This is a genomic window from Streptomyces sp. NPDC003034, assembly GCF_053591375.1.
The window spans coordinates 1-56,150 of the sequence record NZ_JBSFTS010000028.1 but is presented as its reverse complement, the minus strand read 5'-3'; the positions used below and the strand labels follow the sequence as shown (position 1 = coordinate 56,150).

The 56,150-nt window shown below is 69.7% G+C and carries 54 protein-coding genes, 1 tRNA gene and 1 pseudogene; 32 read left to right on the top strand and 24 right to left on the bottom strand.

Going from position 1 to position 56,150, the window contains the following annotated elements:
* Positions 1–43 precede the first annotated feature (43 nt).
* On the bottom strand, positions 44–202 hold the full coding sequence (locus ACWDX7_RS24160) for a hypothetical protein (RefSeq protein WP_451492143.1): 159 nt from the start codon (positions 200–202) through the stop codon (positions 44–46).
* 319 nt (positions 203–521) lie between these two features.
* Here ACWDX7_RS24160 and ACWDX7_RS24155 point away from each other — a divergent pair, with 319 nt between their 5' ends.
* From ACWDX7_RS24155 to ACWDX7_RS24140, 4 genes are all read left to right on the top strand, one after another.
* Positions 522–935, top strand: a complete 414-nt coding sequence (locus tag ACWDX7_RS24155; RefSeq protein ID WP_451492142.1) for a DUF3151 domain-containing protein — start codon at positions 522–524, stop codon at positions 933–935.
* 158 nt (positions 936–1,093) lie between these two features.
* Positions 1,094–1,939, top strand: coding sequence for a tryptophan 2,3-dioxygenase (locus tag ACWDX7_RS24150; protein ID WP_451492141.1), 846 nt, complete (start codon positions 1,094–1,096; stop codon positions 1,937–1,939).
* Positions 1,932–3,275: a kynureninase gene (gene kynU, locus ACWDX7_RS24145; RefSeq protein WP_451492140.1), complete on the top strand. Its 1,344-nt coding sequence runs from the start codon at positions 1,932–1,934 to the stop codon at positions 3,273–3,275. The genes ACWDX7_RS24150 and kynU overlap by 8 nt, the downstream gene beginning before the upstream one ends.
* Positions 3,276–3,446: 171 nt before the next feature.
* Positions 3,447–4,325 carry an alpha/beta hydrolase family protein gene (locus ACWDX7_RS24140; RefSeq protein ID WP_451492139.1) on the top strand — a complete coding sequence of 293 codons (879 nt, stop codon included), beginning with the start codon at positions 3,447–3,449 and terminating at the stop codon, positions 4,323–4,325.
* Between the two features lie 80 nt (positions 4,326–4,405).
* Here ACWDX7_RS24140 and ACWDX7_RS24135 read toward each other — a convergent pair whose 3' ends face one another.
* Positions 4,406–5,689, bottom strand: coding sequence for an adenylosuccinate synthase (locus ACWDX7_RS24135; RefSeq protein WP_451492138.1), 1,284 nt, complete (start codon positions 5,687–5,689; stop codon positions 4,406–4,408).
* Positions 5,690–5,873: 184 nt separating this feature from the next.
* Here ACWDX7_RS24135 and ACWDX7_RS24130 point away from each other — a divergent pair, with 184 nt between their 5' ends.
* Positions 5,874–6,734, top strand: a complete 861-nt coding sequence (locus tag ACWDX7_RS24130) for a diacylglycerol kinase (protein ID WP_451492172.1) — start codon at positions 5,874–5,876, stop codon at positions 6,732–6,734.
* Between the two features lie 101 nt (positions 6,735–6,835).
* Here the strand turns inward: ACWDX7_RS24130 and ACWDX7_RS24125 are convergent, their stop codons facing one another.
* The 7 genes from ACWDX7_RS24125 to ACWDX7_RS24095 form a co-directional block, all read right to left on the bottom strand.
* On the bottom strand, positions 6,836–8,053 hold the full coding sequence (locus ACWDX7_RS24125) for a cytochrome P450 (RefSeq protein WP_451492137.1): 1,218 nt from the start codon (positions 8,051–8,053) through the stop codon (positions 6,836–6,838).
* Positions 8,054–8,236: 183 nt separating this feature from the next.
* Positions 8,237–8,896, bottom strand: a complete 660-nt coding sequence (locus tag ACWDX7_RS24120; protein WP_451492136.1) for a response regulator — start codon at positions 8,894–8,896, stop codon at positions 8,237–8,239.
* A complete protein-coding gene (locus ACWDX7_RS24115) occupies positions 8,893–10,224 on the bottom strand; it encodes a sensor histidine kinase (protein WP_451492135.1) in 1,332 nt (443 codons plus the stop codon). The genes ACWDX7_RS24120 and ACWDX7_RS24115 overlap by 4 nt, the downstream gene beginning before the upstream one ends.
* Positions 10,225–10,311: 87 nt before the next feature.
* Positions 10,312–10,992, bottom strand: coding sequence for a response regulator (locus ACWDX7_RS24110; protein ID WP_451492134.1), 681 nt, complete (start codon positions 10,990–10,992; stop codon positions 10,312–10,314).
* A 6-nt stretch (positions 10,993–10,998) separates the two neighbouring features.
* Positions 10,999–12,408, bottom strand: coding sequence for a sensor histidine kinase (locus ACWDX7_RS24105; protein ID WP_451492133.1), 1,410 nt, complete (start codon positions 12,406–12,408; stop codon positions 10,999–11,001).
* Positions 12,401–13,699: an acyltransferase family protein gene (locus tag ACWDX7_RS24100; RefSeq protein ID WP_451492132.1), complete on the bottom strand. Its 1,299-nt coding sequence runs from the start codon at positions 13,697–13,699 to the stop codon at positions 12,401–12,403. The genes ACWDX7_RS24105 and ACWDX7_RS24100 overlap by 8 nt, the downstream gene beginning before the upstream one ends.
* The gene (locus tag ACWDX7_RS24095) at positions 13,692–14,639 is read right to left on the bottom strand and encodes an alpha/beta hydrolase (RefSeq protein ID WP_451492131.1); all 948 of its coding nucleotides are present in this window, start codon (positions 14,637–14,639) and stop codon (positions 13,692–13,694) included. The genes ACWDX7_RS24100 and ACWDX7_RS24095 overlap by 8 nt, the downstream gene beginning before the upstream one ends.
* A 210-nt stretch (positions 14,640–14,849) precedes the next feature.
* On the opposite strand from ACWDX7_RS24095, the gene ACWDX7_RS24090 reads away from it, so the two are divergent.
* A complete protein-coding gene (locus ACWDX7_RS24090; protein WP_451492130.1) occupies positions 14,850–15,329 on the top strand; it encodes an HIT family protein in 480 nt (159 codons plus the stop codon).
* Here the strand turns inward: ACWDX7_RS24090 and ACWDX7_RS24085 are convergent.
* Together ACWDX7_RS24085 and ACWDX7_RS24080 are read right to left on the bottom strand one after the other, a co-directional pair.
* Positions 15,326–15,802, bottom strand: coding sequence for a MarR family winged helix-turn-helix transcriptional regulator (locus tag ACWDX7_RS24085; protein WP_451492171.1), 477 nt, complete (start codon positions 15,800–15,802; stop codon positions 15,326–15,328). The two genes, ACWDX7_RS24090 and ACWDX7_RS24085, sit on opposite strands and share 4 nt — an antisense overlap.
* Positions 15,803–15,965: 163 nt before the next feature.
* Positions 15,966–16,595 (bottom strand): DJ-1/PfpI family protein, encoded by a 630-nt coding sequence (locus ACWDX7_RS24080; RefSeq protein WP_451492129.1) that lies wholly within the window; start codon positions 16,593–16,595, stop codon positions 15,966–15,968.
* 263 nt (positions 16,596–16,858) lie between these two features.
* Here ACWDX7_RS24080 and ACWDX7_RS24075 point away from each other — a divergent pair, with 263 nt between their 5' ends.
* The 3 genes from ACWDX7_RS24075 (at position 16,859) to ACWDX7_RS24065 (ending at position 19,915) form a co-directional block, all read left to right on the top strand.
* Entirely contained in the window at positions 16,859–18,316 is a 1,458-nt protein-coding gene (locus ACWDX7_RS24075; protein WP_451492128.1) for an aminotransferase class III-fold pyridoxal phosphate-dependent enzyme, read from the top strand.
* A 143-nt stretch (positions 18,317–18,459) separates the two neighbouring features.
* Positions 18,460–19,125: a GntR family transcriptional regulator gene (locus ACWDX7_RS24070; protein ID WP_451492127.1), complete on the top strand. Its 666-nt coding sequence runs from the start codon at positions 18,460–18,462 to the stop codon at positions 19,123–19,125.
* Positions 19,126–19,264: 139 nt separating this feature from the next.
* Positions 19,265–19,915: a hypothetical protein gene (locus ACWDX7_RS24065; protein ID WP_451492126.1), complete on the top strand. Its 651-nt coding sequence runs from the start codon at positions 19,265–19,267 to the stop codon at positions 19,913–19,915.
* A 269-nt stretch (positions 19,916–20,184) separates the two neighbouring features.
* Here the strand turns inward: ACWDX7_RS24065 and ACWDX7_RS24060 are convergent, their stop codons facing one another.
* Entirely contained in the window at positions 20,185–20,934 is a 750-nt protein-coding gene (locus ACWDX7_RS24060; protein WP_451492125.1) for an SLATT domain-containing protein, read from the bottom strand.
* A 255-nt stretch (positions 20,935–21,189) separates the two neighbouring features.
* Between ACWDX7_RS24060 and ACWDX7_RS24055 the strand changes: the two genes are divergently transcribed.
* The 7 genes from ACWDX7_RS24055 to ACWDX7_RS24025 all read left to right on the top strand — a co-directional run bounded on the left by ACWDX7_RS24055 (position 21,190) and on the right by ACWDX7_RS24025 (position 27,665).
* Entirely contained in the window at positions 21,190–21,534 is a 345-nt protein-coding gene (locus ACWDX7_RS24055; RefSeq protein WP_355409903.1) for a YbaB/EbfC family nucleoid-associated protein, read from the top strand.
* Between the two features lie 121 nt (positions 21,535–21,655).
* Positions 21,656–22,255 carry a recombination mediator RecR gene (gene recR, locus ACWDX7_RS24050; protein ID WP_451492124.1) on the top strand — a complete coding sequence of 200 codons (600 nt, stop codon included), beginning with the start codon at positions 21,656–21,658 and terminating at the stop codon, positions 22,253–22,255.
* Positions 22,248–22,895, top strand: coding sequence for a DUF5063 domain-containing protein (locus ACWDX7_RS24045; RefSeq protein ID WP_451492123.1), 648 nt, complete (start codon positions 22,248–22,250; stop codon positions 22,893–22,895). The genes recR and ACWDX7_RS24045 overlap by 8 nt, the downstream gene beginning before the upstream one ends.
* A gap of 225 nt (positions 22,896–23,120) precedes the next feature.
* Positions 23,121–24,395: an aspartate kinase gene (locus ACWDX7_RS24040; protein WP_451492122.1), complete on the top strand. Its 1,275-nt coding sequence runs from the start codon at positions 23,121–23,123 to the stop codon at positions 24,393–24,395.
* Positions 24,392–25,567 carry an aspartate-semialdehyde dehydrogenase gene (locus ACWDX7_RS24035; protein ID WP_451492121.1) on the top strand — a complete coding sequence of 392 codons (1,176 nt, stop codon included), beginning with the start codon at positions 24,392–24,394 and terminating at the stop codon, positions 25,565–25,567. Before ACWDX7_RS24040 ends, ACWDX7_RS24035 begins: the two co-directional genes overlap by 4 nt.
* A gap of 278 nt (positions 25,568–25,845) precedes the next feature.
* Entirely contained in the window at positions 25,846–26,571 is a 726-nt protein-coding gene (locus ACWDX7_RS24030; protein WP_451492170.1) for a SigE family RNA polymerase sigma factor, read from the top strand.
* The gene (locus ACWDX7_RS24025) at positions 26,568–27,665 is read left to right on the top strand and encodes a hypothetical protein (RefSeq protein WP_451492120.1); all 1,098 of its coding nucleotides are present in this window, start codon (positions 26,568–26,570) and stop codon (positions 27,663–27,665) included. Before ACWDX7_RS24030 ends, ACWDX7_RS24025 begins: the two co-directional genes overlap by 4 nt.
* A gap of 39 nt (positions 27,666–27,704) precedes the next feature.
* Here ACWDX7_RS24025 and ACWDX7_RS24020 read toward each other — a convergent pair whose 3' ends face one another.
* Both ACWDX7_RS24020 and ACWDX7_RS24015 read right to left on the bottom strand, forming a co-directional pair.
* Entirely contained in the window at positions 27,705–28,502 is a 798-nt protein-coding gene (locus tag ACWDX7_RS24020; RefSeq protein WP_451492119.1) for an SURF1 family protein, read from the bottom strand.
* 43 nt (positions 28,503–28,545) lie between these two features.
* The gene (locus ACWDX7_RS24015) at positions 28,546–30,375 is read right to left on the bottom strand and encodes a S9 family peptidase (protein WP_451492118.1); all 1,830 of its coding nucleotides are present in this window, start codon (positions 30,373–30,375) and stop codon (positions 28,546–28,548) included.
* A 140-nt stretch (positions 30,376–30,515) separates the two neighbouring features.
* Between ACWDX7_RS24015 and codA the strand changes: the two genes are divergently transcribed.
* From codA to ACWDX7_RS23995, 4 genes and pseudogenes are all read left to right on the top strand, one after another.
* Complete coding sequence (gene codA, locus ACWDX7_RS24010; protein ID WP_451492117.1) at positions 30,516–31,838, top strand: cytosine deaminase; 1,323 nt, start codon at positions 30,516–30,518, stop codon at positions 31,836–31,838.
* Between the two features lie 223 nt (positions 31,839–32,061).
* Positions 32,062–32,349: pseudogene (locus ACWDX7_RS24005) on the top strand (DUF5956 family protein); the annotation flags it as partial.
* Between the two features lie 82 nt (positions 32,350–32,431).
* Positions 32,432–32,587, top strand: a complete 156-nt coding sequence (locus ACWDX7_RS24000; RefSeq protein ID WP_451492173.1) for a hypothetical protein — start codon at positions 32,432–32,434, stop codon at positions 32,585–32,587.
* Between the two features lie 57 nt (positions 32,588–32,644).
* Complete coding sequence (locus tag ACWDX7_RS23995; protein ID WP_451492116.1) at positions 32,645–33,166, top strand: hypothetical protein; 522 nt, start codon at positions 32,645–32,647, stop codon at positions 33,164–33,166.
* 97 nt (positions 33,167–33,263) lie between these two features.
* Here the strand turns inward: ACWDX7_RS23995 and ACWDX7_RS23990 are convergent, their stop codons facing one another.
* The 3 genes from ACWDX7_RS23990 to ACWDX7_RS23980 all read right to left on the bottom strand — a co-directional run bounded on the left by ACWDX7_RS23990 (position 33,264) and on the right by ACWDX7_RS23980 (position 38,167).
* Positions 33,264–33,770 (bottom strand): hypothetical protein, encoded by a 507-nt coding sequence (locus ACWDX7_RS23990; protein WP_451492115.1) that lies wholly within the window; start codon positions 33,768–33,770, stop codon positions 33,264–33,266.
* 597 nt (positions 33,771–34,367) lie between these two features.
* Complete coding sequence (locus tag ACWDX7_RS23985; RefSeq protein WP_451492114.1) at positions 34,368–35,726, bottom strand: hypothetical protein; 1,359 nt, start codon at positions 35,724–35,726, stop codon at positions 34,368–34,370.
* The gene (locus ACWDX7_RS23980; RefSeq protein ID WP_451492169.1) at positions 35,726–38,167 is read right to left on the bottom strand and encodes an N-6 DNA methylase; all 2,442 of its coding nucleotides are present in this window, start codon (positions 38,165–38,167) and stop codon (positions 35,726–35,728) included. The genes ACWDX7_RS23985 and ACWDX7_RS23980 overlap by 1 nt, the downstream gene beginning before the upstream one ends.
* Positions 38,168–38,934: 767 nt before the next feature.
* On the opposite strand from ACWDX7_RS23980, the gene ACWDX7_RS23975 reads away from it, so the two are divergent.
* Positions 38,935–39,612, top strand: coding sequence for an HAD family hydrolase (locus ACWDX7_RS23975; RefSeq protein ID WP_451492113.1), 678 nt, complete (start codon positions 38,935–38,937; stop codon positions 39,610–39,612).
* Positions 39,609–40,466, top strand: a complete 858-nt coding sequence (locus ACWDX7_RS23970) for a DUF1932 domain-containing protein (RefSeq protein ID WP_451492112.1) — start codon at positions 39,609–39,611, stop codon at positions 40,464–40,466. The genes ACWDX7_RS23975 and ACWDX7_RS23970 overlap by 4 nt, the downstream gene beginning before the upstream one ends.
* A gap of 23 nt (positions 40,467–40,489) precedes the next feature.
* On the opposite strand, the gene ACWDX7_RS23965 is transcribed toward ACWDX7_RS23970, so the two are convergent.
* Both ACWDX7_RS23965 and ACWDX7_RS23960 read right to left on the bottom strand, forming a co-directional pair.
* The gene (locus tag ACWDX7_RS23965) at positions 40,490–41,050 is read right to left on the bottom strand and encodes a phosphotransferase-like protein (RefSeq protein ID WP_451492111.1); all 561 of its coding nucleotides are present in this window, start codon (positions 41,048–41,050) and stop codon (positions 40,490–40,492) included.
* Positions 41,047–42,087 carry an AAA family ATPase gene (locus ACWDX7_RS23960; RefSeq protein ID WP_451492110.1) on the bottom strand — a complete coding sequence of 347 codons (1,041 nt, stop codon included), beginning with the start codon at positions 42,085–42,087 and terminating at the stop codon, positions 41,047–41,049. The genes ACWDX7_RS23965 and ACWDX7_RS23960 overlap by 4 nt, the downstream gene beginning before the upstream one ends.
* Positions 42,088–42,429: 342 nt before the next feature.
* On the opposite strand from ACWDX7_RS23960, the gene ACWDX7_RS23955 reads away from it, so the two are divergent.
* The 9 genes from ACWDX7_RS23955 (at position 42,430) to tyrS (ending at position 51,533) form a co-directional block, all read left to right on the top strand.
* Positions 42,430–43,107: an HAD family hydrolase gene (locus ACWDX7_RS23955; protein WP_451492109.1), complete on the top strand. Its 678-nt coding sequence runs from the start codon at positions 42,430–42,432 to the stop codon at positions 43,105–43,107.
* Entirely contained in the window at positions 43,104–44,105 is a 1,002-nt protein-coding gene (locus tag ACWDX7_RS23950) for an alcohol dehydrogenase catalytic domain-containing protein (protein WP_451492108.1), read from the top strand. Before ACWDX7_RS23955 ends, ACWDX7_RS23950 begins: the two co-directional genes overlap by 4 nt.
* A gap of 17 nt (positions 44,106–44,122) precedes the next feature.
* Entirely contained in the window at positions 44,123–45,274 is a 1,152-nt protein-coding gene (locus tag ACWDX7_RS23945; RefSeq protein ID WP_451492107.1) for a hypothetical protein, read from the top strand.
* Positions 45,268–46,164 carry a radical SAM protein gene (locus ACWDX7_RS23940; RefSeq protein ID WP_451492106.1) on the top strand — a complete coding sequence of 299 codons (897 nt, stop codon included), beginning with the start codon at positions 45,268–45,270 and terminating at the stop codon, positions 46,162–46,164. Before ACWDX7_RS23945 ends, ACWDX7_RS23940 begins: the two co-directional genes overlap by 7 nt.
* Entirely contained in the window at positions 46,161–47,177 is a 1,017-nt protein-coding gene (locus ACWDX7_RS23935; protein ID WP_451492105.1) for a hypothetical protein, read from the top strand. Before ACWDX7_RS23940 ends, ACWDX7_RS23935 begins: the two co-directional genes overlap by 4 nt.
* 94 nt (positions 47,178–47,271) lie before the next feature.
* Positions 47,272–48,036: a methyltransferase domain-containing protein gene (locus ACWDX7_RS23930; protein WP_451492104.1), complete on the top strand. Its 765-nt coding sequence runs from the start codon at positions 47,272–47,274 to the stop codon at positions 48,034–48,036.
* Between the two features lie 125 nt (positions 48,037–48,161).
* On the top strand, positions 48,162–49,124 hold the full coding sequence (locus ACWDX7_RS23925) for a hypothetical protein (RefSeq protein WP_451492103.1): 963 nt from the start codon (positions 48,162–48,164) through the stop codon (positions 49,122–49,124).
* Entirely contained in the window at positions 49,121–50,032 is a 912-nt protein-coding gene (locus ACWDX7_RS23920) for a glycosyltransferase family 2 protein (protein WP_451492102.1), read from the top strand. Before ACWDX7_RS23925 ends, ACWDX7_RS23920 begins: the two co-directional genes overlap by 4 nt.
* Positions 50,033–50,129: 97 nt before the next feature.
* Complete coding sequence (gene tyrS, locus ACWDX7_RS23915; protein WP_451492101.1) at positions 50,130–51,533, top strand: tyrosine--tRNA ligase; 1,404 nt, start codon at positions 50,130–50,132, stop codon at positions 51,531–51,533.
* Positions 51,534–51,727: 194 nt separating this feature from the next.
* Here the strand turns inward: tyrS and ACWDX7_RS23910 are convergent, their stop codons facing one another.
* From ACWDX7_RS23910 to ACWDX7_RS23890, 5 genes are all read right to left on the bottom strand, one after another.
* Complete coding sequence (locus ACWDX7_RS23910) at positions 51,728–52,078, bottom strand: DUF6527 family protein (protein ID WP_451492168.1); 351 nt, start codon at positions 52,076–52,078, stop codon at positions 51,728–51,730.
* Positions 52,079–52,432: 354 nt separating this feature from the next.
* Positions 52,433–53,215: a hypothetical protein gene (locus ACWDX7_RS23905; protein ID WP_451492167.1), complete on the bottom strand. Its 783-nt coding sequence runs from the start codon at positions 53,213–53,215 to the stop codon at positions 52,433–52,435.
* A gap of 119 nt (positions 53,216–53,334) precedes the next feature.
* Positions 53,335–54,015: a DUF488 family protein, N3 subclade gene (locus ACWDX7_RS23900; RefSeq protein WP_451492100.1), complete on the bottom strand. Its 681-nt coding sequence runs from the start codon at positions 54,013–54,015 to the stop codon at positions 53,335–53,337.
* A gap of 242 nt (positions 54,016–54,257) precedes the next feature.
* Positions 54,258–54,331 (bottom strand) — tRNA-Pro (locus ACWDX7_RS23895).
* Between the two features lie 124 nt (positions 54,332–54,455).
* On the bottom strand, positions 54,456–55,394 hold the full coding sequence (locus ACWDX7_RS23890; protein WP_451492099.1) for a metallophosphoesterase: 939 nt from the start codon (positions 55,392–55,394) through the stop codon (positions 54,456–54,458).
* Positions 55,395–55,462: 68 nt separating this feature from the next.
* Here ACWDX7_RS23890 and ACWDX7_RS23885 point away from each other — a divergent pair, with 68 nt between their 5' ends.
* The gene (locus ACWDX7_RS23885; protein ID WP_451492098.1) at positions 55,463–55,927 is read left to right on the top strand and encodes a GatB/YqeY domain-containing protein; all 465 of its coding nucleotides are present in this window, start codon (positions 55,463–55,465) and stop codon (positions 55,925–55,927) included.
* Positions 55,928–56,150: the final 223 nt, after the last annotated feature.

Below are 56,150 nucleotides of genomic sequence, written 5' to 3'. Positions count from 1 at the left end.
GGTTCGGGGCTCGCCCCGCCCAGCGCTTCGTACGCCAGAGCCGTCACCGGGCGGCCAGCAAGTCCCGTACCGCTTGGGCGAGGTGGTCGGTCAGCAACGCGCCGCCCTCGTCCTCGGTGGCCGGACCACGGCCCTCATCGCGTTCGTCGCCGCGCGATTCCCAGGTCGGCCGGGTGCTGCTTTCAATGTTTTCGATGGTCACATGTGACATGGGAAGGAGCCCTTCGGGTGCGGTGAGGGAAACGGATCCGTGGCACCGAGTAGTGACACCCAGTCATATTGCGTATACGACCGGAGCGGTGTCAGTCGGCCCCACCCCAGTCCGTCAAACCCCCGGGGCCGAATCTGGGGAGTTGACGCACTCGCGCACGCCGGTGTCCCGCCCGCTCCGGTCACGCCCGCCCGCGTGCCGCCCGCTTCCTGTCACGCGCGTCCGCGTCCCGCCCGCTCCTGTCGCGCCCGTCCACGTCGCGCCCGCCGGTGTCGCCCGGTCCCGCGCCGCCATACCCCAGACTGGGCGCATGTCCATTCACGAGAACCTGCTCGGGGGCCCCGCCCCCACCCACCTCCCCGACGAGCCCGGCCGTGCGGCCCTCGCCGCCGGTACGCCCGCCGTCGAGGTGGCGGCCGCGCACCCCACCTCCTCCCTCGCCTGGGCGCTGCTCGCCGACGAGGCCTTCGCCGCCGACCGCACGGTCGAGTCGTACGCCTACGCCCGCACCGGCTACCACCGCGGTCTCGACGCGCTGCGCCGCGCCGGCTGGAAGGGCCACGGCCCGGTGCCGTGGGAGCACGAGCCGAACCGCGGCTTCCTGCGCGCCCTGCACGCCCTGGCCCGCGCGGCCGAGGCGATCGGTGAGAAGGAGGAGTACGAGCGCTGCTCGACCTTCCTGCGCGACTCCTCCCCGACGGCGGCGGACACGCTGAACGCCTGAGCCGGGACATCCCGCGGGGGGTGGCGCAGTGACCTGTGCCACTCTCCGCTGGAGCCGCGCCGGGGCGGCGTCCTATGATGCGGGCAGGGGACCGGGGCTCCACTCACCTCACGGAAGGAGCGGACCGCTACCCGGAAGCACGTGTCGAGGAGACAGCGATGTCGAACGCCCTTGATGCCTCCGGAGCCGGTTCGGAAACCCCGAACCTCGACTTCGACGGCACGACCCCCTACGAGGACTACGTCCAGGCGGACGTCCTCACCCACCTCCAGCACCTGCGCTCGGACGATCCGGGCGAGATGGTCTTCCTGGTCACCACCCAGGTCATGGAGCTGTGGTTCACCGTCATCGTCCACGAGTGGGAGACGGCGGCCGGCGCGCTGCGCGAGGACCGGATCCCCGTCGCGATGGACGCGCTGAAACGATCCCTCCGCGAGCTGGAGGCGCTCAACGCCTCCTGGCGTCCGCTCGCCCAGCTCACCCCGGCCCAGTTCAATTCCTACCGCTCCGCCCTGGGTGAGGGTTCCGGTTTCCAGTCGGCGATGTACCGCCGGATGGAGTTCCTGCTCGGTGACAAGTCGGCCTCCATGCTGGTCCCGCACCGGGGCGCCCCCCGCGTCCACGCGGAACTGGAGAAGGCCCTCCACGAGCCCAGCCTCTACGACGAGGTCCTGCGCCTGCTGGCCCGCCGAGGCTTCCCGGTCCCGGCCGCCGTCCTGGACCGCGACCTCTCGCAGCGCTACGAGCCTTCGGCCGAGGTCGAGGCCGTCTGGACGCAGCTGTACGCCTCCCCGGACCAGCACCCGGACCTCCACCGCCTGGGCGAGGTCCTGACGGACGTCGCCGAGCTCGTCTGGCGCTGGCGCAACGACCACCTGGTGGCCACCCGCCGCGCGATGGGGGCCAAGACCGGTACGGGCGGCTCCGCCGGGGTGACCTGGCTGGAGAAGCGCGCCCAGAAGAACGTCTTCCCGGAGCTCTGGACGGCCCGAAGCTATGTCTGACCGGATCCCGGAGAAGTCCCCCGTCCTGCCCCGGGCCGCCTCTGCCTCTGGCCCGGCGGCCGGCTCTGCCCCGGCGGCCGGCCAAGCCCGCCCCGGCTCGCTGTCCCCGGCCGGAGCCGCCCCGGCCCACCTGGCCGGCATAGCCGGCACAGCCGACCTGGCCGAGCGCGCCGCACGGCTGGACGCCGCCGACGAGCTCGGCAAGCTGCGCGAGCGCTTCACCCTCCCCGACGGAGTCGTCTACCTGGACGGCAACTCCCTCGGCGCCCTCCCGGCGGGAGTCGCCGCCGCCACCGCGGACGTCGTCACCCGGCAGTGGGGCGAGCTCCTCATCCGGTCCTGGGACGAGAGCGGCTGGTGGACCGCCCCCGAGCGGATCGGCGACAAGATCGCCCCCCTCATCGGCGCCGCCCCCGGCCAGGTCGTGGTGGGCGATTCCACCAGCGTCAACCTCTTCAAGGCGCTGGTCGGTGCCGCCCGCCTCGCCTCCCCGGGCCGTACCCGGATGCTGGTCGACGCCGCCACCTTCCCCACCGACGGCTACATCGCCGAGTCGGCGGCCCGTATGACCGGCCTCACCGTCACGCCGGTGGACCCCGCCCAGGCGGCGCGGGCGATCGGCGCGGACACGGCCGTCGTCCTCCTCAACCACGTCGACTACCGCACCGGCCGCCTCCACGACCTGCCCGCCCTCACGGCGGCCGCGGGCGCCGCCGGGGCGATCACCGTCTGGGACCTGTGCCACTCCGCCGGGGCCCTCCCCGTCGGTCTGGACGCGTACGGTGTCGACCTGGCGGCCGGCTGCACGTACAAGTACCTGAACGGCGGCCCGGGCGCCCCCGCGTACCTGTACGTCGCCGCCCGCCACCAGGCCGCCTTCGACTCCCCCCTCCCCGGCTGGAACAGCCACGCCGAGCCCTTCGCCATGACCCCGGGCTACCGCCCGGCCGATGGTGCGACGCGCGGCCGGGTCGGGACCCCGGACATCCTGTCCATGCTGGCCCTGGAGGCGGCCCTCGACGTCTGGGACGGAGTCGGGGTCGAGGCCGTACGGGCCAAGTCGCTCGCCCTGACCGACTTCTTCCTCGAATGCGTGGCGGCGTACGTCCCGCAGGGCCGGGCCGAGTCGGTCACCCCGGCCGAGCACGGGCACCGCGGCAGTCAGATCTCCCTGCGCACGGAGAACGCCCGGGAGGTCATGGGGCAGCTCATCTCCCGCGGCGTCATCGGCGACTTCCGTGCCCCCGACGTCCTGCGCTTCGGCTTCACCCCGCTCTACGTCGGTTTCGCCGACGCGGAGCGTGCCGCCCGCACACTGGGTCACATTTTCGGGTGACCCGGTAGCGAAACGTCACCTCACAGGGCGGGCGGGGCTACGGCCCCGCCCGCCCTGCCGCATCCCGGACCCCGCACGGAAGCTTCCGTTCCAGACTGATACGGTCCCGCTCTGCCGGTACACCGGAACATCTGTCCCCGCTGTCCCACGCGTTACCGAGAGGTTGAGCCGATGACGGACCCCGCCGCAGTGGAACGGGACGCCGCCGAGGCCGCCTCGGCCTTCGCCCACCCGGCCGTGCCGCCGGACGCGAGCGCCGCGTACGGACAACACCCGGACCACGTCATCGACTTCTACGCCCCGCGCGGCGAAAGCCGCGGCCCGGCCCCGCTGGTGGTGGTCCTGCACGGCGGAGCCTGGCGCGCCCCGTACGACCGGCAGCACGTCGCGCCCTTCGCGGACTTCCTGGCCCGGCAAGGTTTCGCCGTCGCCAATGTCGAGTACCGGCGTGGCCGTTCCCTCCCGCACCAGAACGCCGAGGGCCCCGTAGCCGGACGCTGGCCCGAGACCTTCGAGGACGTCGCCGCCGCGATGGACGCCCTCGCGCGGCTGACCGCCGCCGCCCTCCCGCAGGCCGATGTCCGCCGCATCGTGCTCACCGGCCACTCGGCCGGTGGCCAGCTCGCCCTGTGGGCGGCGGCCCGGCACGTGCTCCCGTCCGGCTCCCCGTGGAGGCTGCCCTCCCCGCCGCCGCTGCGCGGCGTGGTGGCGCTGGCCCCGATCGCGGACTTCGCGGTGGCGCGGCAGCTGGAGGTCTGCGGCGGCGCGAGCGAGCAGCTGCTGGGCGGCGCGGAGCACTGGTCCGAGCGCCTCCCGTACGCGGATCCGGCCGCCCTGCTTCCGACGGGCATCGCCACGGCGGTGGTCCACGGCCGCGAGGACATCGTGGTCCCGGCGCGGGTCTCCGAGGCCTACGTGGCGGCGGCCGCCCAGGCGGGTGAGACGGTCGGCCTGACCCTGCTGGACGGGGTCGGCCACTTCCCCCTGATCGACCCGGCGGCGGACGCCTGCGCGGTGGTGGCGGAAGAAATCTCCCAACTGGCCTGGTAACCCCCGCTGGTCCACCGCGGGGACGCCGAAGGGGCGGGCGCCCTGGCGCACCGCCCCTTCGGGTATCGGACCGGTCGTCCCTACAGGAACGAGTTGATCTGGATCGTCTCGGTGCGGCCGGGGCCGACGCCGATCGCGGAGATCGGGGCGCCCGACATCTCCTCCAGGGCCTTGACGTACGCCTGGGCGTTCGCCGGGAGGTCGTCGAAGGTCTGGGCCTTGGTGATGTCCTCGGACCAGCCGGGGAGGTATTCGTAGATCGGCTTCGCGTGGTGGAAGTCCGTCTGCGAGTACGGGAGCTCCTCGACGCGCTTGCCGTCGATCTCGTACGCGACGCAGACCGGGATCTGCTCCCAGCCGGTCAGCACGTCGAGCTTGGTGAGGAAGAAGTCGGTCAGGCCGTTCACGCGGGTGGCGTAGCGCGCGATCGGCGCGTCGAACCAGCCGCAGCGGCGGTCACGGCCGGTGGTCACACCGCGCTCGCCGCCGATGCGGCGCAGGTCCTCGCCGTCCTTGTCGAACAGCTCGGTCGGGAACGGGCCCGCGCCCACACGCGTGGTGTAGGCCTTCAGGATGCCGATGACGCGGCTGATCTTCGTCGGACCGACACCCGTGCCGGTGCAGGCGCCGCCCGCGGTCGGGTTCGAGGAGGTGACGAAGGGGTACGTGCCGTGGTCGACGTCGAGCAGGGTGCCCTGGCCGCCCTCGAAGAGCACGACCTTGTCCTCGTCCAGCGCGTTGTTGAGGATCAGGGTGGTGTCGGCGACGTACGGCTTGATCTGCTCCGCGTACTGGAGCATCTCTTCGACGATCTGGGCCGAGTCGATCGCGCGGCGGTTGTACAGCTTCGCGAGGAGCTGGTTCTTGCCCTCCAGGGCCGCTTCGACCTTCTGGGTGAGGATCGACTCGTCGTAGAGGTCCTGGACGCGGATGCCGATGCGGTTGATCTTGTCCGCGTACGTCGGGCCGATGCCCCGGCCGGTCGTACCGATCTTGCGCTTGCCGAGGAATCGCTCGCCGACCTTGTCGAGAGTGACGTTGTACGGCGTAATGAGGTGCGCGTTGCCGCTGATGAGCAGCTTGGAGGTGTCGATTCCGCGCTCATTGAGGCCGCGCAGCTCAGAGAGCAGGACGGCCGGGTCGACGACGACGCCGTTACCGATGACCGGGGTGCATCCGGGGGAGAGGATGCCGGAAGGGAGAAGGTGCAATGCGTACTTCTGGTCGCCTACGACGACCGTGTGGCCGGCGTTGTTGCCGCCCTGGTAGCGCACTACATAGTCAACGGATCCACCGAGCAGGTCGGTGGCCTTTCCCTTGCCCTCGTCACCCCACTGAGCTCCGAGCAGCACAAGAGCGGGCACAGGCGTACACCTCTTCCGGATGGGGCATGTCCAAGGTCAGGGGGCGTACGACGATGTACACCGCAGACTGAGCCGTCGGACCGGTACCCCGGAATAAACGAAGGCCCTGGCGCAATAGCGCAAGGGCCTCTTGCACAAAGATGCTACCCGAGGAAGGACCGAGGTGTCGGCTCCAGAGCCCACCATGAGCCATGCGGGCGCGCCGGTAGGCGGCCTCCTTGTGCTCGTCGACCCGGTCGCCCGCCGTCTTGACGGCGAGTCCGTGCGGATCGCGAAGGATGTGTTGTCAGCGGGAGCGGCGGCGAAAATCTGCCTCCCGGATTCGCAGGAGGAGTTTGCGCGGGCTCTCGCCCGCCGGGGTCATCGGCGGCTGGTGATCGTGGGCGACGACCGGGCCCTGGTGCGGACCGTCGGGCTGCTGCACCGGGAGCGGGGGCTGGGCGAGGGAGCCCTGTCCCTGGTGCCGGTGGGGCATGCGGGGTCCCTCAAACTGGCGCGCTCGCTCGGCGTGCCGCTGTCGGCGGTGCCGGCCGCGCGGGCCGTGCTCGACGGGTCGGTACGGACGTGCGACCTGCTGGTGGACGACAGCGACGGGGTGGTGCTGGGCGGGCTGCGGATCCCGCCGCTGCGGACGGCCGTCCCGCGGGCGGGCGGGCCGTCCGTGTGGAGCGCGTACCGCTCGCTGGTCCGGACGCTGGTCGGGCCGCCGGGCGCGGGCGGTGGCGCGGGGCGCCACCGGCTGCGGGTCGAGGCCGACGGGGTGGTGCTGGCGGATGTGGACCGGCCGGTGGAGGACGTCTCGGTGGCGACGCGGGACGACGGCGGCCTGGCGGAGGTCGTGGTCCGGATCGGCGGTAGTGGCTCGGTCGCTGCGGGCGGTGACGGTGGTGGTCGCGATGGGTCGGCGGTGCGGGCGCGGGCGAAGACGGTCACGGTGTCGGGCGCGGACTTCCGCTACCGGGCCGACGCGGCGATGACCGGCCCGGTCCGGCGGCGTACGTGGACCTTGCTGGCCGGCGCCTGGGCCCTCACACTGCCGCGCTGAGCGGGCGGGGGCAGGGGGCGGGGGTGACGGGAGGGCTGCGGGGTGAGCGGCTGGGGGCGGCCGGGCACCTCCGCCGGCCCGTCCCGGACCAGATGTATTGACTAGAACGTCACGAGCAGCTCCTCCAGGCCCCGGATCACGTACCCCTCGCGCCATCGCGGCTCCGCCACGAGCCGCATGGGTGGCACCCCCTGCGCGAGCAGCGCCCCGAACGAAGCCTCCAGCTCCCGCCGTGCCAGCGGCGCGCCCAGGCAGTAGTGGATGCCGGCGCCGAAGCTCAGGTGCGGATTGTCGGTCCGTACGAGGTCCAGCGCGTCGGGCCGCTCGAAGCGCGCGGGATCCCGGTTCGCAGACTCGAACAACAGTGCGACCTCGGCTCCGCGTCGGATGACGGTGTCCCCGATCCGGATGTCGTCGAGCACCCAGCGCTCGAACATCTGGAGAGGGGTGTCGTACCGCATGAGTTCATCCACAGCTGTGGACAAGTTTTTGGATTGCGCGGCTGGGGGCTGGGCACGGAGCGCCGCGAGCTGTGCGGGATTGCGGAACAGCGCCCACCAGCCGTTGACCGTGGTGTTCACGGTGGCCTCGTGTCCGGCGTTCAGCAGCAGCACGCAGGTGGAGATCATCTCCTGTTCGCTGAGCCGCCCTTCCTCATCGTGGGCGGCGATCAGCCCGGAGATCAGATCCTCCCCGGGGCGGGAGCGCCGCTCGGCGATCAGGCCCCGCAGGTACGCGCTGAACTCGACGCTCGCCCGCACCGCGCGCCGAGCCGTCTCCTCGTCCGGCCGGAGCTCGAACATCCCGCAGATGTCCGCCGACCAGGGCCGCAGCAACCCCCGGTCCGCCGCAGGCACCCCCAGCAGCTCGGCGATCACGGCCACCGGCAGCGGCTCGGCCACGGCGGTGAGCAAATCCCCGCCGCCCTCCGCCAGCAGCTGCCCCACGAGCTCTCCGGCCAGCCGCTCCACGGCGGGCACGAGCCGCTCCACGGTCCGAGGGGTGAACGCCTTCGCCACCAGCCTGCGCACCCGCGCGTGCGCGGGGTCCTCCAGATCCAACAAGCCGTTGCCGTTGAGCACGTGGAAGGGCTCCTGCTCCGGCGGCGGAGCAGCCCGCCCGAACTCCTCGTGCGTGAACCGGTGGAGGTAGGTCCGCCCGAGCCGCCGGTCCCGCAGCAGAGCGCTCACATCGGCGTAATGCGGCACGAGCCACTGCCCGGTCTCCTGCGACCACACGGCCCGCCCCCGCGCCCGCAACTCCCCGTAGGCGGGGTACGGATCGGCGACGAACTCGGCATCCCACGGATCGAATCCCATCCCCGCACCCTAGGCCCTGCCGTCAGAGTCCCTCCGGAGCCACTTTGACGACCGGACCGTAGCTCCTGATGCGCCGTCACTCATACCAGCCGGAGCCGGCGTTGTAACGGCACTGCCAGGCCGCAGTCGGAGGGCGTCCACAGCCCAGGCCCAGGCCCAGCGGCCGGCGCGGGCGCCGGCGGGCTAGCCGGGGGTCACCAGCCGGGTCTCGTAGGCGAAGACCGCCGCCTGAGTGCGGTCGCGCAGGCCCAGCTTCACCAGGATGCGGCTCACATGGGTTTTGATCGTGGACTCCGCGATGATCAGCCGGTGGGCGATCTCCGCATTGGACAGTCCCTGCGCGATCAGTACCAGCACCTCCGTCTCCCGCTCGGTCAGCTCCCCCGCTCTCGCCGGGTCGGCCAGCCTCGGCGCCTCCGAGAGCTTCGAGAACTCCACGATCAGCCGCTTGGTCACCGACGGCGCCAATAGCGCCTCCCCGGCCGCCACGACCCTCACCCCGTCGGCCAGCTGACGGGCCGACGCGTCCTTCAGCAGGAACCCGGAGGCCCCGGCCCGCAGCGCTTGGTACACGTACTCGTCGAGGTCGAAGGTCGTCAGGACCAGCACCTTCGCGTCCGTGTCGGCTGCCACGATCTCCCGCGTCGCCTCCAAGCCGTTCATCACCGGCATCCGGATGTCCATGAGCACCACATCCGGTCGGAGCGCGGCCACCTGGGCGATGGCCTGGCGGCCGTCCACCGCCTCGCCCGCCACCTCGATGCCGTCCATGGCGTTCAGCAGGACCGAGAAGCCCTCGCGGACCATCATCTGATCGTCGACGATCAGCACCTGGATGGTCATGCCGGCGTCTCCCCGGCCGCCGCCTCCGGACGGCTGCGCACCGGTATGAACACCGCCACCTCGTACCGGCCGCTCTCCGTCTCCCCGGCGGTCATCTCCCCTTCCAGCATGGCCACCCGCTCCCGCATACCCGTGATCCCGTGTCCCGCCCCCGGCGAGGGACGCACGTCTCCGGTCGCCGCCTCATTGACGATCCGTATCCCGAGGCCGCCCAGCACATACGACACCTCCACCCCGGCCGCGGCGCCCGGCGCGTGCCGCAGCGTGTTGCTCAAGGCCTCCTGGATGATCCGGTACGCCGAAAGCTCCACACCCTGCGGCAACTCGCGCACCGCGCCCGTGACCGTCTTCTCCACACTCAGCCCGGCTTCGCGCACATTGGCCAGCAGCCCGTCCAGCGCTGCCAGCGTCGGCTGCGGGGCGTCCGGGGCCTCGTAGTCCGCGGAGCGCACGACACCCAGCACCCGGCGCAACTCGGTCAGGGCCGCCACCGCGTTCTCCCGGATGGTGACGAAAGCCGCCTCCAGCTCGGGTGGCGGATTCTTCACGCGGTACGGCGCCGCCTCCGCCTGGATCGCCACCACCGACATGTGGTGAGCCACGACGTCGTGCAGTTCTCGCGCGATGGTGGTGCGCTCCTCCAGCAGTGTCCGCTTGTCCCGCTCGACGGCGGTGACCTCCTGCTGCGCGGTGACCTCCGCCTGCGCGTGGCGGCGTATCTGGATGCTGCTCGCGATCGCCAGGGCGATGGCCGAGGCCACGACCATCAGCGCCAGGGTCGGCCCGTACCGGCCGACGAGCAGCGCCGAGAGTCCGACGCCGAGCACCAGGGTGGACACCCACATCCACACGGCTATCCGGGGCCCGGTCCGCAAGGTGACGAGAACCAGGACGGAGAGGTAGGCGACGAAGCTCCCGGGAGTCCAGGGCCAGGAGTCGAATCCGCTGAGCGCGCCCACCACCAGCGTCATCACCGCGGCCGCCCACCACGCGGCGATCGGACGGGTGAGCGTCATCACGACGGGGACCGCGGCCATGAGACCTGTGGCGAGGAGGGCCGCATCGCCCATGTAGCCCACCCGCGAGGTGAGGGTGAAGAGCACGACGAAGGCGGCGAGCGCTCCCACCGCGATGTGGCGGCTCCAGGCGGCATACGGGCGTATCCCCTCGGGCAGCCGCCGGGCGAACCGCCCATCGGTGCCCGTCAGCGGCAGGGGTCGATAGGCGGAGGCATCGGTGATGAGGTCTTGGCGCAAGGTCTGGAGCAACCTTGAGGCCATTTTGAATTCCGGTGTCCGGGCTGTGCCCCCGGTGGTCGTCTCGCTCACATACAGACCGTAGGTCCGGCCGGCTGTAGTCCGCGTCGCCGCTGATGGGGATATCCAGGGGTCCCTCTCAGGTACTACCCGGGCGCGTCAGTACCCCGTCGGACGGATCAGACCCGTCTCATACGCGAACACCGCGGCCTGGGTCCGGTCCCGCAGGCCCAGCTTGACCAGGATCCGGCTGACATGCGTCTTGACCGTCTGCTCGGCCAGGATCAGGTGCTCGGAGATCTCCGCGTTCGACAGTCCCTGGGCGATCAACGACAGGACCTCGGTCTCCCGCTCGGTCAGTTCGTCGATCCTGGCCCGCGACGGCGCTCGCGGCGCTCCCATCCGGGAGAACTCCGTGATCAGCCGCTTGGTGATGTTCGGCGAGAGCAGCGCCTCACCGGCGGCCACCACCCGCACCCCTTCCGCGAGCTGGTCGGCCGACGCGTCCTTGAGGAGGAAGCCCGAGGCTCCGGCCCGCAGGGCCTCATACACGTACTCGTCCAGGTCGAAGGTGGTCAGAACCAGCACCTTCACGGTGGCGCCGGGGACTCCGGTGATGACGGAGGTGGCCTCGATGCCGCCCATCCCCGGCATGCGGATGTCCATCAGGACGACATCGGGGCCGAGCTCGGTGACCTTCCGCACGGCGTCGGCCCCGTCCACGGCCTGGCCGACGACTTCGATGTCGGGCTGGGCGTTGAGGAGCACGGTGAAGCCCTGCCGGACCATCATCTGGTCGTCGGCGATCATCACCTTGATCGGGGTCGCGCTGGCGCTCATGCGGTCCTACTTCGTATCGGGCTTGGGATCGGGCGTCGTCTTGGGCTTCGGAGTGCGTTCCGGTGCGGGCTTCGTCCGGGATCTCGCCTCGGGTGAGGCGTCGCCGGGCGGATCCATCGGGAGTACGGCGCTCACCTCGTACCCGCCGTCGGGACGTGGGCCGGCGGCCAGCTCGCCCCCCAGCATGCCTGCCCGCTCCCGCATCCCCAGCAGTCCGTGTCCCGCCCCGGGTGAGGGCGGAGCGGGCCGGGTGGGCACGGAATTGGCGACGCACAGGTGCAGATCACGCGGACCGTACGCGATCCCGACCTCCACCTGCGAACCGGGCGCATGGCGCAGGCAGTTGCTCAGCGCCTCCTGCACGATCCGGTATGCGGTGAGGGCGACGCCCGGCGTCAGCGGCCGGCGGATGCCCGCGATCTCGGTGGTGACCTCCAGCCCCGTCCCACGCACGTTCTCCACGAGGCTGTCCAGATCGGCCAGCGTGGGCTGCGGGTGGTGGGGACCGGCGGGGCCGTCCGGCTGCTCGGAGCGCAGGACCCCCAGCACCCGGCGCAGCTCCGTCAGCGCCTCCAAAGCGTTCTGCCGGATGCCCGCCAGGTTCTCCTTGAGCTCCTCGGACGGATTCTCCACCAGGTGCGGGGCGACTTGGGCCTGGATGGAGATGACCGACATGTGGTGCGCGACCACGTCGTGCAGCTCACGGGCGATGCGGCTGCGCTCCTCCAGCAGGGTGCGCCGGGCCCGCTCCTCCTCGGTGAGGGTCTCCTGCTGAACCAGTTCGCCGCGCGTCAGGCGCACAGCGCGCAGCGCGTATCCGAGAAGCCCCACGAAGCCGAAGAGGAGCAGGGCTATGAAGATGCTGCTCCCGCTGCGCGCCGGCCGGAAGAGCCCCTCGGCCAGGCCGGTCAGGGCGACCGATACGCCGACGGCCGTGATCGTCACCCGCGGCGGAACCCGCAGCGCGAGCAGCAGGAGCACGGCCGCGAAGGGGAAGATCCCGCCGGGCATCCATGGCCAGGTCTGGCCAGGTCCGACGTGGTCGTGGATGACCCATGCGATCAGTCCCGCGGTGAGCAACCCGAGCCACCAGGCGGCGATCGGCCGGAACATCCCGAGGGCGATGGACACGCCGGTCAGGAGCGGCAGCATGACGAGGCTGAGGCCGCTGACGGTGTAGTGATCGCCGAGTTGCTGGGTGTTGAGGGCGCTGAAGAAGGCCGCGGCATAGAAGACCAGTACATGTGGCAGCCGGGCCAGCCAGCGCGGCCGGGACATCCGGGGGAGCGGATCCGGGCGCAGGGTGAACAGTTCACGGACGAGCGGCCGGCTCGGGACGCTGCCCTCAGCTGTAGCGGCGGGCGGGGATTGGGCCAGGGGCGCGTGCTGTTCGGTCACGCCGGTCAGCCTAGGCATGGGAAACCTCCGCGCCGGACGCCGTCCGGGGCAGGTCGGCGGGCTGCGTCCGCAGGGGCCGAGCTGTGTCCGGGACGGGGCGGGTGGGGGGCAGCCGGACGGGCCGCGCCGGCTCGGCTGGTTGTGTTGATCGGGCTGGTCGGGCTGGTCGGGCGGAACCTGTACCCGGGCCACGCGTGCCCTGTTCGTACGAGCGGAAGGCGGCCCAACACACCGTCAGAGCAGCCGCGAAGACCGGCAGCCACAGCAGGCGGGCCGCAATCCAGGTTATGGAGCCGGGCACGGTGTGCAGCCCGGGCAGATCCGCCGAGAGCAGCAGGCCGAGCGCGGTGACGGCCATCATGGCGGTCTGGTGCCAGAGGAAGATCGTCATGGCCGACAGGTTCACCAGCGCCACCTTCGCCCAGGCCGCCGGCCGCCGCATGGCTCGGGCCAGCGGCTCGCGCACCAGCAGAGCCAGCCCGCACTGCGCTAGGCCGAAGGTGACAGCGGCGAGCGCCGGCGGGTTCAGATTCGACAGGGCGGCGCCCGGGACGCCCACCATCGAGGCCGGATAGCCGCCCCAGAGGACCAGCGCGGCGGTGGCGGCACTCCCGCCGGCGAACAGGGCGAAAGCGGACCGGCGCGGGGCGAAGGCTCCCCGAGACCAGGCGGCACCCAGCGCGTAGGGGACGAGCCAGCCAGCGGCCAGATTGACCCAGCCGATCCACTCGGGACCGCCGAAGCCGAAACGCCACAGGTCGACACCCGCCACCACGATCAGCGGCCACAGTGGACTGAGCCGGGCGACGAGCGGGGTCGCGGCCGTGAGCACGGCGAACACCAGCAGGAACCACAGGGGCGAGAGCACCAGTTTGACCAGCGTCTGGACCGTGGGCACCTCCACCCCGCCGAGCAGCATCCCGCCCGCCGCGACCGCCCAGAGGACGAGCACGGCGGAGACCGGACGGAAGAGCCGGACCAACCGCTGCCCGACCCACGTGCGGTACGGGATCCCGCGGGCCCGCGCCGACGCATGCCCGCGGGCGGCGACATGGCCGCCGACCAGGAAGAAGACGGCCAGCGTCTGGAACACCCAGGACACCGGAGCCAGCCAGCCCATGTGCTCCAGCGGGCTGGTGCCGCTCAAGCCGCCCTCGGCGGTGGTCAGGGCGGTGACCAGCCAGTGGCCGAGCACCACGCCCAGGATCGCGACGGCCCGCAGCGCGTCCACGCCCCGGTCCCGGCCGGCCGGGGTGGCGGCGTCCACGCGGTCGGCGAGGGCGGACCAGCGGGCGAGGAGATTACGCATGGCCGGCCTCCTGGACGAAGACGGCGGTGCCGAGGACGATGCCGGCCAGGCTGTCGAGGGACTCGGTGCCGGGCTTGAGGTAATCGCTGTGCCCGGCGGTGCCGGCGGTGAAGACCCGTGCCCCGAAGGCCGGATCGACGGGGTCGGCGGCGAAACCGACCCCGCCGAGCCGGCCATGCGGCACCTGCGCGATCCAGTCACCGCTGCCCCGCCCGGCCCAGACCCGTGCCCCGGTCGGCAATTCCCCGGCGGAAACCGCCCCCGTGCCCGGGCTGCCGTAGAGGACCACGTCACTGACTGCCGGGCCGGTCACGGTGCGGGCGCACACCACGGAACCGTAGGAGTGGCAGAGGAGGGACAGCCGGGCGCCAGGCGCGGCCATGTCCCCCAACCGGTTTACGAACGGCCCCAGTTCGGCAGCGGCCTCGTCCGCTCGGTCGGTGGTGAGGACGGTCGTGCTGACCGTGCCGGGGGTGTCGTACCCGAGCCAGGCGACCACGGCGGAGCGCGGATGCCCGGCCTGGAGGCGCTGGTGCAGGGCGACAGCCCCGGCACGGAACCTCTCGTAGGTGTCCAGGGTCGTGTCTGAGCCGGGCACCAGGACGGTGACCCGGTCCGCGCTCGCCAGATCGCCGAACACCTCGACCGCCCGCCCCCTTCCGCTCCCGTCGAACGCCAGGAACTGCGCCGATCCGCCCGTCTCCATGGCGCGCAGCCTGGTGGCGCGACCGCTGCGGCCGGCGTCCCGCGCCATGCGGGCCGCCTCGGCGAGCTGGGCGCGGTTGGCGGCGTACCGAGCGTGGGGAGCGGTGGAGTCGGCGAACACCGCGGGCGCGGGGGCCGGGACGCCGGGCGAGGCAGCGGCGGAGACGGGAAACACGACGGCCGCGGCGACCAGGCCGGCCAGCAGGGTTCGGCGCAGTCGGCCAGTGGTGGTCATGGTGTGTGTTCCTTCGGTCCGGAGAAGGCCTCGGCGCTCTTCTCTGTTCCGAAGTTAGAAATCAGCGGGCGTGGTCGGCGTCCCGCGCAAGAGCTCTCTTCCCCGGTAGCTCTCAGGTATGAGGGGCCCTACTTCAGCGGGAGGACAGGGCACTTGAGCGGCAGAGCGAGGGGGGCAGAGCGGGGGACTCGGGAGGGTTAAGGCCCCGGGATGACCGACACCGACTGGCGCCGCGACCGCATCGGCAGCGCGCACCGGGACGAGAACCCCACCGTGCTGCGCCGCCTCGACGCAGGCTTCGCCGCGATCGGGGACCGGCAGTTCCTGCCCGGCTACTCGGTGCTCCTGACCGACGATCCCGCGGCGACCCGCCTCTCCGACCTGCCCCGGACGCGCAGAACCGCGTACCTCTCCGACATGGAGCGCCTCGCCGAGGCCGTCGAGAGGGCATGCCGACGGCTCGACCCGGCCTTCCGCCGCGTGAACATCGAGATTCTGGGCAACACCGACCCGTACCTCCACGCCCACATCTGGCCCCGGTACGACTGGGAGCCGACCGAACTCGTCCGCAAGCCCGTCTGGTTGTACGAACAGGAGGAGTACTGGCGTGGAGACCAGCACGCGCTGGCACCCCGCCACGACGGCTTGCGAGTCGCGATCGGCGAGGAGTTGGACGGCCTTCCCTCCTAAAGCCTGCTAGGGCCGGTGAGTGCGCCGCTCACCGCGCCGGTGGGCCGGCCGGGCGGAGTGAGGGCGTCCAGCGCGCTCGACAGGCGTTCCAGGACGCGGACGGTCTCGGCGAAGCCCTCCTCGCCCAGCTCCTGCGCGAGACGGGTGGCCAGGGACGCGTGCCCCGGACCGATACGGGCGATCGCGGCGCGCCCGGCCTCCGTAGGGCGCAGCAGCTTGGCCCGCCGGTGGGCGGGGTTCGGTACGTACTCGGCGAGCCCCTCGGCCGCCAGCAGGTCCGCGATGCGCTGCACGCTCTGCCGGGTGTTGCCCATGGCGCGGGCGATGCCCGCGACCGGCAGCGGTTCGCGCAGGACCGCGCCCAGCACCTGCCACCGGGCGGCGGTCAGCCCGGCCGGCCGGGCCAGTTCCTCGGAGACGGAGAGGAGCTGGCCGTTCAGCCGGAACACACCGAGCGCGGTACGGCTCAGCAGATCCTGGCGGGCCCGGAGCGAGAGCCCCTCCGTCTCCGTCTCCGGATCCTGCCCCCGCCCCGGATCCGTCTCCCGCCCCGGCTCCGCCTCCCGCCCCGGCTCCGCCTCCCGCCCCGGATCCGGCCGCCGTTCCGCGCCCGACCGTGCCTTCCCTGCCTGGGGCTCAGGCATCACCCGACTCCGCCGCCGCCATGAGGACCGGGTACGCGGTCTCGTCCGAGTCGTGGAACAGGCGGTACCACGCGTCCAGAACGTCCGGCTTGTACACGTCGAGGCGCGCGAACACCTCGCGGGCGAAGGCCACCGGTTCCGTCGGTCCCGCGGTGATCAGGTCGCCGTCCGTGACCGCGTCCACCTCGACGTAGCGTTCGGCGCCCGCGTAGCCCGGCTGCTGCGCCAGGTAGAAGGAAGCGGCGCTGGTGTGGTTGCGGCCGTCCAGCAGGCCCTCCCGAGCCAGGCCGGCCGTGGCCCCGCAGATCGCCGCGACCGGGACCCCGGCGGCCAGGAACTCACGCGCCTTGGCCGCGAACGGCGCGAGGTCGTCGCTCGTGTCCCACAGACCGGCTCCGGTGAGGATCAGCAAGGCGGAGTCCTGCGGTCGCAGGTCGGCCAGGGCCAGATCCGGCTGGATGCGGACCCCGCCCATGGTGGTGACCGTCCGATCGGCGGCGAGGCCGACCGTACGGACCTCGTAGCCGCGCTGCGTGAGGTGCGCGGTGGTGTGGCCGGTCTCCCAGTCCGCGTACGTGTCGTAGACCGCGAGGTGGACGGGTTTGCGGGGGGTCTGGCTCATGGTGCTCGCCTCCGGCATGGGGTGTGTCCTCGGCTCTGGGTTCCGGGCTCTGGGTCCAGCGGTTCCTTGTGGCTCTCTGGCTCTCTGGTTCCCTGTGGCTCCTATGGCAAGAGACTGTCATTTCGACAGCATGCTGTCAATGGCTGCCGCGTGCCGCCCCGGTCCCCGCCCGAGCGGAGCCATACAGACTGCCGAGACCCGCCCGCCACCCCCATACAGTCCGCCGATATCCGTCCCCACCTGCGCACTTCTAGCGTGGCCGGATGACCCCTCATGCCACCCCGCAGGACCTCGTAGCCACCGAAGAGGCCACCGAAGAGGCCACCGAAGAGACCGCCAAAGAGGCCGCCCAAGAGATCGCCAAGGACGCCGTCAAGGACGCCACCAAAGACGCAGTCAAGGATGCCGACCGGAAGCATGTATTCCACTCCTGGTCCGCCCAGGCGCTGATCGACCCCCCGGCCATCGCGGGCGCCGAGGGCTCGTACTTCTGGGACTACGACGGCAAGCGCTTCCTCGACTTCTCCTCCCAGCTGGTGAACACCAACATCGGCCACCAGCACCCCAAGGTCGTCGCCGCCGTCCAGGCCCAGGCCGCCCGGCTCTGCACCCTCGCGCCCGGCTTCGCTGTCGACGTGCGCTCCGAGGCCGCACGCCTCATCGCCGAGCGCACCCCCGGTGACCTCGACAAGATCTTCTTCACGAACGGCGGCGCCGAGGCGGTCGAGAACGCCGTCCGCATGGCCCGCCTGCACACCGGCCGCGCCAAGGTCCTGTCCACCTACCGCTCCTACCACGGAGCCACCGCCGCCGCGATCAACCTCACCGGCGACCCGCGCCGCTGGCCCTCGGACACGGCCGCGGCCGGAGTGGTGCACTTCTGGGGTCCGTACCTCTACCGCTCCGCCTTCCACGCCGCCACCGAGGCCGAGGAGTGCGCCCGCGCCCTCGCCCACCTCGCCGACACCATCGCCTTCGAGGGGCCGCAGACCATCGCGGCGATCATCCTGGAGAGCGTGCCGGGCACCGCCGGGATCATGACCCCGCCGGCCGGCTACCTCGCGGGCGTGCGCGAGCTCTGCGACCGCCACGGCATCGTCTTCATCCTGGACGAGGTCATGTCCGGATTCGGCCGCACCGGCGCCTGGTTCGCCGCCGACCACTGGGGCGTCACCCCCGACCTGATCACCTTCGCCAAGGGCGTGAACAGCGGATACGTCCCGCTGGGCGGCGTCGCCATCTCCGCCGCCATCGCCGAGACCTTCGCCACGCGCCCCTACCCGGGCGGACTCACGTACTCCGGCCACCCCCTCGCCTGCGCCGCCGCCGTCGCGACGATCAACGCGATGGAGGAGGAGGGCGTCGTCGAGCATGCCGCGCACCTCGGGGAGCAGGTGATCGGTCCGGCACTCGCCGAGATGGCCGACCGGCACGCCTCGGTGGGCGAGGTCCGGGGTCTGGGCACCTTCTGGGCCCTGGAACTCGTACGGGACAAGCAGACGCGCGAGCCGCTCGTCCCGTACAACGCCGCCGGCGCCGCCAACGCGCCCATGGCCGAATTCGCGGCGGCCTGCAAGGCGTCCGGGCTGTGGCCCTTCGTCAACATGAACCGTATGCACGTCGTCCCGCCCTGCACCATCACCGAGGCGGAGGTGAAGGAAGGGCTGGCGCTGTTGGACGAGGCGCTGACGGTGGCGGACCGACACACGCTGGCTGGATAGTCGTGCAGGCTGGTGGCCGGTTTTCGTCCTGATAAGGGGCGGTAAATCCGTATACGGAGCCGTCCACCAGCCATGAAACGATCGGTTTCGGCCTTGCTGCCTGGCCTAAGGTGTCCGGAGTCCTACAGAGGAGACGGACCCCTATGCCAGGCAGCGGCGCTGTCACCCGCAACACCCTTCGCCAGCAGATCGCGGACGCGCTGCGCGACGAGGTGCTGGCGGGGCGCATGCCACCGGGGACCGAGTTCACCGTCAAGCAGATCGCGGAGCAGTACGGGGTCTCCGCCACCCCGGTCCGCGAGGCGCTCGTGGACCTTTCCGCGCAAGGGCTGCTGGAACTGGTCCAGCACCGGGGTTTTCGCGTCCGCGCCTACTCCGTCGACGACTTCCGGGGCATGGTCGAGGCCCGCTCGCTGGTCGTGGACGGGATCTTCCGCCGGCTCGCCGAACCCCGTACGGCCCCCGGCGCCGCGGAAATGCTGGTGTCGGTGCGCCGCCGGGCCGAGGAGGCGCGGCGGGCCGTGCGGAGCGGTTCGCTCGAAGTGCTGATCGGCTACGACCTCCGCTTCTGGCGGGAACTGGGCGGCCTGGTCGGCAACACCTACATCTCCGACTTCCTCCACCGCATCCGGGTGCAGTGCTGGGTCTTCGCCGTACCCCACCTCCAGCGCGACCCGCGGCTGCGCGAGGCACTGTGGGACGGGCACAGCGCGCTGGTGGACGCGGTGACGCTGGCGGACGCGGATGAGGTACGGCGCATCGTGCAGGACTACAACCAGCACGGGCTGGACTGGGCGGCCGGGCTGTAGGGCCGTCAAGCGCGTCAACGCCGTCAATGGCGTCAACCGGCGGCCGCGTGCGGTGCACCGGGTTCTGCGCACCCCTTCGCGGAGCGTGTCCGGCGCACTACGCTGGCTCGATCGGCGGCAACGACTGATCGGAGGCCACGTGGCCTGTGACCTGTGGCTCGTCCCCCTTGTCGACGTGCTGTGCCACAGCCCCGACAACCCCTTCGCGGAAGAGATCGCCTCGTACGACAAGGCGCTGGGCGAGGCCGGGCTGCCGTCCGTGCCCGTCTTCGCCTACATGCCGGGCCTGAGCGGGGACGTCGCCCCGGTGGCCGGCTTCGACTACGACGCCCTGCATTTCCTGAGGCGGGCGTACCTGCTGCAGATCTGCGGGCTGCCGGTGACCCCGGTGGACGAGCTGGGCGGGGACTACGAGCAGCTGCTGGAGATGTTCGAGCCGACGGCGCAGCAGTCGCACCTGGTGTGGCACTACGACCACGCGGGAGCGTACGTGCCGGTGGACTTCCCGGCTCCGCTGGCCAACGAGGAGCTGCTGGGGGGTGGGGGGCCGCTGGGGTCCGCGCAGGGGCTGCTGCGGGAGCTGACGTTCGTGGCACCCGCGATCGGGATCGACGCGGCGAACCCGCCGATGGCGCCGGCGCCGCCGGGGCGGCCGACGTCGCTGGAGGAGCCGGCGGGGCCGATGCCGCACGACGACAGTCCCTTCGCGCGGGAGCGGCACGTGTGGCTGGGGCTGCATGCGGCCGCTACGCGGAGTCTGGGGCAGGGGTCGATGATCATCTTTAGCTGAACTGCGCCCTGCCGTTGCGCTGGTTCGTGGGGTGGGGTGCGGGTGTGCGGGTGCGGCCGGCTGAGTCGTACGGGTGGGTGCGGTGCGGGTGCCGCTGCGCGGAGCTGGTCCCCGCCCCGCCCTTTCTCCGTTTCCCGGGGCGCCGCCCCGGACCCCGCGCCTCAAACGCCGGCGGGGCTGCAAGATGCGCCGGCCGGACCCCGCGCCTCAAACGCCGGCGGGGCTGGATATGCCCGGGCCTGCCCCGGACGCCCCGGCCGAGCCCGCGGTCAGCGGGGTTGTTCTGGGGGGCGTTGGCGGGGCATGTTCGGGCGGGTGCCCGGGGGGAGGGGGAAGCGGGGCGGCGCGGTGCCCGCCTCCGCGCGGGTCCCGGAGGCGCCCAGGGACTGCATCACGAGCGGCGCGGGCCCGGCGCGGAATTCCACCATCCAGTCCGCCGTCTCCGAGCGCACCAGCTCCGTGACGTCCTCGGAGAAGCGCCGCAGCACGGTCAGACACCGTTCGGCGGCCTCGCTCGCGGTGCCCTCCGTAGGTCCGAGGACCTCCCGTACGTTCTCCGACGCCCAGTCGAACTGCAAGGTCAGCAGGCGCCGCTGCACGGCCTGCGCGGTCGCCACGTCCCGCATCCATCCGGAGGTCATCCCGAAGAACCGGTCGCACATCAGGCAGGCTCCGACCAGCAGCAGCGCGAGGAACCCGTACGCCGAACCGCCCCGAGCCGCCGAGCCCGTCAGTTCCAGCAGCGGCATGGCCGCGCCCGTGACGGCGCCCAGCGCCGCGCCGACCCGTAGCAGCCGCGCCCCCCGGCGCTTCCACGCGCGGTCCGACATGTACCACTCGGCCGTCCGCAGAGCATCGGCCTCGACCCGCCGGTAGAGCTCGTCGAGCCGCTCGGCGGGCTCCCCCCAGTCCCCGAGAGGGAAGGGCCGGCCGGTCAGATCGCCAGCCGGCATCGGCCCGGCGCCCTCCTCCCGGGGATCCCGGGGTGGCCCCTCGGGCTGCATCTCCGGCTGGCTCACCCGGCACTCCCTCTGCCTGCGCTGACGTGTGGTGGTGCGCGTGTGCGCAATGATGCGCATGCACTTCCTACCTTCGAATGACGGCCGATGGACGGGAAATCCCAGGATTTCCGCCCGCAAGGAGGGCTCCATCAGGTACGCGCAGGCCGCATCTCTCACTCGAAAGAGTTGGTCCTCACGGCGTAGGGCGTAGCGAGCGGGGAGCACGTAGGCTCGGATTGACCAAGCGTTCCGAAGGTATGGAGTGAGTGACCTGTGATTCCCGGTGGTGGCCAGCCCAACATGCAGCAGCTGCTCCAGCAGGCCCAGAAGATGCAGCAGGACCTCGCCGCGGCCCAGGAGGAGCTGGCGCAGGCCGAGGTCGAAGGCCAGGCCGGCGGCGGTCTCGTCACGGCGACCGTGACCGGTTCCGGTGAGCTGCGCGCCTTGGTGATCGACCCGAGGGCCGTGGACCCGGAGGACACCGAGACGCTCGCCGACCTGGTCGTCGCGGCGGTCCAGGCCGCCAATGAGAACGCGCAGGCGCTCCAGCAGCAGAAGCTGGGCCCCCTCGCCCAGGGTCTGGGCGGCGGCAGCGGCATTCCCGGCCTGCCGTTCTAGTCCCCCGCCCGGCTCCGGCCCCGGCCCCCGGTCCCGGGACCTCCGACGCCGTCCCGGGACCCCGACCCCCTTCCCCTCCCCTTCTCCTCCCGCACCACCAGAACCGAAAGCAGGCAGTCCGTTGTACGAAGGCGTGGTCCAGGACCTGATCGACGAACTGGGCAGGCTGCCCGGCGTCGGGCCCAAGAGCGCGCAGCGGATCGCCTTCCACATCCTGCAGGCCGAGCCCACCGACGTCCGCCGCCTCGCGCACGCGCTGCTGGAGGTCAAGGACAAGGTCAGGTTCTGCGCGGTGTGCGGGAATGTGGCGCAGGAGGAGCGGTGCGGGATCTGCCGTGACCCGCGCCGCGACCCGACGGTGATCTGTGTCGTCGAGGAGCCGAAGGACGTGGTCGCGGTGGAGCGGACCCGTGAGTTCCGCGGCAAGTACCACGTCCTCGGCGGCGCGATCAGCCCGATCGAGGGCGTCGGGCCGGAGGACCTGCGCATCCGCGAGCTGCTGGCACGCCTCGCGGACGGTGAGGTGACCGAGTTGATCCTGGCCACCGACCCGAACCTGGAGGGCGAGGCGACCGCCACCTACCTCGCCCGCATGATCAAGCCCATGGGCCTGAAGGTCACCCGCCTGGCCAGCGGACTCCCCGTCGGGGGAGATCTGGAGTACGCGGACGAGGTCACGCTCGGGCGGGCCTTTGAAGGAAGGCGACTTCTCGATGTCTGACGCAACCCTGCACGCTCTGAGTCAGGATCCGGACGACTTCGCCGTCCAGATCTCCGACCAGATCGAATCCTTCATCGTCGCGGTCGCGGAGGTCGCCAGGGGTGAGGACCCGGACAGCGCGGTGCCGTTCCTCCTCCTGGAGGTCTCCCAGCTGCTGCTCGCGGGCGGGCGGCTGGGTGCGTACCAGGACGTCCTGCCCGACGAGCGGTACGAGCCCGACGTGGGCCCGGAGCCGGACGTGGACGACCTGCGCGAGCGGTTCGCGCTCATGCTGGAACCGGTCGACGTCTACTCCGAGGTCTTCGACCCGTACGAGCCGCGCAAGACGCCGGTCGCGCACCGGATCTCCGACGACCTCGCCGAGGTGGTGGCGGACCTGCGCCACGGGCTCGCGCACTACAGCGCGGGCCGGACGACCGAGGCGCTGTGGTGGTGGCAGTTCTCGTACTTCACCAACTGGGGTCCGACGGCCTCGGCGACGCTGCGGGCCCTGCAATCGCTGGTCGCCCACGTACGCCTGGACCAGCCGCTGGCCGCCCTGGACGGCCTCGACACGGACGAGGACCTGACCGAGGACGATCTCGCCGAGCAGGCCGGACAGGTGATGGCACGAGAGCTGGGCGGGCTGGGCCGGGCGTAGGGGTCTGACCGGGCCGGGCGTAAGGGTCCGGCTGGGCCGGGCGTAAGGGTCCGGCTGGGCCGGTCGGTCGTAGGACGCGGCCCCGCGAGGTGCGTACGGGCCCGCGGCCTGCGCGAGGGAACTCAGCCGCTGATCCTTTCGTCTCATGATGTGGCACGAAGCGGTCGGATCGCGGCCGCTCGTTAGACTGCACCAGCAATGAGACGGACTGAGCGAGGAGCGCACGTGGGCCTTGTCGTGCAGAAGTACGGAGGCTCCTCCGTAGCGGATGCCGAGGGCATCAAGCGCGTCGCCAAGAGGATCGTGGATGCCAAGAAGGACGGCCACCAAGTGGTCGTCGTGGTTTCCGCGATGGGCGACACGACGGACGAGCTGATCGATCTCGCCGAGCAGGTGTCTCCGATCCCTGCCGGACGTGAATTCGACATGCTGCTGACCGCCGGGGAGCGGATCTCCATGGCCCTGCTGGCCATGGCGATCAAAAACCTGGGCCACGAGGCCCAGTCGTTCACCGGTAGCCAGGCAGGCGTGATCACCGACTCGGTCCACAACAAAGCGCGCATCATCGATGTCACGCCGGGCCGTATCCGCACCGCGCTGGACGAGGGCAACATCGCCATCGTCGCCGGCTTCCAGGGCGTGTCCGCGGACTCCAAGGACATCACCACCCTCGGCCGCGGCGGCTCGGACACCACCGCCGTGGCGCTCGCCGCGGCGCTGGACGCCGAGGTTTGCGAGATCTACACCGACGTCGACGGCGTCTTCACCGCGGACCCCCGCGTCGTGAAGAAGGCGAAGAAGATCGACTGGATCTCCTCCGAGGACATGCTGGAGCTGGCCGCCTCCGGTTCCAAGGTGCTGCTGCACCGCTGTGTCGAGTACGCACGTCGATACAACATCCCGATCCACGTCCGCTCGTCCTTCTCGGGACTGCCGGGCACGTGGGTCAGCAACGAGAATCCGCAAGGGGACGAGCAGGTGGAGCACGCCATCATCTCCGGAGTCGCTCACGACGTCTCCGAAGCCAAGATCACGGTCGTCGGCGTTCCGGACAAGCCCGGTGAGGCCGCGGCGATCTTCCGCGCCATCGCGGACGCCGAGATCAACATCGACATGATCGTGCAGAACGTCTCGGCGGCCTCCACGGGCCTGACCGACATCTCCTTCACCCTCCCCAAGACCGAGGGCCACAAGGCCATCGAGGCCCTGGAGAAGGCGAAGACCGCGATCGGCTTCGACTCCCTGCGCTACGACGACCAGATCGGCAAGATCTCCCTGGTCGGCGCGGGCATGAAGACGAACCCGGGCGTCACCGCGTCCTTCTTCCAGGCACTGTCCGACGCGGGTGTGAACATCGAGCTGATCTCCACCTCCGAGATCCGCATCTCGGTCGTGACCCGCCAGGACGATGTGAACGAAGCCGTCCGCGCCGTGCACACGGCCTTCGGCCTCGACTCCGACAGCGACGAAGCCGTCGTCTACGGAGGCACCGGACGATGACCCCGCCCCGGTCCTCCCGCCCGGCGCTCGCCGTGGTCGGGGCGACCGGAGCGGTCGGTGCGGTCCTGCTCCAGATCCTGTCCCAGCGGGCAGACGTCTGGGGCGGCATACGCCTGATCGCCTCCCCGCGCTCGGCCGGCCGCGTGCTGGCCGTCCGCGCGGAGGAGAGCGAGGTGCTCGCCCTCACCGCAGACGCCTTCGACGGTTTCGGTGCGGGCGATGTCGCGATCTTCCTGACCCCGGCCGAGGTCTCGGCCCGGTGGGCTCCCCTCGTCGCCGCGCGCGGGGCCGTCGTCGTGGACCAGTCCGCCGCCTTCCGCGAACATCCCGAAGTGCCCCTGGTGGTACCGGAGGTCAACGGGCACGCGGTGCGCGGCCGGGCACGCGGGATCGTCGCCGGCCCCGACTGCGTGACCGTCGCGATGATCGCCGCGCTGGGGGCCCTGCACGCCGAGTACTCGCTGGCCGAGCTGGCCGTCTCCTCTTACCAGGCCGCGGGCGCCGCGGGGCGGGCCGGCTCGGAGGCGCTGCGCCGCCAGCTGTCGCTGGTCGCCGGAACCTCCCTGGGCGAGCAGCCCGGGGACGTACGCCGTGCCGTGGGCGAGGACACCGGCCCCTTCGCGGCTCCGCTGGCCCTCAACGTCGTGCCGTGGTCCGGTGAGCTGCGCGAGGACGGCTGGTCCTCGCACGAGCTGGCCGTACGGGCGCAGACGCGCCGGATCCTGCAGCTGGAGCGGCTCCCGGTGGCGGTGACGTGCGTACAGGTGCCGGTGGTGACCGGGCATTCGCTGACGGTGCGGGCCCGGTTCGACAAGACGGTGAACGCTGTGCGCGCCCGGGAGATCCTGCGGACCGCGCCCGGCGTGGTCCTCGTGGACGACCCGGCGGCGGGCGAGTTCCCCACTCCGGCGGACGCCGCCGGGACGGATCCGGCGTGGGTCGGACGGGTACGGGTCTCGCTGGACGACCCGCAGGCGCTGGAGTTCTTCGTCTGCGCCGACAACCTGCGCAACGGTGCCGCCTTGAACGCGGTCCAGATCGCGGAGCTGATCGCGGAACTGGGCCGGGGACCGGACGCGGGGCAGGGAGTGGGAGTGGGACCGGGCCTGGGACTGAACGGTGAACTGAGCGGTGAACTGAACGGTGAACCGATCGGAACCGAGCGCGGGTGAATCCGCGTAGTGCGCTTTGTAGGATCGGTGCTGATCCCTTGATCAAGGTGATGGCCCGACCGCCGTCTCGATGGACGGGGCAATCGGGAAGAGCGGGTACGCATGAGGGCAAGAGGGATTTCGCCGGTGACACTGCCTCGCGCGTACAACCCTGACGGGGGGACGGGTGTCCTACAGGCGTGGCAGAGGCACTGCTCGACTTCGTCGTCGCACCGGCGCGCACCGGGACCACTCAGGCGCACCGGCGCTCCCGTACGCCCGGCGGCGGCGGTCTCCCGGTGATCCTGCCCATCCCGTCCGCGGGGTCCCCCGAGGCGCCGATACGGGCGAGCGCCCTGCCGATCCTGGGCGGCCGCGTGCCCTCGCCGCGCGATGGCGCGGACAGCGGTGAGGGCGGTACGGCTGCTGCGGCCCGTGCGGATGCGGAGGTGGCGGGCGGCGGCGCCAGCGGCGGTGGCGCGGCCGGGGCCGGCGTCGTCGCCGACACGGCGGTCGTGACCGTCGTGGCCGGCACCACCGTCGACCACCTCACCCAGACCTACCAGGCCCACTACCGCTCCCTCCTGGGGCTGGCCGCCCTCCTCCTCGACGACACCGCCTCCTGCGAGGACGTGGTCCAGGAGGCCTTCATCCGCGTCCACTCGGCCCGCAACCGGGTCCGCGACCGGGAGAAGACGCTGGCGTACCTGCGCCAGACGGTCGTCAACCTCTCCCGTTCCGCCCTGCGCCGCCGCATCCTCGGCCTCAAGCTGCTGTCGAAGCCGATGCCGGACATGGCGAGCGCCGAGGAAGGCGCCTACGACCAGCTGGAGCGCGACGACCTGATCAAGGCCATGCGCGGACTCCAGCGACGCCAGCGCGAGGTGCTGGTGCTGCGCTACTTCGCGGACATGACCGAGTCCCAGGTCGCCGAAACGCTGGGGATATCCCTCGGTTCGGTGAAGGCGTACGGATCACGGGGGATTGCCGCGCTGCGGGTGGCGATGGAGGCTGCGCAGTCATGATGGACGACCACACTCAGCCGGGCGGGACGAGCGAGGAACAGCTCCTGCGGGGCCTGCTGCACGAGGCCGTCGAGGGCCTGGAGCCCTCCGAGGGCGCGCTGGAGCGGCTGCGGTACGCGGTCCCCGTACGCCGGACCCGCAAGCGCCGCGCCTCCGTCGGGGCCGTGGCGGCCGCCCTGCTGGCCGGGACCGCGATCCCGGTCTCGCTGCACATGACGGGGTCCGAGGACGCCACCACCGGCCGTTCGGCCATCGCCGGGCACGGCGCGCAGCACGGGAGCAAGGGGGGCGGCGACGCCTTCGACCCGCACCAGAACGGCTCCCGAGCACAGCCGCAGACCACCGGCTCCACCGAGAGCACCCCGGACGCGGGCGGTACCGCGGGCGAGCGGCCCGCCCCCGCGGCCAGTGCTCCGCCGGACGGCGGCGTCCCGGCCGGCCCGTCGGGCGCGGCCTCGGCCGGCGCCGCCGCGGGCACCGGCCCGCTGCCGCCGGTGGCGGCCCCGGGCGCGCCCGGATGCGACGCCGAGCAGCTGGGTGTGGTCGGCTCGGCCCGCGCCCCGCAGCCCGACGGCAAGGTCTACGGCACCTTCAAGGTCACCAACGTCTCGGCGCGCGGCTGCACGGTCAGCGGCCCCGACACCGTGACGGCGGTGACCGCGACCGCTGCGGCGCCGGGCCAGGGCCCCGGGGTCGCGGTGGTCGGCCACACGGCGGGGGACCCGGCGAGCGGGCTGCTGCCCGACCCGTCGGCGGAGGCTCCGAAGCTGACGCTCCAGCCGAATACGGCGTACGAGGTCCGCTTCGCCTGGGTGCCGCCCGCCGAGCCGTGTCCGGCGTCGGGCACGGAGCCCGGCGCGGAGCCCACGCGGGGCGGTACCCCGGACGGCTCGGCGCGTACGGCGGGCGATGATGCGGAGGGGACGGCGCATACGGAACCGGATACGGGGCGCGCGAGCCCGGATCCGACCGGTGTCGCGGTCTCCCACACGCCTGCGGCGGGGGCTCCGACCACGCAGGCGACGATCCCCACGGCCTGCGGCGGGACGGTCTACCGCACGGGCGTCATTCCGCTGGACGCGCCGCAGCCGTAGCCGTAGCCGTAACCTCCGACGCTTGACCCGGCCTGCGCCTCAGCGTGTGGCCGGTTCCGGGGTGGCGTCGGTGTCGGCGGGCTCCTCCGGCAGGAGGCCCGCCTCCGCGTCGCGCAGGGTCTCCACCTCGCGCCGGTAGAGCCGGAACCACATGAAGAGCACGAAGGCGGCGAAGACGAACCACTCGCCGGTGTAGCCGAGGTTCTGGAAGGCCTTCAGGTCGAGCCCGGTGTCGGTCGGCGCCCGCGCGGGCACCGGAACCATCCCGTCCGCCGGGGTCTGCACCGTCAGCCAGGCGTCGTACAGGTCGTACGGGACGATGTTGACCAGCGAGGCCGCTCCGATCACCCCGAGCTGCCCGGCCGGAAGACCGCCCTGCGCGTGCACGCCCTTGGTGCCGGAGTTCTCCGAGGCCTGCAGGGCCCCGGTGACCTCGACCCGCCCGGTCGGCGCGGCCGGCGCCCTGGCCGCGTCCGCGGTGCCCGGCAGCCAGCCCCGGACCACGGGAACGACCTTGCCGGAGTCGGTCTTCAGCAGGGTCAGGACGTAGAAGCCCGACGCGCCGTCGAGCCGGCGCTCGGGGACGAGCAGCTGTTCGGCGTACTCCCCCGAGGCGGAAGCGAGGCGTCCGGAGGTGTTCTTGTCCACCGGAAGCAGAGAGTCCAGCGGCGCGGCCGTCTGATCGGCGGGCCGCTCGGCGGACGCCGCCCGGTGGCTGTCGACGCGGTCCTCGAAACGGCCGAGCTGCCAGGACCCCATGAACAGGCAGACCGGAACGGCGAGCGCGACGAAGACGTTGATCCCCCACCAGCGCGGGGTCAGGAGAAACCGGTGCACCCCCCCACGGTACGGGGAACGCACCGGTCTCCGTCCCGCAGGGTCATCCCGTCAGCCGCGCGGGCAGGTGCTTCAGCGCGAACTCCAGCTCCATCCGGACCTGCTTGATCCGCTCCTCCACGACCAGTGAGCCGTGCCCGGCGTCGTACCGGTACACCTCGTGCACCGCCCCGCGCGCCGCCAGCCGGTCCACGTAGTTGTCGATCTGCCGGATCGGGCAGCGCGGGTCGTTGACGCCGGCCGCGATGTGGACGGGGGCCTTCACCGCGTCCACGTACGTCAGCGGCGAGGAAGCCTCGAAGCGCTCCGGGACCTCCTCCGGCGTACCGCCGAAGAGGGTGCGGTCCAGGGACTTCAGCGCCTCCATCTCGTCGTGGTAGGCCGTCACGTAGTCGGCGACCGGGACGGCGGCCAGCCCCACCGCCCAGGCCCCCGGCTGCGTCCCCAGGCCCAGGAGCGTGAGGTATCCGCCCCAGGAGCCGCCCGACAGCACCAGCCGCGCGGGATCCGCGAGACCGTCGGCGACCACCCGTTCCCGGACCGCGTCGATGTCCTCCAGCTCGATCAGGCCGACGCGGTGCTTGAGGGCGTCCGTCCACTCGCGGCCGTAGCCCGTCGAGCCGCGGTAGTTGACCCGGACGACCGCGAAGCCGTGGTCGAGCCAGGCCGCCGGGGTCGCGGCGAAGGCGTCGCTGTCGTGCCAGGCCGGCCCGCCGTGGATCTCGAAGACGGTCGGGAAGGGGCCGTCGCCGTGGCCGGTGGGCCGCTGCGCGAGCGCATGGATCCGCCCGCCCGGGCCCTCCACCCACAGGTCCTCCACCGGCACCGAGCCGGGCGCCCGGAAACCGGGAGGGTCCAGGACGGTCCGGCCCGAGGTGGAGCGTACGGTCGACGGCTCGGCGGCCGAGGACCACAGGTACTCCACGCTTCCGTCGGGCCGCGCCGTCGCCCCCGAGACCGACCCCGGCGGAGTGTCCACGCGTACGAGCTCCCGCCCGGCCAGGTCGTAGCGCCACAGCTCGCTGCGCGCCTCGAAGCTGTGCGCCACCAGCAGCGCGGAGCCGTCGGGATACCACTCGGCGCTGACATCGCCCGGCAGATCGATCGCGAGCTCCTGCTCGGCGCCGGTGGCCACGTCCCACACCATCGGTTCCCAGCGGCCGCGCCGCTGGTGGCCGATCAGCAGCCGGGTGTCGCCCGGGACCGGCGCGAAGCCGAGTACCTCCAGGCCCAGTTCCTCCGCGCCGCCGCGGGAGTCGTCGAGCTCGGCGACGGTGGCGCCGTCGAGGGTCAGCACGCGCAGGGCGGAGTGCATCGCGTCACCGTGCTCGGTGTGCTCGATGGCGACGAGGGTCCCGTCGCGGGACAGGTCGCCCACGCCGGCCGACTCGCGGTGCCGGTAGATCACGGAGGGCGCGGAGCCGTCCGGCCGGACCACGTGGACGGTCGAGCCGTCCTCGTCGGTGGAGCGCCCGACGACGGCCGTCCCGTCCCGTCCGATGGCCAGGCCGGCGGGGTAGGACGGTTCCAGGCCGGGGGTGGCCGGCTCGTCGGGGCCGCCCGCGAAGGGCTGGCGTACCCACGTGCCGAACTCGTCGCCGTCGGTGTCGGAGAACCACCAGATCCACTCGCCGTCGGGGGAGAGGGTGCCGTCGGTGGTGCCGTTGGGGCGGTCGGTGGCCTGCCGTTGGGCGCCGGTGGCGCGGTCCCAGGCGTAGAGCTCGAAGGTGCCGGTGGCGTTGGAGACGAAGAGCGAGCGGTCCGGGGCGTCCTCGGCCCACTCGGGCAGCCCGACGCGCGGGGCCCGGAACCGCTTCTCCCAGACGGGCATCTCGGGGGTCTCGCCGGAGGTCACATCGCTGTCGCTGGTCATGGTCCCCATTCTTGCCCCTGGAAACCCCGCCCCGGGCACACGGGCGGATGAGCCGGTGCCGTGCGCGGGCGGCCGAGACACCGGCCCGGGGCCGTGCGCACGGCACGCGCCGTCGCGTCCTGGCGCCGTACGCTGACGCCATGCGGATGATCGTCAGAGGCGCCCGGCTGCTGCACACCCCCGGTCTCGCCGACGTGGAGGTCGGTGAGGACGGCCGCGTCGCGCGGATCGTCCCGTACGACGACCAGAAGGAACCGCCCGCGACGGGCACGCTGATCGAGGCACACGGCGCCCTGCTCACCGCGCCCTTCGTGGAACCGCACATCCACCTCGACACGGCCCTGACCGCCGGCGAACCCCGCCCGAACACCTCCGGCACCCTCTGGGAGGGCATCGCCTGCTGGAGCGAGCGCAAGCAGACCCTGACCCGCGAGGACGTCGTCGCGCGGGCCACCGAGGTGCTGCGCTGGCAGGCGGCGCACGGCGTGCTGCACGTACGGACGCACTGCGACATCACCGACCCGGCCCTCACCGCGCTCGACGCACTGCTCGAAGTGCGCGACCGGGTACGGGACTTCATGACCCTGCAGATCGTGGCCTTCCCGCAGGAGGGCATCGTCTCCTTCCCGGGCGGCGAGGCGCTGCTGCGCGAGGCGGTGGCGCGCGGGGCCGACGTCGTCGGCGCCATCCCGCACTTCGAGGACACCCGCGAGGACGGGATCGCATCGCTGCGGACCGCCTTCGCCGTGGCCGAGGAGCACGGGCTGCGCGTGGACGCGCACTGCGACGAGATCGACGACGAGCAGTCGCGCTTCGTGGAGGTCCTGGCCACCCTCGCCCTGCGCTCGGGCCTGCGCGAGCGCGCGACCGCCTCGCACACGACGGCGATGGGCTCCTACAACGGCGCGTACAGCTTCAAACTCCAGCGGCTGCTGGCGCGTTCGGGGATCAACCTGGTCAGCAACCCCTTCGCCAACCTCAACCTCCAGGGCCGCTTCGACGCCTACCCCAAGCGGCGCGGCCTCACCCAGGTCAAGGAGATGCTGGCGGCCGGGGTGAACGTGGCCTTCGGCCACGACGACGTGATGGACCCCTGGAACGCCCTCGGCACCGCCAGCCCGCTGCAAACCGCCCTCGTCGGGCTGTACGCGGCCCAGCTCACCGGCGCGGACGACATCCCGGTGGCCTTCTCGATGGTGACGGACCGTGCGGCGCGCGTGCTGGGCCTCGATGCCTCGGAGTACGGGCTGGCGGAGGACGCCCCCGCCTCCTTCGTCCTGCTCCCGGCCCCGTCGCCGCAGGAGGCGATCCGCCGCCAGGTCCGCCCCCGGTACGTCGTCTCGCGCGGCGTCGTCCTCGCCGAGACCCCGCCGGCTCCGACCCGCCTGTCCTGGCCGGGGGAGCCCCCGTCGGAGGTCGACTTCACCAGACGCCCCGACACGGTCCGGGCGGGGCCCTCCTGATGGGGGAGCCCTTCGTACGAGCGCGGTAGTACGCCTGACGACGCGGACCGGCCCCGCGCCTCACCGCGGCCCGGCCCCGCGCCTCACCGCGGCCCCGCCCCGCGCCTCACCGCGGACCGTACGGCTGTCTCACCACGGACCGTACGGCCGCGCCCTCGGACGTCACCCGCGTCCGCGACCGCGTCGCCCGCCGCCGGACCCGGCTCGCCAGTAGCCTGCGCGCATGTCGTGGGACGAGGACGGAAGGCCGCACCCGCTCGCACAGCGCCGCACCGGCCGCAGTGAACTGGAGCCGGACCCGCTGCCCGAGATCCGGGAGCTGGAGGTGCTCGGCTGGGAGCCCGCGCCCGAGGATCTGCGCTGGGTGTTCCTGCCGTACGTATGGCCACCCGACGCCCGGACGTGGATCCCGGACCGGTCCACCCGCTGGGCGGTGGAGACCCGCCTGGACGGCCACGGTCACATCACCGGCGTCGAGTGCGCCCCGCTCCCCGAGCCGGACGTCCTCGACCTCGACCGCGAGGCCGGCACGATCCTGAGCGGGCTCGGTCTTCCGCCCCCGCCCCGAAGGCCGCCTGTGGCTGCTGCGCCCGGTGGGTCCCTTCCGCACCGTGGAGGCGGTCCTCGACCACCTTCGTACGGTGGCCGCCGCGAAGGCGGTGGAGGACCGCCCCTCCCCGGCGTTCCTCACCCTGGTCCGGGGCGAACTCGCCGCGCTGCACGAGGGCGGCGGCACGGGTGGCGCGTAGGGGGCCAATAATCTCCGGTGCAAGGCCAGTGCGGACACGCACTGAAGGAACCGCCCCATGAACGACTCGGACCGGACCCACGGGACTGCCATCAAGGACACCCACTTCGGCGCGATCACGGTCCGGCAGGACGGCCAGGACCGCATAGAGGTCGCAGGCGAGGGGATCCCCCGCGTGGTCCTGGAGCGCGACCCCGAGTCGGACACGGACCCGCAGACAGCCATCGGCACCCGCGACCCGGCCCGCCTGACCCTGCGGATCGACGGCCGGGAGGTCGCTCTGATACCGGGGAAGGGCCGGCTGAGCAGGCGTTCGTACCGGGTGGACGTGGAGTACGAGGGGGCGCGGTACCGCCTGGTCCCGGACTCCGTCCCCAGCAGCCGGCTGACCCGCGACGGCGTGCACCTGGGCGACTTCTCCTGCGACGGCGACGAGATGGTCATAGCCGATTGGAAGGAGCACGCCCCCCTCCGCCCGGCGGACGCCTCAATCGGCTACACCCTGGCCTCAGCCTTCGGCACTGGCGGCCAGCCCCTATGGATGACGCTGGCCGACACCATCAGCACGGCCCTCCCCTAACCGCGCCGCCCGCCAGGCCGCGTCTTGCCCGGATGCCAGAGACACCCACTGCGGATTCCGCCGCTCCCTGACCGCCCGACCAGCTGACCTTGACCGCTCAGGCGGCGGTCAGGCTCTTGCGGCGGACCCGGAGTGAGTAAACAGTGCCCTCAGGTCCGCTGCTGCTGCTCCATCCGACCGAGGTGGCCACAGCCCAGCCCTTCTGTTCTCGCATCTGCGCGGCGAACACGTCGAGGCTCTGGATCTTGCACCCACAGTCCAGTGAGACCCCGATGCCGATGTACGGGCTGCGGGAATTCCGCTCGCCGTCCGACTCGGTCCACCGGACCTGGTGCACGTGCTCGGCCAGTCCTGTCCGCCGCCCGTCGTGCTTGATGCCGTGGGCCTTGGCGTACTCGTCCAGATCATCGATCACGAACAGATGGCTGGACCACTCCCCGGGCCACACCGCGTAAAGCTTGGACTCGCCGGCCACCACCCGTTCGTACGTCGCCCGGTCCGTGCCGTGCGTGAGGCGGCCGTCCTTGTGGATCTCGATGTAGCAGGTAGTCCGTGCGGTATAGGGAAAGTCCCGTCCCGCCGCGGCAGCACTCCTCGGTTCCATCGCCCGCCCTCCCGATGCGCCCGACCCAGACTTAGGACGAGCCACCGAGATCATCACCCACGTTCCCCATGCACGGGAGTGAAACCAGCAAGGACCAACGAGAGGCCGGTCAAGGGCCTCTCGCCTTTCTGCGAAACGATCACCGGAGACGCAGGAAGGGCCCGATCCCTATGCGGATCAGGCCCTCTACCTTACGAAGTCGGGGTGGCGGGATTTGAACCCACGACCTCTTCGTCCCGAATGAGGTTCGGGCAATACCATTACCTGCGGATCTCGCAAACTTGCAGGTCAGGGGGTTGGTGTGGGTTGGCGTGACAGGGATTCGCTTGGCCTCTAGGGGAAGATCATCTCCCAGATTTCTCCCACGTGCGCCGGGATGCCTCGGCGCTGACGCCTGACGCTTGGCGTTGCGTCGGCGAATTTGCTCCTTGTTTCGGGTGCTCATCGAAGCCGAACCTGCGACACCTGCACTAAGCAGGTCCTGCCTGATCGTCCCGAGTGATCCTGGATCATGCCACGGGATCTCATCTCACCAGGTCAGAGGCGTACGGCCGAGACTTGCGTACCGCCCGGTCCACCCCATGCCACCTCGTCCGCTCACGCATCCCCAGCCTGGGCTTCACCGAATACGGCAGCGTCGAACTCGGTTGCAGCCTCTGCCCGCAGTGCCGCGGCAAGAGATTCGTCTGTCTCAACAGCAGCGATCTCGGCCCAGAGCGCCTCGGCGAGCTCCACCTGTACTGCTACAGGGGGGACCGGTACGGGAGCCTTAGCCGTTTTCCCAGCGCCGATGTGGAACAAACCGCTGGTGGTAGTTGCCTGCGCACGGAAATAAGCGGACCCGGGGGTTGAGTTGAACCACGCCATGGCAAACGCGGGCATCAACCGATCCGAGGTGATGCGACCACGCACGACGCTGTTCTGGTGGATACACCCCTCGATCTGCCCCTCCCAGATGGCGCAGCGCCCAATCTCTTGGAGTGATCCGCTGCCTTCCAGGAAGAGCAGGTCACCTGCCTGCAGCTCCAGAGCCTCTGCCTGGGCTTGCGGCACTGTCATGTTCTTGACGTCAGACAGGTCGAGTCGCCCGCGCTGTACCGTTGCTGCCCGGAGATACGGACGTGTGACACCGGTAGAGTTCGCGCCCTTCTTCGGTACCTGGCACCCGAGCCGCACATCTGCGAGCGCGTCCAGGGGCTCCGTCGGGTACAGCAGCGCCGTTTCGGAGTCCAGGGCTTCAGCGTCCCACCGGGACAAACCCGCAAAGCGCGCGATCGATACTGTCTGTGTGACCTCAACCGGTTCGGTGGCAACTACGCCCAACGCTTCCTCGAAGGCAATCCAAGCGGCCTCTCGACGCTTGGCGCCGTTAGCAAGGAGTCCTTCGGCTTCTGTGATCCGCGCGTTGCGATCAGCGACGATGCGGCGCTGTATCTCCAACGGTGGCAGCGGTACGACCAGGTCGAGGAAGTCCTGCACTCGGAGTCGATTGCGGCTGACCGCCGTTGTGCCGGTCGAACGGCTCAGCATCACCTTGGCGAAGGTCTCCGACCCGCACACGAGGTTGATGAATGACGGGTCCGCGACTTCATCGTTGATCCGGAACTGTGGGAACTCGTTCGAGACCATGACGCCAGCCATCTCGGCCGGGACGAGGGCGAAGGCAGACTTCCATCCGAAGAGTCGGTTGTAGATGAGCGCCCCAGGTACCACCGGGTAGCACTTTCCGATCACCTGGTCTCCGGTGCGCTCTTCGCGGACGAAGATGCCGTTGCCGTACCACCGGACGCCGGCGAAGCGAACGATCTCATCGCTTGCCGGCGTGTGCGAGACCGGTTTGATCTCGGTGACGAGTTCCGACATCTGCACCATCGGCCAGTCCGAGGCGTCGATCTGCGAGCCGGGCGGTGACCAAGACGCCAGCACCTTGAATGGGGCAATCTGAACGATCGACATTACATGCCGCCTTCGGGGAAGCCGCTGTCCTGCCACGCCCGGAACCCGCGCCACTTATTGAGGATTTCGGGCAGATCGTTGGCAACGTGTGGGCCAGTATCTCCCGTTGCGGTGATGCCTACGCTTTTCGGGGTCGCCATGAAGACCGGGTAGTCGAACTCCTCGCGGACGTACGTCCACATGGCTGCGGTCTGGGCCTCATCGACATCCTTAAGAGCCGCCTTGAGCTCAGCAAGAATCGCCTTGATCGTGGCGTTGTGAGCCTGGGCAGCGCTGATGTACTTGGTCTTCAGCGCGGCAGTGTCCCCAGTTCCTCGGCCGACCCACTTTGCGTTGCCAATCGACGTCGTACCGGCCCCGCGCACCAGCCCCGTCTCTGCTGCCCTTGTGTATGCAGGAAGTTCGCGGGTAACGCCGAGGGCGCCCAACTGAGTCAAGAGGTCAGCCAACGTCTCGTTGCCGTCTGCGGTCACGATTCGTTGCTCATAGTTCGACACGAGATCATCCCGCTGCCTATCGAACGACTCCTTGGTGGAGTCCAATGCATCGTCCCAAACCTTCTGCCAGGCAGCTTCGTCCTCGGGAGTGAACCGGTCCAGGAAGACGATGGAGGCAGAGACGCTGGCCTTCGAGAACTTAAAGGTCTCAGGTGGCAGCGCCACCACTCCGCGCAGGTACGCCTTGCCCTCGGCCCACCGACGCAGCCACGCGAGCGACGCGGCGTTCAGGTTGCCGTTCGGCAGGACGATCGCAAGACGCCCGCCCGGCTTCAGAAGACGCAGGCAGCGCTCGACAAACATGACCTCGGTCTGGCGGCTCTTCTTGCCGTTGCCGATCTCGAACGTGTCGAGGATGGGTGTATTGCGGGCGCTGACGACAGCCTGGTAGCCGGCGTTCCAGTCGTCGCCGTAGCGCTTCCGCATCCGCCGCCTGTATGCAGGATCATCAGGGACGTCTGACTCTGTGGTTCCACCGACCAATTGGCTAGAGGAGACCGTCGCACCGAACGGCGGGTTGGTCACGATCACGTTGAAGCGGCCGTCCCAGATGCCGTTGATGTTGACCAGACCGTCGTGCCAGTGGATTCCTCCGTGTCCGTCACCGTGCATTATCATGTTCATTTTGGCGGTGCGGGCTGCGCGGGGTTCTTTATCGGTCCCGTAGATGCAGTTCCAGGCCAAGCGGCCGACCCGGGTGTCAGCGATGCCCCCGTCCGACTCTGTTGGCATCAGGTTCTCATTAAGTTCGGCGAACGCTTCGTCGATCCGATGGTCGCGTTCGGCCAACTGCTCATCGGTGGCGTCGGTTGGGTACTCCGACGAAATCTCCTGAAATTTCTCGTTCTTCTGCCGTTCAACGTCGGACGAGATCTTTGCGCGGACGTGGTCGAAGACGCGAATTAGGAAGCCGCCAGAACCAGCGGCCGGGTCGCAGATGAGCTCGCCTTCCTCGGGGTCGAGAGCGTCCACCATGAAGTCGACAACCGGTCGAGGCGTGAAGAACTGTCCCAACTCGCCACGGAAAGTTCGACCCAGGAATTGCTCAAACGCGATGCCCTTGATGTCGTCGCCAGTCTGGGAGAGATTAAATCGCTCCAGTTTCGCCACGATGGCACGGAAGGTGGCGCTTGAGATTTCGAGCTTGTCTGTATCCCCGAACAGATCATCAGTGCGGTAGTAGTTCTTGGTCTCCTCGAAGATCCTCTCATGAACCTCCTCGTCACCGGCTACACGAACCGCCTCACGCTTGTCCAGGAACTCTGTAGTAAAGGTTCCATGGTCGCCCGAGCGTTCGATCCGCAGCTTGACGAACAACACCTTCGAGATAGTGTCGAACGCTTTATCCGGCGTCATCGCGTGATGGTCACGCAGGAGGTCGTGACAGTCTGAGAGTAGTTTCTGGAACTCGTCGCGATCGAAGGCGCGCAGGGAATGACGCAGCCTGTCGAGTCGCTTTTGATCCCCGAAATCAGCTGCCCTCGGCCACTTGTTGATCTGAGTTGCCTTGCCCGGAAAACCGGGGGTCAACTGATAGACAGCGTGTGCTGTGGCCGTAGCGGCGATGAGGAATCCTGCCCCTCCAGCGACAGCATAGGAATTTCCCTGACGGAAGTCGGATTCGATAACCGGCCCTTCCGTCGCCTTGGTCTCGACGATCATGATTGCCGCAGCCTCACTGGCCTTCTTTGCCACTGACTCCCACACGACAATGTCGGCACGCGGGCTGCCATGGCCGTGCTGTGTGCGCCGTTCCTGATCCATCTGAGCCAGTTCGAAGCCGCCGTCAACGACGAGCCGCCGGACCCACTCCTGCCGAACTACCTCTTCCGGCTGGTGGGTAGCCTCGACCCACTTCGATCGCAGCGGGACCCAGATCAGCGCCCCGGACCTATGGCACTTGGCTCCCCCGTCCGCGAAGGGAGTGGTGGGCGCGGGTGGCATCGCTGGGGGCAAGGTCGGCCTTCTTCCGCTCGAACGTACAAGGACTAACAACGCGCGGCTGAAGTCTGCCCGAAGTCGTGAGCGCTTTCTGGGAGCCAGGCTCACACGAGCGTGCCCAGCCGGTCGTGGTGAACATAGTGTCGGCAGCCGCCAACCAGGGTCCACCGCGACTGCGCTAGCCTACGCGTTCACAGAGCCTCGGCTCTTCAGCGGGTACCTGCCTCCTTGTGCGATGGGTCCACCCCACAATCGGTCGTGTGGGACCACATCAGGACATCACGCGCACTACTCCCGGATTCGCGTGGCCACGGGCGGAATTTCATCCCGCCCCACTGAACCCCTACCTGCCGCAGCAGTTACTAGGGTCTCCGCTGGACGAGTACCTCCGTCACTCGTGCGACATCCTCGCCGACCTTGTCGAGGGCCAGCTTGCTCTATGTCCTCCAGTGGCCACGATGGTGAAGCTCGGGGCCGTTGAGCGTGCTGGCCGCCCGAACCGGAGCAGCGCCTGACATGGCGCCCACTCGGCGACGGCAGGTGGTCTCTCGGCCGAGAAGTGCCGACTCCTCACAGCGTTCGAGGGCAGAGGAAATGTGCCGCCGAAGGTCGCGCTGCCGAAACTCGCCAGTCATTCTTACGCGTCGTATCCCGACATGGTGTTGACGTGGAACGGTCTGTCTGACGGTCCCTGGCCAGCCTCTGAGCGACCGTACGGGCTGGCAGCGGCCCTGAGCCCAGAGCTGATCGTCGCGCATTAGGGTGCGGGAGTGCAGCTGCCTCTGGTTCTCTTCGACCTCGACAACACCCTCGTGGACCGGCGGGGAACGCTCGCCGACTGGGCCGCAGGATTCACCGCCCGGCACGGTCTGTCGGACGAAGAGCAGTCGTACGTCCTGGGCCTGGTGGCCGAGCGGGCCTATCCGGCCGCCTTTGACGCGATCCGCACCCGGTACCGGCTGCCCATGTCGACTGCGGAGTTGTGGCGCGCGTACTGCACCGACATCGCAGCCATGGTGTCGTGCCCGGCCGAGGTCCTCGACGGCTTGGACGAGCTGCGTGCGGTCGGCTGGCGAGTAGGGGTGGCGACCAACGGTGCAGTGGACATTCAGCGCGCCAAGCTGCAGGCCACCGGCATCTCCGAGCGTGTGGACGGCGTCTTCGTCTCCGAGGAGGCCCACGCGCGCAAACCGCTGACCCGGCACTTCGCCCTGGCTGCGGCACGCTGCGGCACCATGCTGGGCGGCGACCGCGGCTGGATGGTCGGCGACAACCCGGTCAACGACATCGACGGCGGACGCTCCGCGGGGCTGCGCACCATCTGGGTCGGCAACGGCCACTCCTGGCCGCCGGACGATCCCGGGCCGGACTACACAGTGCCGCATGCACGCGCCGCCATCGACCTGCTGCTTCTGTACTCCGCCGACCACATGAGGACCACGGCATGACGGACACCATTGGGTTGTTGCACCCCGGAAGCATGGGATCCGCCTTCGGCGCCCAACTGCGCGCCCGTGGCCACATCGTGTTGTGGTGCCCTGACGGACGAAGCGACACAACCCGTCGCCGAGCCGAGCGGGCGGGCCTCGATCCTGAGCCCCTGCCCGAGCTCGTCTCCCGCTCCGACGTGCTGCTCTCCCTTTGCCCTCCCGCCGCAGCGGAGGAGACTGCCGCCCAGGTAGCCGAGCTCGGCATGGCCGGCGCGGGCACGATCTACGTTGAAGCGAACGCCGTCTCACCGTCGCGCGTGCAGCGAATCGCCGACCGCTTGGCACCGATGCCGGTCATCGATGCGGCAGTGGTCGGATCGCCTCCTGTGGGCGGCAAGTCCCCGACGCTCTATCTGTCCGGCCCCGGCGAGAAGGCCGACCGGATCGCCGAACTCTTCGACGGCACCGATGTGCGGACTCGCGTTCTGGGCGACAGCATCGGCAAAGCCTCCGCTCTCAAGCTCGCGTACTCCAGCTATCAGAAGGTCTCCCGCGTGTTGGCCGCCGTGGCGTACGGGGCGGCGGATACGTACGGTGTCGCGGACGAGCTGCTGGTGATCGCGGCCAAGCGCACCCGTAGCTACCTCGTGGAGACCGACTACATCCCCAAGACCGCTGCCCGTGCCTGGCGTTGGGGTCCAGAGCTTGAGGACGCGGCGGCTCTGCTCGCCGACGCCGGGCTGCCGGACTCCCTCATGCACGCCGCTGCGGTGACGCTCGCACGGTGGGACGGCAACAGGGACGAGCGCCTGGATATCGCCGAGGCGCTGGAAGCCTTGCGAGCCGAGGGGGACCTGGACAACCCGAGTTGAGCAGGATGTAACCCGCTGGGCTGTCAGGAGCGAGGTGACATAGTGCGGACGATGTCGTCGATCCTCTGTGCGGCTTCACGCGGTGCTGTCGTATCCGTGTCCACACGCAGCTCCCACTGAGCCCGTGGATGAGCAGCGAGATCGGCCTGAGTGGCATCCCACGCGGCCAGCCGAGCGGCCGTGTCGGTGTCGCCCCGCTGGGGTGATCGTCGGGCGGTGGTCTCCTTGGAGCACCACAGCAGAACGCGCACCCAGCGCGCCGGGAAGAGGGCGGTCACCTGCTCCATCCCCACCATCTGGCCGAGGTGGACGACGGGGGCCCTGCCGCCTTCCATGGCCTGGTCGAGGCCGGGCCGGTCGACGACGTAGATGTTGCCGTACCGGTCGTTGCGGTAGATGACGTCGCCGCGTGCTTCTAGAGCGGCCAGCTGCTCCGGTGTGCCCATCCGGTAGCCCTTGGTCTTCCCGGTCCCGATCTTCAGCCGGGTGAACGGCACGTACCGCGCGTCGAGTTCGGTGAGTGCGGCCGTGATCGTGTCCTTGCCTGCCGCCGGCGGCCCGTACAGCAGGATGCCCTGCCTCACGGGAACACCGTCCCGAAGACTTGGCGCACCTGGTCCGTGAGCGATATCGCGGAACCGAGCCGGTTGTCGACAACCAAGTGCGGTACGACGGGCCGCAGTTCGAGATCGATCCCGTTGGCGTACGTGTCCCAGTTCTGGAGTTTCCAGCTGTCCCGGGCGGCGGACCGGAAGCTGATGTACTCGTGCATCGTGTCGAGGTCGCACTGGATCCAGACGACAGCGACGGTGACGCCACGCGCTTCACAGCGGTTGATCAGGCGTCGCATCCATCGATGATCGGTGGACTCGGCGATGAAGGGCGCGGAGAGTACGGTGCTGATCGAGCAGTCGATGTTCGCGTACGCGGTCTCCAGCAGGCACTGGTACTCCAGCGGGCGCACCTTCTCCCGGTAGAGATCGGTGTGCCGGTCGTTGGGCTCGCTGCCCATTTCAACAAGGAGCCGCTCGACGAGCGGGCGCGTGATCGGGTCCTTGTCGAGGACGGGCCATCCGGTGAGCTGCGATACGAAGCGGGCGAACTCCGACTTCCCGCTGCCCGCGTAGCCACCGACCATCATCAGCGTAGGCCGGTTCGGATCACCGCCGGTGTGACGCCGCTTCCAGGCGTCGAGGATCCGCTGCTGGACGCCCAGGCCGTCGGCGTCCTCCGCGCTCGGTGCCAGCTGGTGCAACGCCCGTTCCACGGCCAGGACGTGGGCGCCGTTCTGCGGTTCGCTCGACGCGGTGAACCTGAGCTTCGTGGCCTCGTCGGGCAGAGCGTTACGGAAGCCGAGTTCAGGCTCGGTCGCGCGGTACAGCAGGCAGTACGCGCGACGGTAGTGCGGTCCGGGATAGACCTCACCCTGCTCGTGCTGCCACAGCGTCTGAAAGTTGGCGGCCGGCACCGTGAGCCCCGCAGCCCGGGCCACCTCGCGCAGCTGCTCGCCCGCGCCTTCGAGCGTCAGGCCGTGGGCTTCGCGTTGTTGTCTCAACTTGTCCGGGCGCCACCCCGGGCGACTTTTACCCACCGCGCCTACCGCCTGCCCATTCCTGGTCATGATCCGGAGCCTAAGTCTGCCTGTCATGAGCCCGTGTGTAAGCGGATGTTGAAAAGTCAGACCAACCGGCCATGAGCTGCTGATGAACAGCTTCGGCAACAGCTTGTGATACTCCGCACACCTCCGAGCCGCTGTCATGGTCACACCGACGCGGCGATCGCTTACCCGCCTCGGTCTCCAGTATTCGTACGAGATCGGAGGGGCTTCACCATGCGCTATCGGCCGACGTGCACCCCCTTGTCGACGAGTCCGTCCGCGATCGCCTCACACGCAGTGGGCGACGTACTGCTTGGCACTTCACGCCAGCGGAGCTCTGCTGCTTCGGCTCCACGCCCGACCGCAGTGATACTTGATCTATTCGGCACGCTCGTCGCAGCCCCGAGTGTCGTCGAGCGGAGGGCTGCCGCTGCCCAGTTCGCCGCGATCCTGCGCGTATCCCCGGCAGTCGCCGAGTCGGTGCTGTCCGACAGTTGGCAGGCGAGGCACGACGGGCAGATGGCGTCCACCACCGAGGTGGCGGTTCACCTTGTCGCCCGCTGCGACGCCTCTGCGGCCTGTGTGGATGAGCTGGAAGTGCTCTTGGCCCGGCTCGCCCATGTCCGTCTCCAGGCCGATGCCTCTCTCCTGCGGGCGCTGGAGCAGCTTCGGCGCGGTGGAGCCAGGCTGGCCGTCCTCAGCGATGCGTCCCCGGACATCGCCGAAGCGTGGAGCGCAAGCGATCTCGCGCCACACTTCGACGCTGTCGTGTTCAGCTGCCGGGCGGGTGCGGTGAAGCCCGACAGCCTGCTCTTCCGCTCGGTCCTCCGACACCTCGGTGTCGCCCCGCAGCAGGTCCTCTACTGCGGCGATGGCGGCGGTGACGAGCTTGCCGGCGCGGAGCGGGCCGGGATGCGTGCGGTGCGCGTGGAGCGTCGGGGCGGGTCGAGCGGCCTCGTGTTCGGCGAGACCGCTTGGTCCGGCAGGGCGATACCCGACGTGGAAGCTCTCCCCACCTTGCTGGACGGCTGGGGGCAGCGATGACCGGCCCGTACGCGTGGGCAGTTGAGAACGGAGTCCTCTGCCGGCTCCCCGCTCCGGTCGCCATGTCCGCGGCACGTGACACGACGCTCGTCGAGACGCGCTACACGGGGTTGTGCGGAAGCGACGTCGCGAAGCTCAATCACCCGTGGGGAGGGCAATTGCCGGAACCGTGGTACCCCGGGCACGAGATCGTCGGCGTCGACACAGAGACGGGCGGTTGGGTCGCGATCGATCCGCTGGTCTCCTGCCGCTCCTGCCATTACTGCGACCGGGGCCAGGTACACCTCTGCCCACGCCTCCGGCGTATCGGGTGGGATCTTCCCGGAGGTCTCGCCGGCTCCGTGAGAGTGCCCCGCGACAGCATCGTCGTGCTTCCCCATCTGCACGATCCCGCGCACGGAGTCCTCGCCGATCCGATGGCAGTGGCCCTGCACGGAGTCCGCTGCGGGCTCCGGGGGCCGCTGGGGCGACTCGGCATCATCGGGGGCGGCGTCCTTGCGGTGTGCACGGCCATCTGCGCGGCAGGGGCTGGGTGGGACGTCCACATGCTGGTCAGGGAGCCATCGCGGTCGCATCAGCTGCGGTACGTCCTCGACCGGCACGTCACTCTCCACTCGGGCGAGCTGCCGGCCTGCGACGCCGTCGTGGACGCTGCGTCCGGTCACAGCGACTCCCCGATACGCCAGGCGCTGAAGGCCGTACGTGACGGCGGAACGGTTCTCGTCCAGAACGCCTACGCGCCCCGCGTCGTTCTTTCGGTCCCCCTGCGGGATGTCTTCCGTCGCTCGGTCAGCCTGCGCGGCTCCTTCTCCTACTGCCGGGCAGATGGCCGCGACGACTTCCGGGATGCCATCGACGTCATCGCCAAGGGCGGCGACTGGGTCGGCCTGATGACCCGAGACCGATTCCCTCTCAGCGAACTGCCACAGGGTCTTGCGGCCCTGAACAGCGAAGCCCGCCATCGCCCCTTCAAGGTCCTGCTCATATCCGACACGTGACGGAAGGAGCCAACGCCATGGTGGTCACAACGCCATTGCTGGCCCACAAGATCAACTCACCGGCCGACATCCCACCCCAGGACGTCCACGACGGAATCACACGCATCCTCGCCTTACCGGAGGGCCACACGCGCGACGTGATGCTGGGAAGCGTCCTGACGGGACTGCTCCTGCGGGGACCGAGACTGGAGGAGGTCGAGGCAGCGGTCCGAGCGGCGACAGCCCTGGACAGAAGTGGCTGGGAGTTCCACCAGCCGCCGGAAGGCATGCGGTTCGTCGGCTACACGGGAAGCGGGAAGAAGACCTTCAAGACGATCAACCTCAGTACCGCCGCCGCGCTGGTGGCGGCCACCGGGGGAGCACACGTCGCGAAACTCGGCTCGCGTAGTGCGTCGTCGAAGACCGGGTCCCGCGACTTCATCGACCTCGTAGGGGCGACGAGCGAGACGGTGCCGCATCAGGAGATGGTCGACATCACGGCGGAGACCGGCTTCGGGTTCTTCTCCATCGAGGACCGCGTACCCGAGTTCGACCGCCGCTACGGAGGCAGGTTCCAGGCGGTGCACGCCCTCAGCCTGGCGTTCCCCGCCCTCCTCAGTCCGGTCACCTGCTCCGCCTACGTGTACGGCCTCTCGCACCCCGCGGTAGGAGCTTCCGCCCGGTTGCTCTCCCGACTCGGCCTGCCAGACGTGACGGTCATCAACTCCAGCCTCGGCAAGGCGATCCAGGTCGACGAACTGATCCCCGGAAGCACCGTGCGGGCCTGCCGGATCAACGCCGAAGACGAGGACCTGACCTTCAACAACGAGGTGCGCAAGGCCGCGGCCTCGATGCCGCAGGACCTGCTGTCGGTCACCCAGCACGAGGACCCGCAGCAGAACGTCGCCGCCGCGATACGCGTACTGGCAGGGCAGGACACCAGCCAGGCGCGCAACGCGGTCGCCCTCAACGCGGCCCTGCTCATGCTCATGTCCGAAGCCGCGCCCACCATCCAGTTCGGCATCGACACAGCCCTCACGATCATCGACGCCGGCGCGGGCCTGGACACGCTGCAGCAGTTCGTACGTCTCACGGGCGGTGGCCCGGACAAACTCCGCTCGCTCCTGCGGCCCGTCTCCCCGACAACCCTGCTGGTAAGCCCTGGCAGCAAGGAGAAGGCTCCATGCTGACGCACGACGAACTCGCGATCGTCCACCTGGTCCTCAACACCGACTGCAACGCCTGGGACCTGGCACGGACCAGCGACTCACCGGGCGTATGCCGCTTCTGCTATCGAGAGCGCAACCGGGTCAAGACGGACCCGGACACCGTCCGCAGGGTCATCGACCGAGTCCGCGCCGAGTCCGAAGCCCACCGGGTCGTGTTCACAGGAGGCGACCCCGTGATGCCGTACGACAACCACCTGGAGGTCGCCCTCCAGCACGCACGGGAAGCCGGCTTCGAGACCAACCTCCACACCAACGGGCTGCTACTGAGCGACCGTTACGCGGGACTGCGGGACCACGTGACCCTCTACTCCCTGGCCATCGACGGTCCGGAGGCGGACTCGGCCGACTGGTTCCGCGGGCAGGGCTACTTCGAACGGTTCCGGTCCAACGTCGAGTCCCTCGTCGCCGACGGTCGCCGACTCGCCTTCAACACGTTCACCACGGCCGCGTCCGTGCGGGAGCTGCCGCGGCTCGCGGAGTTCGTCGCCGGCATCGCTGGCCGCACGGAGGTCGAGTACTGGCTGATCTCCCAGTACAGGCCCATCGGCCGTGCCAGCGCGGGCAAGGCGGAGCTCTACGGCTTCGAGCGGGATGACTTCGTCCGGGCCGTGGACGGGGTGCGCGACGCCGTCGCCCCGTTGGAGATCTTCGCCCAGCCCACACGGGCGCCCGAGGACCCGTACCCCTTCCGCGTCTGGGTCCTCGCCGACGGAACGGTCACCGCGGACCTCGGCAGCGTCGCCGCACCTCGCAACGCCGTGATCGGGGACCTGCTGGCCGACGGCTTCGAGCCGCTGGTCCGCCGAGCCTTCGCCCTACGAGAGCAGCCTCAGCTGGAGGGGATCGCATGAAGTTCGACACCGCGTACTACGAGAGCGTCATCGACCAGCATCAGTACGAGCACTTGGGGCTCGGCACCATCGACTTCGCCCTTGCGGGGATGAGCCCCGGCGACCTGCACACGAAGTGGGTGTGCCACACCGGTGCGCGGGAGTTCGCGGACGCCGTCTCTGGGGGTCGGCCGGCGATCGTCACCACTGGCGTCGGGCTCGGCGGCCCGCCGCACGCCGGCACTCTCTTCCAGCTGCTGCGCGCGGTCAAGCTCCAGCAGTGCGGACTCGACGTGCAGATCGTGCTCGGCGACCTCGACTCCTACAACGCGCGTCGCACGCCGCTGGACGCGGTGCGCCGCCTGGCCGACCAGTACGAGGAGTTCGCGCTTGGGCTGGGCTTCGACCCACGGCACGGTGTACTGCGTCGGCAGGAGGGCGAGACCGAAGTCATGGCCACCGCGTTCCTACTTTCGCGCCATCTGGACGACGACGATTTCCACTGGGCGGAGGAGGACCTCGCAGGGCTCTACCGTAACCATGGGGTCTTCGACCACCTCAACTACGGCATGAAGCAGGCCACGCTGCTGATGGCCGCAGACTTCGTGCACCTGCTGCGCGAAGGACGGCACGTGCTGGTGTCCCTCGGCGTTGACGAGCACAAGTACGTCGCCCTCGCGCGCCGTGGGGCCGAACGCTGGGGTCTGCCCGCAGACCGGCTGGCCGGCATCTACACCAAGATGATCCCGGGCCTCGGGGGCCTGCCGAAGATGAGTAAGAGCATCCCCGGCTCCGGAATCGACGGCTCCATGCCCGCCGAGGACATCAGGGCCCTGCTGGCGGCGGACACCGACTCGGCACCCTCCGACGACGGGTCGGCCCTGCTCCAGATGTACGCGTGTCTGCCCGAGGTCGGCCAGGCGGAGTACGACCGCGCCTCCGCCGCGCGACGCGCCGGAGACCGGGAGTGGCGTGTGATTCGCGAGGAGCTCGTCGAACGGCTGATCACGCTGTTCTCCTGCTGGCCGAAGTAGCAGGCACCCCTCCGAGGGAGCGCCGAACCCGCGGCCGAAGCAGGCCGTGTGCCCTCTGCCGCACCACACACCCGAGCAAGCAAGGAGTCTGACTGTGCACGCGGACACCACGACCACCTCACAGCCCCTGACCAGCCCCGATGCCCGGCAGCCCCCGGCCATCTCCGAGTCCTCGCAGCCGATAGGCGGCCCCGACACCTTCTTCATTCGCGGCGGCTACCGCAGCCGGAGCGAGGTCGAGTACTTCCTCGACGAGACGGACGACACCGTCACCTGGCAGCCCGACGTCTACCCCTATGCCGCCGAGCGGGCCGAGGAACTCGGCCGTGACGTCGTGATCGACATCGGCTGCGGGCAGGCGGGCAAGCTGGCCTCTCTCGCCGCCGAGCACCCCGACTGGACCTTCGTCGGCGTGGACTTCGGGGACAACCTCCGCTGGTGCCGCGACAACCACCCGTTCGGACAGTGGGTGGAGGCGGACCTCGAGTCGGCCGAGCAGTTGCCGCTCGACGCCGACCTCGTCCGCCGGTCCCTGGTGATCTGCTCCGACGTGATCGAGCACCTGGTGGACCCGGCCCCGGCCCTGGCCCTGATCCTGGGCCTGCTGCGGGAGGGCAGCGCCGCTGCCGTCCTGTCCACGCCGGCCCGTGAGTGCCGCAGCGGCTACGACACTCCTGGACCGCCGCGCAACCCCAGCCATGTGCGGGAGTGGGCAAGCGACGAGTTCCAGGCGCTGCTGCGGGCGTCCGGATTCGAGATCCACTACGCGGGCCTCACACGAAGCGACGACGCCTCCAACGGTCTGTCTACCCAGCTGCTCCTCGTCGGCATGGGAGGGACGGAGGTGGGAGAGCGGTGACGGCGGTTCCCCGGTCCAGGGGCCTGCGCGTCGTTCACCTGCCGGCTCGTACCCCGTACGCATGGAAGCTCCAGAGCCCTGACTTCCACATCCTGAACGGGACAGAGATTCCCACGGGCGAGACTGTGCCAGAGGCGGTCAGCGCCGCATGGCTCCTCGAACACGGCCCTCTCACGTGGCTCGACGTCCTGCACCTGCACCACATCGACTTCGAGGACATCGCCACCCTGGAGCGCCTGCTCGACGCGTGCCTGGGCTACGGGGTCAACGTGGTCTTCACCGCCCACGACACCCGGCCCATGGTCGGCAACGCCGAAGGCTTCGTCGAGCGGCTGCGGCTGCTCCGGTCTGCCGAGGTCAGCTGGGTCTGTCTCACTGAGGGATCCCTCACGAAGCTGACGGAGGTCCTCGGCGAGCGTGTCACTGCGACGGTCATCCCCCACGGATACGTCGCTGCCCCGGAGTCGCTGGCTGACCTGGAGCGCGAGGCGAGGGGCCCGGGGGCCAGGTACCTCATGTTCGGTGCCTCCCGGGCCAGCCGGGACCAGTTGTCCACCATGGCCAACTGGAGCCTGGGGATCACGGATCCCCACAGCACGCTCCACGTCCTCCTGCGCGCGTTCAGCCCTGCGGACTTCGCTGACGCCGGCCGTGCCCCGCTGCTTCTGGAGACGGCCCGGCACGATCCCCGTATCCGCCTCACCATGCGCCCGTATCCCACGGACGACGAAGTGGTCAGAGCCGGGCTGGCTTCGGACTCCCTGCTGCTGCCGTACCTCTGGGGGAGTCACTCCGGGCAGCTGGAACTGGCCTTCGACCTGAACCTGCTTCCGGTCTGCTCCCTCACAGGGCACTTGCCCGAGCAGTACGAGCGGCACAAGGGATTCGTCGAGGAACCCGAATGGTTCGATTGGTCGCAGGGGCATCCCAACCTCTTCGGAGAGAAGTTTCTGACCGCGCTGGAGAAAGCGGCAGCACGGCTCGGCTCCAGGCCCCGCCGCCTCGACCGAGAGTTCCTCGACTACAGGACCCAGGAACACAAGACGATCCTGGACGACTACGCCCGCGTGTACGGGGGTGACCGGTGAGCGCCACTCAGCGTATTTCGTGCGTGATCCTGTGCCACAACTACGGCCGATATCTCGACCAGGCCATAACAAGCTGTCTGGAACAGGAGCCCGGAAACTTCGTCCTTCACGAAATCATCGTCATCGACGACGGATCCAACGACGAAACTGAGGAGGTATGCCGTCGCCACGAAAAGAACGTCAAGGTCATCCGGAGGAGCCAGCAAGGTTTCGGCCAAACCTTGACCGACGCCTTTCTCCTCAGCACAGGCGACTGGGTCGCTCCTCTCGACGCCGATGACTGGTTCCACCCATCGAAGCTACGTACATGCGCCGACGCGATGACGGGTGAAACGCTGTTCATCGAGCACTGGGAGAACGTCGTCGACTCCAACGGAAAACCCAAGCTGAAAGACCCGCACCCGGGCGGAAACACGAGCACGCTGGTGGTCCATCGCGGGGCTGCCCTCAGCCTCCTGCCGGTGAGCAACGAAATCTTCTTCCACGCGCTGCGCGAGGCCGGCCGCGGTGCCGTCCTCTCGGACCCGTTGACCTTCTATCGGGTCCACTCCCACAGCATGACCGACCGAAGTACGCCCGGCCTGTCGCAGGATTATCGGGCCGAGGTGTGTCTGGGACTCTCGGATCGGCTCCGCATGATGGATGGGAACCCTCCCACCTGGGCGACCACTCGCCAGCTCAGGGGGATCTCCCAGCACTTCCGCGCCCTCGCTTCCGGGCACAGAGTGGAATCCGCCCTGCAGCGAAAAAAACACCTACCCGCCATGATCTTGCTTCCGGGGATGCTCATCGCCACGCTCCGAGCCCGAGACCCAATAGCCCCGTGGCTCCGCTCCCTCTCCAGTGCGCTCGTGGGCCGGCCGCTAGTACAGCTCTCGACGGCCCAAGGAGAGCGGGCTCAACCGTGATCATTCCGGCGATGCGACGAGGGCGGCGATGATAAAATCGCCGCTTCCAATCCCTACTGGTCAGGCCAGTTGTCCGACCCAGGAGCGTATAAGCGCCATGAGCCGTTTGAGCGAGTCTGTCACCCGTGTCATGCACATCCTCGATGGGGCGGACCTGGGCGCGGACTATACGGCCGCGCAGCTGCTCAGCGAGACAACAGCACGGCGCTCCCTGGACCTCTCCGACCTCTCCCCCGAGGAGCAGGCCGCACTGGTCGAGGGGCGTGCGAACCACCTGATCCCCTCGGCCGCGGTACTCGCCGAGAAGATCGAAGCCGCGCAGGCCGCCGGACGCCCGTTCGTCGTCAAGTACGGCATCGACCCGACCTCGCCCGACGTCCACCTGGGCCACGCGGTACCGATCATCATCGCCAGCCGGTTCCAGCGGATGGGCCACCACGTCGTCTTCATCATTGGTGACGTGACGGCCAAGATCGGTGACCCGTCGGGACGGTCCTCGGATCGACCGCCCCTCACCGACGAGGACATCGCCCGCAACCTGAGCGGCTACCAGCAGCAGGTCACGCCGTTCATCGACTTCGAGCGGGCCGACCTGCGCTTCAACGGCGAGTGGCTGAACAAGGTCACCCTGCCGGAGCTCGTCGGGGTTCTTGCCCGGGTGCCGGTCTCCATGTCGCTCCAACGCGAGGACTTCCGCACCCGGCTAGCCGATGGCCATGGGCTGTCCGTCGCCGAGTTCGTCTACTCCGTCGTCATGGCCTGGGACTCCGTGGCCATCGACGCCGATGTCGAACTCGGCGGTGTGGACCAGCTGTTGAACCTCCAGATGTGCCGCAAGGTCATGGAGATCTCGGAGCAGGACCCCGAGGTCGTCATCACCACCCCGCTCATCGAGGGCACCGACGGCACGGGCACCAAGATGAGCAAGAGCAAGGGCAACTACGTGGGCCTGACGGCGTCGCCCGATGACGTCTACGGCCGGCTGATGTCCATCCCCGACCACCTGACCGAGCAGTACCTCCAGCTGCTCACCGAGTGGACGGACACCGAGATCCGCGTGGTCACCAAGCGCCTGGAGGCCGGCACCGCGCACCCGATGGCGGTCAAGCGCATCCTGGCCGGCGAGGTGGTGGCCGCGCTCCACGGCCTGGACGCTGCTGCCGCCGCTCGCGCGGAGTTCACGGCGCGCTTCTCCAAGCGCTCCTTCGGGGACACCCAGAACCTCCCCGTCATCTCCCTGAAGGACCACGCCGAGGACACGCTCGGCGCGCTGGTCAGCCGGACGCTGGACTTCGCTCCCAGCATCTCCGCCGTGCGCCGTGTGGCTCAGCAGAAGGGCCTCCGTCTGATCCTTGAGGCGGACGGAGAGCAGGCACCTACGCCGCTCGCCGAGGCGTCCGTGCAGCAGACGCTCGGTGAGGTCGTGAGCGAGGTTGGGGCACTCGAAGGTGCCGAGCTGTACCTCAAGGTCGGCCGTAAGGTCGCCCGCATCGAGGTCTGAGATCAGGCGCGGCGCCGACTCACCAACGTGAGTCGGCGCCGTTCTGTTTGCGCTCGGTGCGACCCGCCAGCCGCGCGATCCAGGAGAGACGGTGTGCTGTTATGCAAGACCGTCTGGTGCTGAAATCTCCTGGTCGTTGCAACGACGTGCTTGGCATCGATTCTTCAGACGTTATCCCAGTTCGCTGGGCCGATTTATTCATCCCGTTTGCTACGGCTGGTGCCGGAGGAGCGTCGCATTCGGTTCCAAATCCGGCGCCACCAAGACGCTTGTCCCGCCAGAGGTTGAGGGATGGCCTCGATGTGCGCGGCGCGGTCGCGGGAGCTAGCGACTCGAGTGGCTGCCGCTGAGATTCGTGGCAACCAGTCGATACGGTCGCTGCGGACGTAGTAGTGCGACCTACACTGCTGTTGTCCGTTTCCAACGGACGGTCGCAGGGACACGGTGCCATCGAAGGTCAGGGTCCAGTCGTGCGGTCCGAATGGTGTGACGACCTTCGCACCACATCCGCACGCGCACAGATGGACTGCGGTTTCGAACTGCATCGAGATGTACAGCTTACCCGGCTCGGGTTCGGCCGGGATGTGCTCGATGAACACCGGCATCAAGGATCGAGCTTTCACGCGGCGGCCTCCGACCCGTCCCCAGCATCAGCGCTGGCCGGGACCGGCTCGGCGCCCAATCCGATGCCGGCGAGGGCGGCTACTACATCCCCAATCCCTCGGCAGGCGATCCGGGTAGACGAGGGGCTCTTCGATGTGGTCGGCGCCGGGGCCGAGGCCGACGCCGTACAGACGCCCTAGGTGGTTCGCTCGGTCATGTGCTCTGCCCCGTAGCTTTACAGAGATCGGCCATTGGACGTCATACAGGCTGTCGCGAGAGTACTGAGAGACACATCGTCAGTTGAACAGGCTGTCCTGGACGTACTGAACGACATGCGCCTTCGGGTAGAACACGCCCAGCAGCATAAAGGTTCTGGGGTGGGCCGCGATGTTGCCGACGAAGAAGTGGACTGCGCGGTCACGGGTGAAGATCGAGTCGTACCAGCGCTCTCGCAGCTTGTCCTGCACAGCACGCTCGCCGTACTTGCGGAGGAACTTGCGGTACGAGGCTCCGGCCTCCCAGTCCTTGAGCGCCATGTCATGCGTCGGGCAGGTGTCGTCTGTGCAGCGGAACCGGTAGCGGAATTCCAGCGGTACCCACTCAAGTGGGGCCAAGTCCTGCTCCAGGAGGTCCAGTTGATCGGCCAGAGCAGCCTTGGACGCAGGCCAGGGTTCGGCCGACGTCAGCCGGAAGCCGGCCTCGGCGGGCCGGAAGACGCCGAGCGAGGTTCCTCGCTGCGCTTGATCCCGTTTGATCGCGCATAAGGAGGGCGCGACGAGGGGCTCAATGTACTTGTACCGCTGCTTCCAGTCGCCACCCGTCGGTACGTCACCCACGATCTTGAGGGTGCCGAGGTCCGGCCGCAGACTCTCGGGCCGCGAGTCTCGCGTGTCGTGGGACTCGACCTCAACTTCGATGATCGAGTACTTCCGGAACTGGTCTTCCTCCTTCAGGAGCCGGAAGGGGACGGGAAACAGGCGCACATGCCGAGGCGCACCCTCGTCCAGACGTATGCCTGCCACACAGCTGGTCTCGCGGTACTTGTTGGACAGCTCTGGATACGTCTTCACCGTGATCATGATCTGTGCGCGCTGCCGATTCCACGATCCCATGGTTGCCCCCTCCACTGATCTCCCGATCCGATTGGAGGAGAGGCATGCGCCACCGGCAAGGGCGCGTACAGGAGCGAGGGACGAAGTCAGGCCAGGGGAATGACGGGCACCGCGGCCCGTTTGCGGACCGTGTCCAGAACGACCTGCCGGTGGCAGCGGCTCTCGTCCTTCTCGAAGCACAGGACCGCGACCCGGGACTGCCGGGCATGCTCCGCGAGGCGCTCAAGATCGGTCTGCGCCTCCTCGGACCGCAGCACCCCACGGAACCGGGCCCGGCCCTCGTCGAGCCGGCCGTCCCAGAACGGCGCCCGGTTGTCCTTGGGATTGCCCAGGCCACGCAGGTGCGTGTACTCGATGCCGGCCTCGGCAAGTGCCTCCCCGAGGCGGGTCTTGCTGAAGCCCTTCTTACGGCTGATCGGCGTGAGCCGTACGTCCGCCACGACATCAATACGGCTGTCGAGGAGCGAGGCGACGAAGGAGTCGATGTCCCGGCCTTCGTACCCAGCGGACCAGAGGCCGGGAGCGACCTTGGTCTCCTGGAAGAGCTCATCGAGGGAGACCTCAAGTGCCTCGGCGACCGCTCCGACGGTGAAGAAACCTGGCTGGATCGCTCCCTCGCTCTCCAGTCGGGCCAGCGTTCCAACGGCGACGCCGGCTTCCTTGGCGAGCCGCTCCCGCGACCACCCTCGGCCCTCCCGCATCGCTCGCACGCGCTGGGCGAGTGCTCGGGCGTGGTCGTGGGGACGCGCTGAGTGATGGCTTGCCATGTGTCGTGATCCTAAGGGCGGTTGAGGCGGACGGGCATGGTGTTCCCGGCCGACTAAGGGGCTGGATTCGCGAACGCGCAGGTCCGAGTGCCCTCAGCCGCCACACTTCAGACGGCCTCACCAGTCACCCCCTGGGAGAATCCGACCAAGATCTTCTCCCAGATTTCTCCCAAACGATCTTCGGGAACGAATCAGGGGCCTGATCCACTCGGTGGATCAGGCCCCTGACCTGGTACTTCCTGTCGGGGTGGCGGGATTTGAACCCACGACCTCTTCGTCCCGAACGAAGCGCGCTGCCAAGCTGCGCTACACCCCGATCGCCGCCTTTGCAGCGCTTGCTGCCCTGGCGACATCGATTACTTTAGCGGACCCTCGGCCGGAGACGAAATCCGGTTTCCGGGAGAGCGGCCAGCAGGCCGCTGGTGGTGGGAGGCCGGGGGTCAGGGCTTCGGGGTCAGCGTCAGGAGGGTGGCCTCCGGCGGGCAGGCGAAGCGGACCGGGGTGTAGCGGTTGGTACCGCAGCCCGCCGATACGTGCAGGTACGCGCGATGGCCGCCGGACTCGTGCGTGGAGAGGCCCTTGACCCGCTTGGTGTCCAGGTCGCAGTTGGTGACCAGCGCGCCGTAGAAGGGGATGCACAGCTGCCCGCCGTGCGTGTGGCCCGCGAGGATCAGGGGGTAGCCGTCGGCGGTGAAGGATTCCAGCGTGCGCAGGTACGGGGCGTGCACCACGGCCATCGAGAAGTCCGCGTCAGCCTCCGGCCCGCCCGCCACCCGCTCGTAGCGGTCCCGCTTGATGTGCGGGTCGTCCAGTCCGGTGAAGGACAGCTCCAGGCCGTCCAGCTTGAGGCGCGCCCGGGTGTTGGTGAGGTTCAGCCAGCCCGCCGCGTCGAAGGCGTCCCGCAGTTCCTCCCAGGGGTTGTGGACGGCGCCGACGACCGGCTTGTTGCCGTTCAGCCCGTGCCGGCCCTGGGTCTTCTCGATCAGGTAACGCCCGGGATTGCGCAGCCGCGGTCCGTAGTAGTCGTTCGACCCGAAGACGTACACGCCGGGGAAGTCCATGAGCGGACCCAGCGCGTCCAGCACCTCCGGCACGCCCTCCGTGTCCGAGAGGTTGTCGCCGGTGTTCACGACGAAGTCGGGGCGCAGGCCCGCCAGGGACTGGAGCCAGGCCTGTTTCTTGCGCTGCCCGCGCACCATGTGGATGTCCGACACCTGGAGTACGCGCAGTGGGCGCATCCCCCGGGGCAGTACGGGCACCGTGATCCGGCGCAGGCGGAAGGACCGCGCCTCGAAACCGGCGGCATAGGCGACTCCCGCGGCCCCCACTGCCGCGATGCCGGCAACCGCCTTCAGGGGAACTCCGTAACGCGCACGCATGGCCCCATCGTCGCAGACCCGGAAAACCTGCGGGCGCCAGCGCCCCCGTACCTGGCAGACTCAGGTCCATGACCACGCTCAAGGCCAAGCTCCAGGAAGACCTCACGACCGCCATCAGGGCGCGCGACGAGCTGCAGTCGTCCACGCTGCGACTGACCCTCTCCGCCATCACCAAGGAGGAGGTCGCGGGCAAGGAAGCGCGCGTGCTCTCCGACGAGGAAGTCCTCAAGGTGATCGCCAAGGAGGCGAAGAAGCGCCGGGAGGCCGCGGAGGCCTTCGCCCAGGGCGGCCGTCCCGAGCAGGCCGCGCGGGAGACCGCGGAAGGCGAGTTCCTCGATACGTACCTGCCCAAGCAGCTCAGCGACGACGAGCTCGCCGCGATCGTCGGGCAGGCCGTCGAGGAGGCGAAGGCGGCGGGAGCCGAGGGGCCGCGGGCCATGGGCGCCGTCATGAAGATCGTGAACCCGAAGGTGGCCGGGCTGGCCGATGGCGGCCGCGTCGCCGCCGCCGTCAAGCAGCACCTCTCCTCGTAGGGCATGGAGGCGGGGCCGTAGCCGGGCACGCAGCAGGCCACGGTTCGCCAGCTCGCCGGTTGGTCCAGTCGACCGCGGGCCCCGCTGCCCCGACCAGTAGGTACATCGAAGAGGGGCCCCCGCCGCATCTTGGGTTCTAGGAGTCGTTGCAACATCCCAGTTCAGGGGATGCGATGGACTTCGAGATCCGTAGGGACCGGACGCCTCAGGGCCCTCGGAAGCT

What these genes read in the sequence shown, in the direction of transcription:
- ACWDX7_RS24155 (WP_451492142.1), top strand. Translation starts at nt 522, where the DNA reads ATGTCCATTCACGAGAACCTGCTCGGGGGCCCCGCCCCCACCCACCTC.
- ACWDX7_RS24150 (WP_451492141.1), top strand. Translation starts at nt 1,094, where the DNA reads ATGTCGAACGCCCTTGATGCCTCCGGAGCCGGTTCGGAAACCCCGAAC.
- kynU (WP_451492140.1), top strand. Translation starts at nt 1,932, where the DNA reads ATGTCTGACCGGATCCCGGAGAAGTCCCCCGTCCTGCCCCGGGCCGCC.
- ACWDX7_RS24140 (WP_451492139.1), top strand. Translation starts at nt 3,447, where the DNA reads ATGACGGACCCCGCCGCAGTGGAACGGGACGCCGCCGAGGCCGCCTCG.
- ACWDX7_RS24130 (WP_451492172.1), top strand. Translation starts at nt 5,874, where the DNA reads ATGAGCCATGCGGGCGCGCCGGTAGGCGGCCTCCTTGTGCTCGTCGAC.
- ACWDX7_RS24125 (WP_451492137.1), bottom strand. Translation starts at nt 8,053, where the DNA reads ATGGGATTCGATCCGTGGGATGCCGAGTTCGTCGCCGATCCGTACCCC.
- ACWDX7_RS24120 (WP_451492136.1), bottom strand. Translation starts at nt 8,896, where the DNA reads ATGACCATCCAGGTGCTGATCGTCGACGATCAGATGATGGTCCGCGAG.
- ACWDX7_RS24110 (WP_451492134.1), bottom strand. Translation starts at nt 10,992, where the DNA reads ATGAGCGCCAGCGCGACCCCGATCAAGGTGATGATCGCCGACGACCAG.
- ACWDX7_RS24105 (WP_451492133.1), bottom strand. Translation starts at nt 12,408, where the DNA reads ATGCCTAGGCTGACCGGCGTGACCGAACAGCACGCGCCCCTGGCCCAA.
- ACWDX7_RS24100 (WP_451492132.1), bottom strand. Translation starts at nt 13,699, where the DNA reads ATGCGTAATCTCCTCGCCCGCTGGTCCGCCCTCGCCGACCGCGTGGAC.
- ACWDX7_RS24095 (WP_451492131.1), bottom strand. Translation starts at nt 14,639, where the DNA reads ATGACCACCACTGGCCGACTGCGCCGAACCCTGCTGGCCGGCCTGGTC.
- ACWDX7_RS24090 (WP_451492130.1), top strand. Translation starts at nt 14,850, where the DNA reads ATGACCGACACCGACTGGCGCCGCGACCGCATCGGCAGCGCGCACCGG.
- ACWDX7_RS24080 (WP_451492129.1), bottom strand. Translation starts at nt 16,595, where the DNA reads ATGAGCCAGACCCCCCGCAAACCCGTCCACCTCGCGGTCTACGACACG.
- ACWDX7_RS24075 (WP_451492128.1), top strand. Translation starts at nt 16,859, where the DNA reads ATGACCCCTCATGCCACCCCGCAGGACCTCGTAGCCACCGAAGAGGCC.
- ACWDX7_RS24070 (WP_451492127.1), top strand. Translation starts at nt 18,460, where the DNA reads ATGCCAGGCAGCGGCGCTGTCACCCGCAACACCCTTCGCCAGCAGATC.
- ACWDX7_RS24045 (WP_451492123.1), top strand. Translation starts at nt 22,248, where the DNA reads ATGTCTGACGCAACCCTGCACGCTCTGAGTCAGGATCCGGACGACTTC.
- ACWDX7_RS24035 (WP_451492121.1), top strand. Translation starts at nt 24,392, where the DNA reads ATGACCCCGCCCCGGTCCTCCCGCCCGGCGCTCGCCGTGGTCGGGGCG.
- ACWDX7_RS24025 (WP_451492120.1), top strand. Translation starts at nt 26,568, where the DNA reads ATGATGGACGACCACACTCAGCCGGGCGGGACGAGCGAGGAACAGCTC.
- ACWDX7_RS24015 (WP_451492118.1), bottom strand. Translation starts at nt 30,375, where the DNA reads ATGACCAGCGACAGCGATGTGACCTCCGGCGAGACCCCCGAGATGCCC.
- codA (WP_451492117.1), top strand. Translation starts at nt 30,516, where the DNA reads ATGCGGATGATCGTCAGAGGCGCCCGGCTGCTGCACACCCCCGGTCTC.
- ACWDX7_RS23995 (WP_451492116.1), top strand. Translation starts at nt 32,645, where the DNA reads ATGAACGACTCGGACCGGACCCACGGGACTGCCATCAAGGACACCCAC.
- ACWDX7_RS23990 (WP_451492115.1), bottom strand. Translation starts at nt 33,770, where the DNA reads ATGGAACCGAGGAGTGCTGCCGCGGCGGGACGGGACTTTCCCTATACC.
- ACWDX7_RS23985 (WP_451492114.1), bottom strand. Translation starts at nt 35,726, where the DNA reads ATGTCGATCGTTCAGATTGCCCCATTCAAGGTGCTGGCGTCTTGGTCA.
- ACWDX7_RS23980 (WP_451492169.1), bottom strand. Translation starts at nt 38,167, where the DNA reads ATGCCACCCGCGCCCACCACTCCCTTCGCGGACGGGGGAGCCAAGTGC.
- ACWDX7_RS23970 (WP_451492112.1), top strand. Translation starts at nt 39,609, where the DNA reads ATGACGGACACCATTGGGTTGTTGCACCCCGGAAGCATGGGATCCGCC.
- ACWDX7_RS23960 (WP_451492110.1), bottom strand. Translation starts at nt 42,087, where the DNA reads ATGACCAGGAATGGGCAGGCGGTAGGCGCGGTGGGTAAAAGTCGCCCG.
- ACWDX7_RS23950 (WP_451492108.1), top strand. Translation starts at nt 43,104, where the DNA reads ATGACCGGCCCGTACGCGTGGGCAGTTGAGAACGGAGTCCTCTGCCGG.
- ACWDX7_RS23945 (WP_451492107.1), top strand. Translation starts at nt 44,123, where the DNA reads ATGGTGGTCACAACGCCATTGCTGGCCCACAAGATCAACTCACCGGCC.
- ACWDX7_RS23940 (WP_451492106.1), top strand. Translation starts at nt 45,268, where the DNA reads ATGCTGACGCACGACGAACTCGCGATCGTCCACCTGGTCCTCAACACC.
- ACWDX7_RS23935 (WP_451492105.1), top strand. Translation starts at nt 46,161, where the DNA reads ATGAAGTTCGACACCGCGTACTACGAGAGCGTCATCGACCAGCATCAG.
- tyrS (WP_451492101.1), top strand. Translation starts at nt 50,130, where the DNA reads ATGAGCCGTTTGAGCGAGTCTGTCACCCGTGTCATGCACATCCTCGAT.
- ACWDX7_RS23910 (WP_451492168.1), bottom strand. Translation starts at nt 52,078, where the DNA reads ATGCAGTTCGAAACCGCAGTCCATCTGTGCGCGTGCGGATGTGGTGCG.
- ACWDX7_RS23905 (WP_451492167.1), bottom strand. Translation starts at nt 53,215, where the DNA reads ATGATCACGGTGAAGACGTATCCAGAGCTGTCCAACAAGTACCGCGAG.
- ACWDX7_RS23900 (WP_451492100.1), bottom strand. Translation starts at nt 54,015, where the DNA reads ATGGCAAGCCATCACTCAGCGCGTCCCCACGACCACGCCCGAGCACTC.
- ACWDX7_RS23890 (WP_451492099.1), bottom strand. Translation starts at nt 55,394, where the DNA reads ATGCGTGCGCGTTACGGAGTTCCCCTGAAGGCGGTTGCCGGCATCGCG.
- ACWDX7_RS23885 (WP_451492098.1), top strand. Translation starts at nt 55,463, where the DNA reads ATGACCACGCTCAAGGCCAAGCTCCAGGAAGACCTCACGACCGCCATC.